This window comes from Pseudophaeobacter flagellatus (assembly GCF_021228235.1).
GTDB lineage: Bacteria > Pseudomonadota > Alphaproteobacteria > Rhodobacterales > Rhodobacteraceae > Pseudophaeobacter > Pseudophaeobacter flagellatus.
Map to the genome: position 1 here is coordinate 276,982 of NZ_JAJQRG010000004.1, position 55,405 is coordinate 332,386.

58 protein-coding genes (1 of these 58 cut by a window edge) are annotated in these 55,405 nt (G+C 59.4%); 31 read left to right on the forward strand and 27 right to left on the reverse strand.

The features are described from left to right. Nucleotides 1–191: 191 nt before the first annotated feature. Complete coding sequence (locus LRK71_RS10290; protein WP_232403162.1) at nucleotides 192–371, forward strand: YdcH family protein; 180 nt, start codon at nucleotides 192–194, stop codon at nucleotides 369–371. 158 nt (nucleotides 372–529) lie between these two features. Here the strand turns inward: LRK71_RS10290 and yddG are convergent, their stop codons facing one another. Beyond that, nucleotides 530–1,384 carry an aromatic amino acid exporter YddG gene (gene yddG / locus LRK71_RS10295; protein ID WP_232403163.1) on the reverse strand — a complete coding sequence of 285 codons (855 nt, stop codon included), beginning with the start codon at nucleotides 1,382–1,384 and terminating at the stop codon, nucleotides 530–532. After that, nucleotides 1,381–2,328, reverse strand: coding sequence for a transcriptional regulator GcvA (locus LRK71_RS10300; RefSeq protein WP_232403441.1), 948 nt, complete (start codon nucleotides 2,326–2,328; stop codon nucleotides 1,381–1,383). The genes yddG and LRK71_RS10300 overlap by 4 nt, the downstream gene beginning before the upstream one ends. A gap of 114 nt (nucleotides 2,329–2,442) precedes the next feature. Between LRK71_RS10300 and LRK71_RS10305 the strand changes: the two genes are divergently transcribed. Beyond that, nucleotides 2,443–2,598: a hypothetical protein gene (locus LRK71_RS10305; RefSeq protein ID WP_232403164.1), complete on the forward strand. Its 156-nt coding sequence runs from the start codon at nucleotides 2,443–2,445 to the stop codon at nucleotides 2,596–2,598. Between the two features lie 140 nt (nucleotides 2,599–2,738). On the opposite strand, the gene phbB is transcribed toward LRK71_RS10305, so the two are convergent. The 4 genes from phbB to LRK71_RS10325 form a co-directional block, all read right to left on the reverse strand. After that, the gene (gene phbB, locus LRK71_RS10310) at nucleotides 2,739–3,461 is read right to left on the reverse strand and encodes an acetoacetyl-CoA reductase (RefSeq protein WP_232403165.1); all 723 of its coding nucleotides are present in this window, start codon (nucleotides 3,459–3,461) and stop codon (nucleotides 2,739–2,741) included. Nucleotides 3,462–3,714: 253 nt separating this feature from the next. Further along, complete coding sequence (locus tag LRK71_RS10315) at nucleotides 3,715–4,890, reverse strand: acetyl-CoA C-acetyltransferase (protein ID WP_232403166.1); 1,176 nt, start codon at nucleotides 4,888–4,890, stop codon at nucleotides 3,715–3,717. A 342-nt stretch (nucleotides 4,891–5,232) separates the two neighbouring features. Then, the gene (locus LRK71_RS10320; RefSeq protein WP_232403167.1) at nucleotides 5,233–6,057 is read right to left on the reverse strand and encodes an EAL domain-containing protein; all 825 of its coding nucleotides are present in this window, start codon (nucleotides 6,055–6,057) and stop codon (nucleotides 5,233–5,235) included. Between the two features lie 220 nt (nucleotides 6,058–6,277). Then, nucleotides 6,278–6,850, reverse strand: coding sequence for a TlpA disulfide reductase family protein (locus tag LRK71_RS10325; RefSeq protein WP_232403168.1), 573 nt, complete (start codon nucleotides 6,848–6,850; stop codon nucleotides 6,278–6,280). Nucleotides 6,851–6,870: 20 nt separating this feature from the next. Here LRK71_RS10325 and argH point away from each other — a divergent pair, with 20 nt between their 5' ends. The 5 genes from argH (at nucleotide 6,871) to LRK71_RS10350 (ending at nucleotide 13,127) form a co-directional block, all read left to right on the forward strand. Further along, a complete protein-coding gene (argH, locus tag LRK71_RS10330) occupies nucleotides 6,871–8,265 on the forward strand; it encodes an argininosuccinate lyase (RefSeq protein ID WP_232403170.1) in 1,395 nt (464 codons plus the stop codon). A 102-nt stretch (nucleotides 8,266–8,367) separates the two neighbouring features. Next, entirely contained in the window at nucleotides 8,368–8,556 is a 189-nt protein-coding gene (locus tag LRK71_RS10335; protein ID WP_232403172.1) for a hypothetical protein, read from the forward strand. Nucleotides 8,557–8,658: 102 nt separating this feature from the next. Beyond that, nucleotides 8,659–8,832, forward strand: a complete 174-nt coding sequence (locus LRK71_RS10340; protein ID WP_232403174.1) for a hypothetical protein — start codon at nucleotides 8,659–8,661, stop codon at nucleotides 8,830–8,832. Nucleotides 8,833–9,113: 281 nt separating this feature from the next. Further along, nucleotides 9,114–10,379: a diaminopimelate decarboxylase gene (lysA, locus tag LRK71_RS10345; protein ID WP_232403176.1), complete on the forward strand. Its 1,266-nt coding sequence runs from the start codon at nucleotides 9,114–9,116 to the stop codon at nucleotides 10,377–10,379. A 66-nt stretch (nucleotides 10,380–10,445) separates the two neighbouring features. Beyond that, entirely contained in the window at nucleotides 10,446–13,127 is a 2,682-nt protein-coding gene (locus tag LRK71_RS10350) for a TIGR02302 family protein (protein ID WP_232403178.1), read from the forward strand. 180 nt (nucleotides 13,128–13,307) lie between these two features. On the opposite strand, the gene LRK71_RS10355 is transcribed toward LRK71_RS10350, so the two are convergent. Then, nucleotides 13,308–14,291, reverse strand: a complete 984-nt coding sequence (locus LRK71_RS10355) for a zinc-ribbon domain-containing protein (protein ID WP_232403180.1) — start codon at nucleotides 14,289–14,291, stop codon at nucleotides 13,308–13,310. A gap of 202 nt (nucleotides 14,292–14,493) precedes the next feature. Between LRK71_RS10355 and LRK71_RS10360 the strand changes: the two genes are divergently transcribed. The 5 genes from LRK71_RS10360 to LRK71_RS10380 are packed head-to-tail and all read left to right on the forward strand — an operon-like array spanning nucleotide 14,494 to nucleotide 17,630. Beyond that, nucleotides 14,494–15,171: a cell division ATP-binding protein FtsE gene (locus LRK71_RS10360; protein ID WP_232403188.1), complete on the forward strand. Its 678-nt coding sequence runs from the start codon at nucleotides 14,494–14,496 to the stop codon at nucleotides 15,169–15,171. Continuing rightward, nucleotides 15,168–16,067: a cell division protein FtsX gene (locus LRK71_RS10365; RefSeq protein ID WP_232403189.1), complete on the forward strand. Its 900-nt coding sequence runs from the start codon at nucleotides 15,168–15,170 to the stop codon at nucleotides 16,065–16,067. Before LRK71_RS10360 ends, LRK71_RS10365 begins: the two co-directional genes overlap by 4 nt. Then, nucleotides 16,064–16,804 (forward strand): lysophospholipid acyltransferase family protein, encoded by a 741-nt coding sequence (locus LRK71_RS10370; RefSeq protein WP_232403190.1) that lies wholly within the window; start codon nucleotides 16,064–16,066, stop codon nucleotides 16,802–16,804. The genes LRK71_RS10365 and LRK71_RS10370 overlap by 4 nt, the downstream gene beginning before the upstream one ends. Next, complete coding sequence (locus LRK71_RS10375) at nucleotides 16,791–17,396, forward strand: pyridoxamine 5'-phosphate oxidase family protein (RefSeq protein ID WP_232403191.1); 606 nt, start codon at nucleotides 16,791–16,793, stop codon at nucleotides 17,394–17,396. The genes LRK71_RS10370 and LRK71_RS10375 overlap by 14 nt, the downstream gene beginning before the upstream one ends. A gap of 12 nt (nucleotides 17,397–17,408) precedes the next feature. After that, a complete protein-coding gene (locus LRK71_RS10380) occupies nucleotides 17,409–17,630 on the forward strand; it encodes a hypothetical protein (RefSeq protein WP_232403192.1) in 222 nt (73 codons plus the stop codon). Nucleotides 17,631–17,690: 60 nt separating this feature from the next. Here the strand turns inward: LRK71_RS10380 and LRK71_RS10385 are convergent, their stop codons facing one another. From LRK71_RS10385 to LRK71_RS10440, 12 genes are all read right to left on the reverse strand, one after another. Next, the gene (locus LRK71_RS10385) at nucleotides 17,691–17,999 is read right to left on the reverse strand and encodes an EthD family reductase (RefSeq protein WP_232403195.1); all 309 of its coding nucleotides are present in this window, start codon (nucleotides 17,997–17,999) and stop codon (nucleotides 17,691–17,693) included. 142 nt (nucleotides 18,000–18,141) lie between these two features. After that, the gene (lpdA, locus tag LRK71_RS10390; protein ID WP_232403197.1) at nucleotides 18,142–19,536 is read right to left on the reverse strand and encodes a dihydrolipoyl dehydrogenase; all 1,395 of its coding nucleotides are present in this window, start codon (nucleotides 19,534–19,536) and stop codon (nucleotides 18,142–18,144) included. Nucleotides 19,537–19,639: 103 nt separating this feature from the next. After that, nucleotides 19,640–20,200 (reverse strand): L,D-transpeptidase family protein, encoded by a 561-nt coding sequence (locus tag LRK71_RS10395; protein WP_232403198.1) that lies wholly within the window; start codon nucleotides 20,198–20,200, stop codon nucleotides 19,640–19,642. Beyond that, on the reverse strand, nucleotides 20,197–20,607 hold the full coding sequence (locus LRK71_RS10400) for an MAPEG family protein (RefSeq protein ID WP_232403200.1): 411 nt from the start codon (nucleotides 20,605–20,607) through the stop codon (nucleotides 20,197–20,199). The genes LRK71_RS10395 and LRK71_RS10400 overlap by 4 nt, the downstream gene beginning before the upstream one ends. Beyond that, nucleotides 20,604–21,044, reverse strand: a complete 441-nt coding sequence (locus tag LRK71_RS10405; protein WP_232403202.1) for a hypothetical protein — start codon at nucleotides 21,042–21,044, stop codon at nucleotides 20,604–20,606. Before LRK71_RS10405 ends, LRK71_RS10400 begins: the two co-directional genes overlap by 4 nt. 6 nt (nucleotides 21,045–21,050) lie before the next feature. Further along, nucleotides 21,051–22,562, reverse strand: coding sequence for a 2-oxoglutarate dehydrogenase complex dihydrolipoyllysine-residue succinyltransferase (odhB, locus tag LRK71_RS10410; protein ID WP_232403204.1), 1,512 nt, complete (start codon nucleotides 22,560–22,562; stop codon nucleotides 21,051–21,053). Between the two features lie 11 nt (nucleotides 22,563–22,573). Further along, nucleotides 22,574–25,525, reverse strand: coding sequence for a 2-oxoglutarate dehydrogenase E1 component (locus LRK71_RS10415; RefSeq protein ID WP_232403205.1), 2,952 nt, complete (start codon nucleotides 25,523–25,525; stop codon nucleotides 22,574–22,576). A 255-nt stretch (nucleotides 25,526–25,780) separates the two neighbouring features. Beyond that, nucleotides 25,781–26,665 (reverse strand): succinate--CoA ligase subunit alpha, encoded by an 885-nt coding sequence (gene sucD / locus LRK71_RS10420; RefSeq protein WP_232403206.1) that lies wholly within the window; start codon nucleotides 26,663–26,665, stop codon nucleotides 25,781–25,783. Nucleotides 26,666–26,703: 38 nt separating this feature from the next. Then, a complete protein-coding gene (locus tag LRK71_RS10425; protein WP_232403207.1) occupies nucleotides 26,704–27,111 on the reverse strand; it encodes a hypothetical protein in 408 nt (135 codons plus the stop codon). A 341-nt stretch (nucleotides 27,112–27,452) separates the two neighbouring features. Further along, the gene (sucC, locus tag LRK71_RS10430; protein WP_232403208.1) at nucleotides 27,453–28,646 is read right to left on the reverse strand and encodes an ADP-forming succinate--CoA ligase subunit beta; all 1,194 of its coding nucleotides are present in this window, start codon (nucleotides 28,644–28,646) and stop codon (nucleotides 27,453–27,455) included. Nucleotides 28,647–29,041: 395 nt separating this feature from the next. Continuing rightward, nucleotides 29,042–30,004: a malate dehydrogenase gene (mdh, locus tag LRK71_RS10435; protein WP_232403209.1), complete on the reverse strand. Its 963-nt coding sequence runs from the start codon at nucleotides 30,002–30,004 to the stop codon at nucleotides 29,042–29,044. Nucleotides 30,005–30,383: 379 nt separating this feature from the next. Further along, nucleotides 30,384–30,701, reverse strand: a complete 318-nt coding sequence (locus tag LRK71_RS10440; protein WP_232403210.1) for a hypothetical protein — start codon at nucleotides 30,699–30,701, stop codon at nucleotides 30,384–30,386. A 452-nt stretch (nucleotides 30,702–31,153) separates the two neighbouring features. Here LRK71_RS10440 and LRK71_RS10445 point away from each other — a divergent pair, with 452 nt between their 5' ends. From LRK71_RS10445 to LRK71_RS10505, 13 genes are all read left to right on the forward strand, one after another. Beyond that, nucleotides 31,154–32,008, forward strand: coding sequence for an HpcH/HpaI aldolase/citrate lyase family protein (locus LRK71_RS10445; RefSeq protein WP_232403212.1), 855 nt, complete (start codon nucleotides 31,154–31,156; stop codon nucleotides 32,006–32,008). 35 nt (nucleotides 32,009–32,043) lie between these two features. Continuing rightward, nucleotides 32,044–32,595, forward strand: coding sequence for an NnrU family protein (locus LRK71_RS10450; protein ID WP_232403214.1), 552 nt, complete (start codon nucleotides 32,044–32,046; stop codon nucleotides 32,593–32,595). Between the two features lie 3 nt (nucleotides 32,596–32,598). After that, nucleotides 32,599–32,802 (forward strand): DUF1737 domain-containing protein, encoded by a 204-nt coding sequence (locus tag LRK71_RS10455; RefSeq protein ID WP_232403215.1) that lies wholly within the window; start codon nucleotides 32,599–32,601, stop codon nucleotides 32,800–32,802. After that, on the forward strand, nucleotides 32,802–33,848 hold the full coding sequence (locus tag LRK71_RS10460; RefSeq protein WP_232403216.1) for a MaoC family dehydratase: 1,047 nt from the start codon (nucleotides 32,802–32,804) through the stop codon (nucleotides 33,846–33,848). The genes LRK71_RS10455 and LRK71_RS10460 overlap by 1 nt, the downstream gene beginning before the upstream one ends. 75 nt (nucleotides 33,849–33,923) lie before the next feature. Next, nucleotides 33,924–34,721, forward strand: a complete 798-nt coding sequence (locus tag LRK71_RS10465) for a DUF1194 domain-containing protein (RefSeq protein ID WP_232403217.1) — start codon at nucleotides 33,924–33,926, stop codon at nucleotides 34,719–34,721. A 174-nt stretch (nucleotides 34,722–34,895) separates the two neighbouring features. After that, nucleotides 34,896–35,279 (forward strand): succinate dehydrogenase, cytochrome b556 subunit, encoded by a 384-nt coding sequence (sdhC, locus tag LRK71_RS10470; protein WP_232403218.1) that lies wholly within the window; start codon nucleotides 34,896–34,898, stop codon nucleotides 35,277–35,279. 10 nt (nucleotides 35,280–35,289) lie between these two features. After that, entirely contained in the window at nucleotides 35,290–35,661 is a 372-nt protein-coding gene (gene sdhD, locus LRK71_RS10475; protein WP_232403219.1) for a succinate dehydrogenase, hydrophobic membrane anchor protein, read from the forward strand. Between the two features lie 12 nt (nucleotides 35,662–35,673). After that, on the forward strand, nucleotides 35,674–37,479 hold the full coding sequence (sdhA, locus tag LRK71_RS10480) for a succinate dehydrogenase flavoprotein subunit (RefSeq protein WP_232403220.1): 1,806 nt from the start codon (nucleotides 35,674–35,676) through the stop codon (nucleotides 37,477–37,479). A gap of 1 nt (nucleotide 37,480) precedes the next feature. Then, entirely contained in the window at nucleotides 37,481–37,708 is a 228-nt protein-coding gene (locus tag LRK71_RS10485) for a hypothetical protein (protein ID WP_232403221.1), read from the forward strand. Between the two features lie 63 nt (nucleotides 37,709–37,771). After that, the gene (locus LRK71_RS10490) at nucleotides 37,772–38,665 is read left to right on the forward strand and encodes a hypothetical protein (RefSeq protein WP_232403223.1); all 894 of its coding nucleotides are present in this window, start codon (nucleotides 37,772–37,774) and stop codon (nucleotides 38,663–38,665) included. Nucleotides 38,666–38,811: 146 nt separating this feature from the next. Further along, nucleotides 38,812–39,591 (forward strand): succinate dehydrogenase iron-sulfur subunit, encoded by a 780-nt coding sequence (locus LRK71_RS10495; RefSeq protein ID WP_232403231.1) that lies wholly within the window; start codon nucleotides 38,812–38,814, stop codon nucleotides 39,589–39,591. A gap of 200 nt (nucleotides 39,592–39,791) precedes the next feature. Further along, nucleotides 39,792–39,956, forward strand: coding sequence for a hypothetical protein (locus tag LRK71_RS10500; RefSeq protein ID WP_232403233.1), 165 nt, complete (start codon nucleotides 39,792–39,794; stop codon nucleotides 39,954–39,956). A 472-nt stretch (nucleotides 39,957–40,428) separates the two neighbouring features. After that, the gene (locus LRK71_RS10505) at nucleotides 40,429–41,286 is read left to right on the forward strand and encodes an urea carboxylase-associated family protein (RefSeq protein ID WP_232403234.1); all 858 of its coding nucleotides are present in this window, start codon (nucleotides 40,429–40,431) and stop codon (nucleotides 41,284–41,286) included. A gap of 96 nt (nucleotides 41,287–41,382) precedes the next feature. Here the strand turns inward: LRK71_RS10505 and deoD are convergent, their stop codons facing one another. From deoD to LRK71_RS10525, 4 genes are all read right to left on the reverse strand, one after another. Next, a complete protein-coding gene (gene deoD / locus LRK71_RS10510) occupies nucleotides 41,383–42,087 on the reverse strand; it encodes a purine-nucleoside phosphorylase (RefSeq protein WP_232403235.1) in 705 nt (234 codons plus the stop codon). 19 nt (nucleotides 42,088–42,106) lie between these two features. Beyond that, a complete protein-coding gene (locus LRK71_RS10515) occupies nucleotides 42,107–42,424 on the reverse strand; it encodes an H-NS histone family protein (RefSeq protein WP_232403236.1) in 318 nt (105 codons plus the stop codon). A gap of 125 nt (nucleotides 42,425–42,549) precedes the next feature. Further along, nucleotides 42,550–44,523 (reverse strand): methylmalonyl-CoA mutase family protein, encoded by a 1,974-nt coding sequence (locus LRK71_RS10520; RefSeq protein WP_408635997.1) that lies wholly within the window; start codon nucleotides 44,521–44,523, stop codon nucleotides 42,550–42,552. 189 nt (nucleotides 44,524–44,712) lie between these two features. Then, complete coding sequence (locus LRK71_RS10525; protein ID WP_232403237.1) at nucleotides 44,713–45,045, reverse strand: hypothetical protein; 333 nt, start codon at nucleotides 45,043–45,045, stop codon at nucleotides 44,713–44,715. 183 nt (nucleotides 45,046–45,228) lie between these two features. Here LRK71_RS10525 and LRK71_RS10530 point away from each other — a divergent pair, with 183 nt between their 5' ends. The 6 genes from LRK71_RS10530 (at nucleotide 45,229) to LRK71_RS10555 (ending at nucleotide 52,252) form a co-directional block, all read left to right on the forward strand. After that, complete coding sequence (locus tag LRK71_RS10530; RefSeq protein WP_232403243.1) at nucleotides 45,229–46,719, forward strand: 1-acyl-sn-glycerol-3-phosphate acyltransferase; 1,491 nt, start codon at nucleotides 45,229–45,231, stop codon at nucleotides 46,717–46,719. Nucleotides 46,720–46,830: 111 nt separating this feature from the next. After that, complete coding sequence (gene ccrA / locus LRK71_RS10535; protein ID WP_232403254.1) at nucleotides 46,831–48,117, forward strand: crotonyl-CoA carboxylase/reductase; 1,287 nt, start codon at nucleotides 46,831–46,833, stop codon at nucleotides 48,115–48,117. A 288-nt stretch (nucleotides 48,118–48,405) separates the two neighbouring features. After that, on the forward strand, nucleotides 48,406–49,125 hold the full coding sequence (locus LRK71_RS10540) for a helix-turn-helix transcriptional regulator (protein ID WP_232403255.1): 720 nt from the start codon (nucleotides 48,406–48,408) through the stop codon (nucleotides 49,123–49,125). 128 nt (nucleotides 49,126–49,253) lie between these two features. Then, nucleotides 49,254–49,895 carry an acyl-homoserine-lactone synthase gene (locus LRK71_RS10545; protein WP_232403256.1) on the forward strand — a complete coding sequence of 214 codons (642 nt, stop codon included), beginning with the start codon at nucleotides 49,254–49,256 and terminating at the stop codon, nucleotides 49,893–49,895. A 72-nt stretch (nucleotides 49,896–49,967) separates the two neighbouring features. Continuing rightward, complete coding sequence (locus LRK71_RS10550; RefSeq protein WP_232403257.1) at nucleotides 49,968–51,503, forward strand: ATP-dependent DNA helicase; 1,536 nt, start codon at nucleotides 49,968–49,970, stop codon at nucleotides 51,501–51,503. Continuing rightward, nucleotides 51,500–52,252: an SDR family oxidoreductase gene (locus LRK71_RS10555; RefSeq protein ID WP_232403258.1), complete on the forward strand. Its 753-nt coding sequence runs from the start codon at nucleotides 51,500–51,502 to the stop codon at nucleotides 52,250–52,252. Before LRK71_RS10550 ends, LRK71_RS10555 begins: the two co-directional genes overlap by 4 nt. 262 nt (nucleotides 52,253–52,514) lie before the next feature. Here LRK71_RS10555 and LRK71_RS10560 read toward each other — a convergent pair whose 3' ends face one another. The 4 genes from LRK71_RS10560 to LRK71_RS10575 form a co-directional block, all read right to left on the reverse strand. Continuing rightward, nucleotides 52,515–53,294 carry a TIGR02186 family protein gene (locus LRK71_RS10560; protein WP_232403259.1) on the reverse strand — a complete coding sequence of 260 codons (780 nt, stop codon included), beginning with the start codon at nucleotides 53,292–53,294 and terminating at the stop codon, nucleotides 52,515–52,517. Between the two features lie 2 nt (nucleotides 53,295–53,296). Next, the gene (locus tag LRK71_RS10565; protein WP_232403260.1) at nucleotides 53,297–54,217 is read right to left on the reverse strand and encodes a sulfite exporter TauE/SafE family protein; all 921 of its coding nucleotides are present in this window, start codon (nucleotides 54,215–54,217) and stop codon (nucleotides 53,297–53,299) included. Nucleotides 54,218–54,411: 194 nt separating this feature from the next. Continuing rightward, nucleotides 54,412–55,377 carry an ABC transporter permease gene (locus LRK71_RS10570; RefSeq protein WP_232403266.1) on the reverse strand — a complete coding sequence of 322 codons (966 nt, stop codon included), beginning with the start codon at nucleotides 55,375–55,377 and terminating at the stop codon, nucleotides 54,412–54,414. After that, a protein-coding gene (locus tag LRK71_RS10575) for an ABC transporter permease (protein WP_232403267.1) crosses the window boundary here: on the reverse strand, nucleotides 55,377–55,405 show its 3' portion. The gene runs 1,066 nt beyond the window's last position; the window shows 29 of its 1,095 coding nt (coding positions 1,067–1,095); the start codon falls outside the window, past its right edge — the gene reads right to left on this strand; its stop codon occupies nucleotides 55,377–55,379. Before LRK71_RS10575 ends, LRK71_RS10570 begins: the two co-directional genes overlap by 1 nt.

The following is a 55,405-nucleotide window of genomic DNA, read 5'->3' on the forward strand; positions in this document are numbered from 1 at the left end:
TGTCCGTAAAAACGGCAGCATTTTTTGGTGATTTTGCCTATAGAAATATAGCTTTTGGCGGGCTTCAGCCGATATGACAATTTCATGACAAAAATATGCGTCTGCAGCGTGACAGATGGTAAAACTTGTGTTCCACTCACTTTGACCCCGTCGTTTCGGGGTCGCATATCTCGCTTTAAAGGAGGAACGCCATGAGCCTCAGCTCGCATCTGACCGAACTGAAAAAGAAGCATGACCACCTTAGTATGGAAGTAGAGACGGCCCAACGATCCCCCAGTGTTGATGGCCTGGTGATTGCCGGGCTGAAGAAGAAGAAGCTGAAACTCAAAGAAGAAATTGAGCGGCTGAGCTACGAAACTGAAACCGCATAGGCCCAAGCGCCGCGCGTTGCCATCAGGGCAAACGGCGGTAAATTGGCCGATAGTTGAAATTTTGGGCTGCCAGTTGTGGCGGCCCTTTATGTTTTCATCATGTTTTCATCCGCGCCTGAGAGCGGCCTTGGCCTGCAATCACCACGCGCCTTGACGGTTCAGACAGTTTTGGCGGCAATCGCAGCGCCTGCGGTGATCAGGACTGCAGCCAGGGCCAGGCTCCAGCTGGCATCGGCTACCCCGGCGAGCACCAGTATCAGGGTCGACAGCAGTGGCGCCGCATAAGAACTGGTGCCCAAGAGCTGAATATCCCCCTGCTTGACCCCAATGTCCCAGACATAGAAGGCCAGCCCTACAGGCCCCAACCCCAAGAGCAGTACCGAGGTCCAGCCCATCACAGCCTGCGGCCAGACCGTTTCCTCAAGCGCAAAATGCAGCCCCCAGGAGGCCAGCGCGGTCAGCAGGCAAAACACCGCAACCGAGCTGGTCGGCGCTGCCCCAACCAGCCGCGACAGCACGGAATAGCCAGACCAGCACAGGGCACATAGTAAGGCGAGCAGATAGCCGGGCAGGAAGGCAGTCTGAAAGCCGCCCGCGCCGCCGGTGATCAGCACCGCCGCCCCGACAAAGCCGAGGCAGGCGCCAATCAGATGGCCCCGACGCAGGCGCTCCCCCGGGAGCAAGCCGGAAAAGATCACGATCAGCAGTGGCCAAAGATAGGCAATCAACCCGGATTCGGCGGCGGGTGCTAGGCGCAGGGCGGAAAAGTAGAGCGCGTGATAGCCAAATAGCCCAAGCGATCCAAAGGCATAGACCCGCCAAGAAACGGCGCGCAGCTGCACCAATCCGCCAGAACAAAAGGTCCAGATCAGCCCCAAGATGCCGCCAAGGGTGAAACAGATCGCATTCAGTAACAGCGGTGGCACCGGCGCAGATCCGACAGTCAGCAGCGCCAGAAAGGCCCAGAGAAGCACGGCGATGAACCCCGTTGCGGTCGCACTGGAACGGGTCATAAGGCAGGAATGTCCTCAACCGGAATCACGGTGAAGCGATCGGAAATATGTGCGGTTTTTTCGATCTCTGCCAAGAACCAATCACGAAAGGCCGCGATCTGAGGCCGGTTTTCCGCCCCCTGCAGGCAAAGAAAGCGGAACCGGGCCTTGGTTTCAATCGCAACCTTGAAGGGGGCGACCAGGCGACCTTCCTGCAGATCGGCGATGATCATCGGACGGCGTCCCAGCGTCACGCCCATGCCGGCAACCGCGGCATTGATGGCGTGATCTGCGTTGGAAAAATGGGTGCCATGCAGGGGCGTAAAGTCAATCCCGCAGGCGCGAAACCAGGTGGGCCAGTCACAGGGAGGCTGCAAAAAATCGATGGAATCATCAAAGATCAGCGGCGCCTGTAACAGGCTTTGGGGGGTTGGGAACTGGGCGGCCAGCTCTGGCGACATTACCGGCGTCAGCCATTCCTTGCGCGCAGGCACGGAATATAACCCATCATCCTGGCCATAGCCAAAGCGGATTGCCACATCAACATCGTCGCGCTCTAGATCCATATTGCGCAGGGTTGCGGAAAATCGCAGGTCAATTTCGGGGTGGGCGCGGGCAAAATCATAGAGCCGGGGCGCCAGCCATTTTGCGGTCAGCGCCGGACCAGCCGTCACGGTCAGGGAACTGTTGTCCTGTAAGCGCGTCGTGGCCATCCAGGCAGCGGACAGGGTTTTAAACCCCTCTGCGGCACCGGGGGCGAGAGTGCGACCCGCTTCGGTCAGCTCTACCGCGCGGTTGAGGCGGCGAAACAGTGGCGCGCCCAGGTGCTCTTCCAGTGATTTGATTTGAAAGGACAGGGCCGCTGGCGTCACGTTCAGTTCCGCAGCGGCCTGGGCAAAGGACATATGGCGCGCGGCCGCATCAAAGGCACGCAGGGCTGTCAGAGGGGGCAGGCGATCTGTCATGTTCACACAAGTAAACCTTAACCGAAGGGTTGAATAGTCTCGTTTGTCAGTTTTCCTGTAAAAGGCCATAGTGGTTTCAGATAGACAATTTTGATCCGAACGGAGGCCGAAACGATGGGATATTCTGCAAATAGCGAGATCAAACAGGCGATGGAGCAGGCCCATGCGAGCCGTAGCCAGGCGTTGTTTTCCGGTGTGTCCTGGCTGTTTGGCCTACGCCGCGCTATGGCCGCTGGTAAACGGCTCGGCAAGGCCGCAGGTCTGGCTTAGAGATTTTACACCGAGTTTTCCCGCTGGGCAAAACGCGTTTGTCCTTACGGGATGCAAAAGGGCCGGTCGATAAGACCGGCCCTTGTTTTATGTGCAGCCTTGGCGCGGGCCTTGCTCTGCGTTAATTGGCGCGCCGGGGATCAGACGAAGAACTGACCGCCGTTGGCCGAGATGGTGGAGCCATTGATAAAGCCCGAATCGTCCGAGGCCAGGAAGGCAACGCAGCGGGCGATTTCTTCTGGTTCGCCCAGGCGACCTGTCGGGATCTGGTTGATGATTGATTCGCGCACTTTTTCCGGCACTGCCATGACCATTTCGGTGGCGATATAGCCGGGGCAGATTGCATTGGCGGTGATGCCAGCCCGCGCACCTTCCTGGGCCAGGGATTTGACGATTCCCAGATCACCGGCCTTGGTCGCGGCATAGTTCGCCTGGGCAAACTGGCCCTTTTGACCATTGATCGAAGAAATCACAATCACCCGGCCAAATTTACGCTCGCGCATGCCCGGCCAGATCGGGTGTACGGTGTTGAACACACCGGTCAGGTTGGTGTCGATGACCTCTTGCCACTGCTGTGGGGTCATCTTGTGGAACGGCGCATCGCGGGTGATGCCGGCATTGGCAACCACAATATCAATGGGCCCGAGATCGGCCTCGACCTTGGCGATACCTGCCTGGCTTTCCTCATAGGAGCCAACATTCCATTTATAAGTCTTGATGCCGGTTTCTTCGGTGAACTTTGCGGCCGCTTCGTCATTGCCGGCATAGGTGGCAGCGACGGTGCATCCCTGGTCTTGCAGGGCCTTTGAAATTGCTGCGCCAATGCCGCGAGAGCCGCCAGTAACGAGTGCAGTACGTGCCATTCTGTGTTCCTCCAGTTTAAAGTTCTCTTGGTAATGTTGTTATCTTCTGATTGATCGATGCGCAACAATATTGCGCAGTGAATTTATCTGCGTTGCCGCATAAATTGTCGCACCTGCAGCAAGTAACCATGAGTAAACAAAAAATTCCTTTCGAAAGCATGGTCGGGCTATGATCGTGCAGAGCAATCTGAGGCAACCCATAATAAAAAGGGCGCCAAATCGGCGCCCTGTTCTATGTCAATATCTACGGCCCTTATGGGCGCTCCAGGCACATGGCAACGCCCATGCCGCCGCCGATGCACAGGGTGGCGAGCCCCTTTTTGGCACCGCGCCGTTTCATTTCAAACAGCAGCGTATTCAGCACCCGGCAACCCGAGGCACCGATGGGGTGACCGATGGCGATTGCGCCGCCGTTGACGTTGACGATCTCTGGATCCCAGCCCATTTCCTTGTTCACGGCACAGGCCTGGGCGGCAAAGGCTTCGTTCGCTTCGACCAGATCCAGATCAGCCACCGACCAGCCGGCCTTGTCCAGCGCTTTGCGCGCGGCATATATCGGTCCGACACCCATGATCGACGGGTCCAGACCGGCGGTCGCATAAGAGGCTATCCGCGCCAGCGGCTCGATGCCGCGCTTTTCGGCGTCATCGGCGCTCATCAACAGGGTGGCAGCAGCGCCATCGTTCAGCCCCGAGGCATTGGCCGCAGTGACAGAGCCCTCTTTGGCGAAGGCGGGGCGCAGTTTTTGCATCGCTTCCATGGTGGCGCCGTGGCGGATGTATTCATCCTGATCGACGACAGTTTCGCCCTTGCGGGTCTTGATGGTGAAGGCGGTGATTTCATCGGCGAATTTGCCGGCCTTTTGCGCCGCTTCGGCCTTGTTCTGGCTGGCGACGGCGAATTCATCCTGCATCTCGCGCGAGATTTGCCATTGATCAGCAACATTTTCGGCGGTTTGCCCCATGTGATAGCCATTGAAGGCATCCCAGAGACCGTCGCGGATCATGGTGTCGATATATTTCATATCGCCCATTTTATGGCCGGCCCGCAGATGGGCGGCATGGGGCGACAGTGTCATGCTTTCCTGGCCACCGGCACAGACAATCGCCGCATCGCCCAGCTGGATATGCTGTGCGCCAAGGGCAACAGCGCGCAGGCCAGAGCCACAGACCTGATTGATCCCCCAGGCAGAGCTTTCCTGTGGTAGGCCAGCGTTGATATGGGCCTGGCGGGCCGGGTTCTGGCCCTGGGCTGCAGTCAGCACCTGCCCCAGAATGGTTTCAGAAACCTCGGCCTTATCTACACCTGCGCGCGCCACTACCGCTTCGAGCACGGCTCGGCCCAGATCATGGGCCGGTGTATTGGCGAAGGCTCCGCCAAAACTGCCGACAGCGGTACGCGCGGCGGATGCAATTACAACATTGGTCATTTATTTATGGTCCTCTGCCATCAAAATATCTGATAAAAACGCAGGCCCAGCGGCCCCAGCCTATGACTTGGCCGTTACGTTTTCACCTCCCTCTCCGGGAGAGATATAGCGTCTTGCTGCAGTTGCAGCAATTGACAGGGTGTCCCAGGGGCCGGGGCCGAGTCAACTCGCATATGTCGTAAATGAGAAAAACCGCCGAGTGTTCGGCGGGGGCAGGCAGGTGACGGGACGCAGTTTGCCGCAATGCAGCGTCAGCCTCGTAGCTTAGGTTATCTGGGCAGGAGAGCAAAAGGCGTGGCGCAGCCACCCAGAGCCGGGGCTGTGGCAGCGCGGTGCAATCCTTCAGGCGCGGTTGCGTTCTCTCAGCTCTTCCAGCCAGGGCGGCGAAACCGTCGGCGCGCCGTAGAGAAAGCCCTGAAGGCAATCGACCCCAATAGAGATCAGGAACTCTGCCTCTTGCTGGGTTTCGACCGATTCCGCGACCACCAGCATGTCGAACTGCTTGGCTATGCCGACCAGCGCGCGAACCACGGCCTGGTTGTCGTGGTTGTCACAGATGCCGCGAATGAATTGGCCGTCGATCTTGACCGCATCAAAGAAGAATTCGCGGAAGTGGGCAATGGCGGTGGTGCCAGCCCCAAAATTATCCAGCGCAAAGGCAATGCCGTGTTTTTGCATCCGGTCCATGAAATCGATCACCAGCTCTGGTGCGTTCATGGCCGAGGCCTCGGTGATTTCCAGCACCAACCGTTCGCCAATTGTCTTATCTTTCGTCAGGAAGGCGTCCAGCACCTTGGACCAGCGGCTATAGCCGATAGAGCGGGCAGACATATTGATTGAGAGCCTAATTTGCGGTGATTTTATCAAGGCGCGCAGCCCATGTTGCAGCGCCAGGCAGTCCAGCTCGCGGCCGATTTCCTTGTCATGAACCACATGCATGAAATCACGGGCGGGAATCACCCGCCCTGTGGCATCCAACACTCGGATATAGCCTTCGTAAAAGGCGACGCCATGCGGTGGCATCGCCTGCATGACCGGTTGAAAGGCAAGCATGGATTGGTCGTGCTTGACCGCCTCTGCCACCATGTCCAGGGTGCTGTGATCGCGCGCGACCACGGCAGCCGAGAGCGGATCTTCAGAGCCTTCGGCCATGTTAGCCCGTCTCATTTTCCGTTTGCTGACCACCTATTTGCCTCCTGGAGCTGGTGCCTTCCGCTAAAACTATGCTTTATCTGGACTGTGGCGCAAAAGGATGAAGTGAGGCTTAAATATAAAATTTTAGCGACCTGTCTGGTGAAAGATCTGTCGAATGAAAGTTTTTGCCAGTGTCGCGACTGGCCCCCAAAAAGGGCCAGGCCAGTATTTTGATCGTGGTTTTCGCGGCTGTTCAGCTGTCGTCGGGATCGGCAATCATTGCCGCAATAATCGCTTTGGCGCTGTCAGAGTTCCATTCGGCATCGCCGATCAGGCGCGCTATCTCCTCGCCCTCACGGTTCAACAGCACGGTGATCGGTAGACCAACCACCGCCATTTCGCGTGCCAGCGCCTGTTTTGGGTCTTGATGACGGGGCAGGTTGGTGATGCCGTTGTCATCAAAGAACTTTACGATACCCGTAGGAGAGTTGCGCCCGGCCGCGATGGTCAGAACCTCAAAGTCTGCGCCGCCAAACTCCTGTTGCAGCTCGGCTAACTGCGGCATTTCCTTGCGGCAGGGGGCACACCAGGTGGCCCAGAAATTCAGCAGCACCACCTTGCCCTTATAATCCTGCAGGCTGGCCATGCCGCCGTCATCCTCCAGGAAAAACTCTGCCTGCGAGACGTCGCGCGGTTCGGCATGCACCACTAGGCGTTTCAGGCTGTCGGCGCGCAGGGCCTCCAATTCGGCCACATCTGCGGCCAATGCCGCATTTGCACCCAGGCCCAGGGCGATATAAAGGGAAAGATGACGTAACAGACGCATATTATCTCCGGGATTCCACCATGACAGATCAAGCCTCGAACCAGATGTGGGGCGGCCGTTTTGCCGCTGGTCCAGACGCGATAATGGAGGCGATCAACGCCTCGATCGGGTTTGACAAGCGAATGGCTGCCCAGGACATTGCTGGCTCCAGGGCCCACGCAGCGATGTTGGCTGCAACAGGCGTTATAAGCGATAACGACGCAGAGGCAATTCGGGAAGGCCTGCTCACGGTCTTGTCAGAGATCGAGACTGGCACATTCCAGTTTTCCACCGCGCTGGAAGACATCCACATGAACGTCGAGGCCCGCCTGAAAGAGGTGATTGGTGAACCCGCAGGCCGTCTGCATACGGGGCGGTCGCGCAATGACCAGGTGGCCACCGACTTTAAACTCTGGGTGCGCGATCAACTGGATGCGGCGGAAACTGGCCTGCTGGCGCTGATCCGCGCGCTTTTGACACAGGCTGAGGCGGGCGCAGACTGGGCGATGCCCGGGTTCACCCACCTGCAGGTGGCGCAGCCGGTGACCTGGGGCCATCATATGATGGCCTATGTGGAGATGTTTGGCCGCGATCTGTCCCGCGTTCGTGATGCCCGCGTCCGGATGAACGAATCTCCTTTGGGGGCCGCTGCCCTGGCGGGGACCTCCTTTCCGATTGATCGCGAGATGACCGCTGCGGCGCTGGGCTTTGACCGTCCGGCAGCAAATTCGCTGGATGCGGTGTCTGATCGTGATTTCGCGCTTGAGTTCCTGTCCTGTGCGTCGATCTGCGCCATTCACCTGTCGCGCTTTGCCGAAGAGCTGGTGATCTGGTCCTCGGCGCAGTTCCGCTTTGTTGCCCTGTCGGATCGCTTCTCGACCGGCTCATCCATCATGCCGCAAAAGAAAAACCCGGACGCAGCAGAATTGATTCGCGCCAAGGTGGGGCGGATTTTTGGTGCCAATACCGCGCTGATGATGGTGATGAAAGGCCTGCCGCTTGCCTATTCCAAGGACATGCAGGAAGACAAGGAACAGGTTTTTGATGCAGCCGATCACTGGATGCTGGCGCTGGCGGCGATGGAAGGCATGGTCAAAGACATGAGCGCCAACCGGGCCGCGCTGGCCGAGGCTGCAGGCTCTGGCTTTTCTACCGCCACCGACCTGGCCGACTGGCTGGTGCGGGTGCTGGGCCTGCCGTTCCGTGACGCCCATCATGTTACCGGATCCCTGGTGGCAATGGCCGAAGTGCGCGGTTGTGACCTGCCGGATCTGAGCCTCGCGGATATGCAGGGGGTCCATGCGCAGATTACCGCAGACGTCTTTACTGTCCTTGGCGTTGAAAACTCGGTAAACTCGCGCCTGTCTTACGGCGGCACCGCGCCCGCGCAGGTGCGCGCCCAGGTGGCCCGCTGGACGGCAATGCTCGACGCCTGATTGGGTGTTGGGGATGTGAATTTGATCATGCGCCACCTTGATTTGTGGCCCATGATCGCCATTTTGTCTGGTGGTAAGCCGGGCCGTTTTGGAGGCGAGACAATGCGCAGATGGATGCTCAACGTGATTGCAATCACCGGCCTGGGTGCCAGTGTGAGCGCCTGCGGCGTTGACGGAGAGCCGATGCGCCCCTCTTTAAATGCGGGCGTTGGGGTATCTAACAGCGGTGTGCATGCCGGCGGCTCTGTTGGGCTGCACAAGGGGCCGTTGAATGTCTACCTCGGGTTTTGACGGACCTGAGACCAGTCTGAACAGATGGCCAATGAGCTGGCTTGACTGCCCCCGATGGGGAGCGCTGAACTGCAACCAAAAACCGGAAAAGGCCCGTTCCCTATGACACCTTCTCGTTTGCTGATCGGGCTTTTGGCTGCCTCTGTGACCAGCCTTTCTGCCTGTGATCTACCGCAATCCTATGCCCAGTCCCCTGCTGCGGAGCAGGCCGCGCCGACGACATCCGGCATACGGGTGTCTGGCTATGGCAGGGTGGGCGTGTCGCATCGATTTTGAACGGGGGCTCCGGGTTTGACCGGAGGCTCCCGCCGCTGACTTGATGCCCTGTCGGGCCCCGCGCAGAGTTGGGCCGAGCACCGCGCTGACGCGCGGTGTTTTCCTTTGCTGAGAGGCCTTTGAGGGGCAGGCTTGCCCTCAAAGAGCCAGTTCAATTGTGTTGCAGGAGGCGCCTCAAGGGTAAACGGCGCCCAGGCGCCGCCGCTGAGCGGCCCTTGACCCGCGAGGCTGGGGGCGGGAATCTGTTGCCACAGATCGTTGTTTTGGTCTAATCGCCTTTTATGGATCACTTTCTCTACCGCGACGGCGCGCTTTACGCCGAAGATGTGCCAGTTGCCGAGATTGCGGCTGCTGTGGGCACTCCGTTTTATGTCTATTCCTCGGCGACGCTGTTGCGCCATTTCCGCCTGTTTGACGAGGCGCTGGCGGGCATGGATCATCTGGTGTGCTATGCCATGAAGGCGGCCAGCAATCAGGCGATCCTGAAGACCCTGGCGCAGGCGGGTGCAGGGATGGATGTGGTCAGCCAGGGGGAATATCTGCGCGCCAAGGCGGCTGGGGTGTCTGGCGACAAGATCGTGTTTTCCGGCGTTGGCAAAACGGCCGAGGAAATCCGCACGGCGCTGAGTGGCGGCATTCGCCAGTTCAATGTCGAGAGCGAACCGGAGATGGAGGTGATCAGCGCCGTAGCGCAGGAGCTGGGCCAGGTGGCACCAATCACCATTCGGGTTAACCCGGACGTGGATGCCAAGACCCATGCCAAGATTGCCACCGGAAAATCCGAGAATAAATTTGGCATTCCCATTGCGCGGGCCCGAGCTGTTTATGCCCATGCGGCCAGTCTGCCGGGGCTGCAGGTGGTGGGGATCGACGTGCATATTGGGTCGCAGCTAACCGATCTGGAGCCCTTCCGCAAAGCCTATGAAAAGGTGGCAGAGTTGACCGAAAGCCTGCGCGCCGATGGCCATGACATCCGTCGTCTGGATCTGGGCGGGGGCTTGGGCATTCCCTATACTCGCTCGAATGAGGCACCGCCGCTGCCAGTCGAATATGGCCAGCTGATCAAGGAGACCCTCGGGCATCTGGGCTGTGAAATAGAGATTGAGCCGGGCCGCCTGATTGCGGGCAATGCTGGGCTGATGGTCAGCAGGGTGATCTATGTGAAATCGGGCGAAGACCGTGAGTTTCTGATCATTGATGGTGCGATGAATGATCTGATCCGCCCGGCCATGTATGAGGCCTACCACGATATTGTTGCGGTGACTGAACCGGCGCCGGGGATCGAAAGCCTGGCCTATGACATTGTTGGCCCGGTCTGCGAAAGTGGTGACACCTTTGCCAAGCAACGCACAATGCCGCCACTGGTGGCCGGGGATTTGATCGCCTTTCGCAGCGCTGGGGCATATGGTGCGGTGATGGCCAGCGAATATAATTCACGGCCTCTGATCCCAGAGGTTATGGTCAATGGGGATCAATTTGCGGTTATTCGTGCACGTCCGGACTTTGACGAAATGATAAACCGCGATACCATCCCAGAGTGGTTGTAGCTGCGCGGGCAGATGTCCCGGCGAGAGACGCCACCTAAGGCAAGGCCCAAGGGAGGCAGAGCTCTGATGGCGCGACACGGCAAGGCTGATCCACGCTTGCATCGCCTGCGATGGCCGCTCTGGCTGACGCAGGCCGGGATGTTTTGTGAACGCGCCCTGCGTGCCTTTTGGCCCCTGGCCTCTGTTGTGATGGTGGCAGTTGCGGTGCTGATGCTTGGCCTGCATGATCTTGTTGCTCCGGTTCTTTTCTGGATGGCGGTTGTGCTTGCCGGGGGGGGCGCGCTGGGGGCCCTGGCCTTTGGGCTGTGGCGCTTTCGCTGGCCGCACCGGAACGAGGCGCTGGAGCGGTTGGATGCCAACCTGCCAGGGCGCCCGGTTAGCGCGCTGCTGGACACCCAGGCGATTGGCCGGAAAGATGCCGGAGCTACCGCGCTGTGGCAGGCGCATCAGGCGCGTATGGCGCAGGCAGCGGCAGCGGCCAAACCCGCGGCACCAAACCTGCGGATTGCCGCCGCTGACCCCTTTGCGCTGCGCTATGTGGCGCTGATTGCGCTGGTGATGGCGCTGATCTTTGGCTCGCTCTGGCGGGTTGTTAGCCTGACGGCCATGGTGCCGGGCGGCGGCGATCTGGGCGCGGCGGGTCCCTCCTGGGAGGGTTGGATCGAGCCGCCGCGCTATACCGGCCTGCCTGTGCTCTATCTGAATGATCAGGCGGCAGAGCGGCTGGAACTGCCCGAGGGCAGCCGGATTACCCTGCGCTTTTATGGCAGCGAGGGGGCGCTGCATCTGAATCAGAACCTACAAACCCCCGATACAGAGACATTGCCCGATGAAACCGCTGCGGTAGAGACCGCCAGCGGGATGGACCATGCAGTGACGGTTCAGCGCTCTGGTCGGTTGGAAATCCAGGGGCGAGGCGGGCGCAGTTGGACCATTGCGATGCTGCCGGATCAGCCGCCGCAGATTGCTATCATGGGCCTGCCCGAGCTGACAGAAGAAGGCACCTTGTCGCTGCCGTTTCTGGCGCAGGATGACTATGGTGTCACCAGTGGAAAGGTGCGGATCGCCTTGGATCTGCTGGCGGTATCCCGTCACCATGGCCTGGTGGCGGACCCCGAAAATACCGAAGATATCGTGCTCGACCTGCCCCTGCCGATCAGTGGCTCTCGGCAGACCTTTGAAGAGGTGTTGATCGAGGATTTTGCCGCCCATCCCTGGGCCAATCTGCCGGTGACCTTTCATATGTCGCTGCAGGATGCGGCGGGCCAGAGCTCGCAGTCTGCGGTGCTGGGCGCGCCGCTGGTGGCGCCGCGTTTCTTTGATCCATTGGCGGCCGCCGTGGCGGAACAGCGGCGGGATCTCCTCTGGGCGCGCGTCAATACGCTGCGGGTGACGCAGCTGTTGCGGGCGCTGTCGCACCGCCCACAGACTCTGTTTCGCGCGGCGGGAACCTATTTGCAGATGCGGGCCATTCTGCGTCGCCTGGAGGCTGCACTGCAGCGGGCCTCGCTCACCGTCGCCATGCCCCGCCTGATCAGCACAGATGAACGGGACGAGGCGACTGCCGCGCTCTGGGCTCTGGCGCAGAGCCTGGAGGAGGGCGATATCGGCGATGCGCTGGCGCGGATGCAGCAGGCAAAAGAACGCCTGAGCCAGGCAATGCGGGACGGCGCCAGCGACGAAGAGATTGCCCAGCTGATGCAAAAACTGCGTGAAGCAACCCAGGACTATATGCGCCAGTTGCAGCGCCAGGCCCAGCGGGACGGCGAGGCGGGCGGCGAGTCGCCGGAAAACGCGATCACGCTTAGCCAGCAGGACCTCCAGGCGATGATGGACCGGATCCAGGATCTGATGGAACAGGGACGCATGGCCGAGGCTGAGCAGGCCCTTGAAGAGTTTCAACGGATGATGGAAAACATGCGGATGAGCCAGAACCAGCAGGGGCAGGGCGGCTCTGACGGGCAACAGGCGATGGAAGATCTTGGCGAGACGCTGCAGCAGCAGCAGGGGCTGTCGGATCAGGCCTTTCGCAATTTGCAGGAACAGTTCAACCCCAATGCCCAGGCCGGTGAAAGCCAGCAGAACGAAGGCCGCAGCGGCGGTCAGGGCCGGGGGCAACAGCACCAGGGCGGTCAGGGCGGTGAAAACGGCGCGGGCCAGCAAGGGCAAGACGGCCAGTCAGGCGACCGTGCGGGCCAGAATGGTAGCGGCCAGGGTGGGGGCGACAGCGGTGACCCCAATGGCGGGCAGGCGGGCAGCCAGAGTGCCGATAGCCTAGCCGCGCAACAGCGCGCCCTGCGCGAGGCCCTGCGCCGCCAACAACAGGGGCTGCCCCTGGGCCAAGGCTCTGAGGGGGCTGCTACAGCCGAGGCGCTGGATCGGGCCGGGCGGGCGATGGATGGTGCCGAAGATGCGCTGCGCCAGGGGGATTTGGCCGAGGCGATAGACCAGCAGTCCGAAGCCATGGAAGCGCTGCGCGAAGGTTTGCGCGCCCTGGGCGAGGCTCTGGCGGAAAACCAGCAGCCCGGGCAGGGGCAGGGCTCAGCCTCCCCCTCGGCGCAGGCTGACCCGCTGGGTCGCGACCGCAACAGCTCGGGGTTGGGAGATGAGCGCAATTCAGAGTTTGGCGAGGGTGTCGGCCATCGTCGCGCCTGGGATCTGTTGAAAGAGTTGCGTCGCCGGGCGGGCGAGATGGAGCGTAGCGAAGAAGAACGCAGCTATTTTGAGCGCCTGCTGGAACAGTTCTGAACGGACCAAGCCTCACCTCAGGCCTAGGGCTTGTCGCGTTCATTTGCAGTCACGCGACTGGCTCTGCTTATTTGATTTTGCATGTCGCTCGAAACTGGGCGCCATCTTCGAGCGACGCCCACTGCCTGATAGCCCCGGCTTGCCCTTTGCGCGTCAGCGATTTCGGCGCAGAGGGGGGGCTTAGATCTGTGGCTGTTGCAGCGCGCTGACCTGGGCATCCAGCCAGAGGCGGGCCTGATCCATCCAAGTGACATAGCTGCTCAAATAGGGGTCGGCCTGAGGTATGACCTCGGCGATTTGCGATGCATTGCTATAGGTCATGACCAGCACCACGACGAGCAGGATTACCAAGGCAAACCCGCGGGTGAATCCCGATTTGCGTCGTGGCGCGGGGTGTTCGTTCGGGCCTGGCGGCGGCATTGGCGTATCTGCAGTGCGCAGGGTTGAGTTGATCTCTTCGATGTCGGGCAGAACGCCGCGTTTTAACCCGCTGGCCTCGGCAGCGAGGCGGCGTGGATCTTCGCCGCGCAGACGTGCCATGCGGTCCTGCGCTTGCCGGGACCGCTGGGCTGCACCGTCTTCGGGCAGATCATCCAGCCCCAGATTGGACTGGGTTTCTAGCGGTTGTGGCCGCGGCTTGCCCTGGTCGGCGGCGCGCAGGGTGGTCTCCCGCTCGGCCTCTTCGCGTAGGATGTCGCTTAGTGCAGGGTCAAGGCCGCGCGGTTGCGGGGCAGGGTCTGCCGCGTCACTGGTCTTGTCATGGGCCTCATCACTGGCCGGATCTGCTGCATCCGTGGCAGCGGTGGTTGCCGCAGGCGGGGCTTCGGGCTCTGCTGGTTCCTCGGTCTCGGGGGCTGTGTATTTGGCGTCAGAAGCCCCGTGAGAGGCTGGGGGCTGATCGGGGGCTTCGGCCTTTGTTGCTGCCGGGGCTTTAGGCTCTGGGCCTGGCACGGGCTCTGGATCAGGCTGGGATTCTGGCTGGGGCGGCGTTTGTGCCGCAGCAGTGGGATCTACCTCGCCGGGATCCGTGTCAGCCACAAAACCGGCAGGACGCTGAAACCAGGTATCGGCGCAGTTGGAGCACTGCACATCACGGCCTTCTGGTGGAATGACGTCATCCGGCACTTCGTACTGGGCACCGCAATTCGGGCAGGTCAGGCGCATAAAGATCTCCTTGGCCCCGGAGGCATCCGGGTAACTGTCGGCAGTATTTCCAAATAACAATAGGCAGTTCGGGGCTGTCGCGAAAGGGTGAATTGCGATTTGTCCCGGCGTTGCGGGGCTTGGTTTGGCGGCTTTGCCCCATGGCCCATTGAAACTGGCGGGCTGCTGAGGCAAAACTGGCTGGCGTAAACAGGGGACCGTCGTGATAGAGCTGGAAAACGTTGGCTACAACTACGGTGGCGGGGAGCTGCTGAGCGATGTCTCGGTAAAGCTGGCACCTGGATCATTTCATTTCCTGACCGGGCCATCGGGTGCGGGCAAGACCACTCTTTTGAAACTCTGCTATGGGGCTCTGACGCCGACCTCGGGGCGGGTGCGGGCAATGAACATGGATGTGCGCGGGCTGGATCGTGACCAGATGGCGCATCTGCGCCGTCGCGTTGGCGTGGTGCATCAGGACTGCCGCTTTCTCGACCATCTGTCGGTGATCGAAAACATCGCGCTGCCGCTGACTGTCGCTGGTAAGGATCTGAGCCAGGAAGACGCCAACCTGCGGGAACTGTTGACCTGGGTTGGCCTGTCGCAGCGGGCTGATGCGCTGCCACCAGAACTGTCCGGTGGGGAACGGCAGCGGGCGGCTCTGGCGCGCTCGGTGATTCTGTCGCCGGATGTGATCATCGCGGATGAACCCACGGGCAATGTCGATTGGGACATGTCGCAGCGCCTGCTGCAGCTGCTGGTCGAGCTGAACCGCATGGGCAAGACCATCCTGGTGGCGACCCATGATATGTCGCTGATCCGGGCCGCCAAGAAACAGGTGCAGGCCCGCGTGCTGCGGATTTCAGCCAAACAATTGCACCAAGCGGGGGCAGACCTATGAGCGAAGGACGCCTGCGCAAGTTGATTATGGGCGATGCCCAGGCCGATCGGGTGGTGCCACCAAGCGGTTTCACCGCGCAGTTGACGCTGTTTGTGGCCGGGGCGATGGCCTTTCTGGCGGTTTTTGCCCTGGCGCTGTCGCTTGCCTCGGGGCGGTTGGCCACCCGCTGGGCGGATGAGCTGGCCCGGGCGGCAACCCTTCGCATCAATGCACCTGCCGAACAACGTCTGGCGCAAACCGAGGCGGCGTTGACGATTTTGCAGCAAACCCCCGGTGTGGCCTCGGCCCGCGCCCTGAGTGACGCGGAACAGGCCGCGCTGTTGGCCCCCTGGTTCGGGTCTTCGCTGGTGCTTGACGGCCTGCCGGTGCCGCAACTGATTGAGGTGATCGAAGATGATCCGGGCTATGATGGCACCGGGCTGCGCCTGCGTCTGCAGGCCGAAGTCCCCGGCGCGGTGCTGGACGATCACACCCGCTGGCGCGCCCCTCTGGTGGACGCTGCGCGGGCGCTGCGGCGTCTGGGGACAGTTGCGATCCTGCTGATTGCGGGGGCGACGGCGGCGATGATCACCCTGGCAGCCAATGCGGCCCTGGCAGCCAATGCCCAGGTGATCGAGGTGCTGCGCCTGGTGGGCGCCCTGGACAGTTATATCGCCCATGCCTTTATCCGCCGCTTTACCCTGCGTGCCCTGGGCGGTGCTGCGGCTGGCATGGCCCTGGGGATGATTGGTGTCTGGCTGATGCCGGCCGCCTCGAATGAAGGCGGTTTCCTGACGGGCCTTGGCTTTCAGGGCTGGACCTGGGGCCTGCCGCTGCTGATCCCGCCGCTGGGGGCTTTGGTGGCCTTTGTCGCGACCAGTCGCGCCGCCAAGAAACGTTTGGGAGATTTAGCGTGAGATTTGCAATTCAGTGGCTTCGGTCATTTCTGTTTGTCTTTCAGATCTATCTGATGATGCCGATCTTTGGTTTGGTCTTTGCCCCCTGGGCGATTTTCAGCAAACGCGGCGCGCGGGCCTGCTGCAAAAGCTATTCGCACTGGGTGTTCTGGACCGCGCGTGTCATGGTCGGCATCCGCTGCGAGGTCCGCGGCACGCCGCCACAAGGTGAAGTGCTGATCGCGGCCAAACACCAGTCCTTTCTTGATATCATGATGATTTTCGCCGCCCTGCCGAGGGCCAAGTTCATCATGAAGAAGGAAATTCTGCGCACGCCGGTGATTGGCCAATATGCCAAGCTGCTTGACTGTGTGGCGGTGGATCGCGGCAAACGCGGCGCGGCCATCGACAAGATGGTGCAGGACGTCAAGACGGGCCATCAAGAGGCCGGCCAGTTGATCATCTATTCCCAGGGCACCCGCGTCGCACCGGGCGTCAAGGCCGACTACAAGGTGGGCACCGGGGTTCTGTACGAACAGCTGGGCCAGCCCTGCGTACCTGTTGCCACCAATGTCGGTGTGCTCTGGCCTCGTACGGGCATTCTGCGCAAGCCCGGTGTCGCCGTGGTTGAGTTCCTCGATCCGATCGCGGCGGGCATGGACCGCAAGGCCTTCATGGAGGTTCTTGAAACCCGGGTTGAGGCAAAATCTAATGCGCTAATGCGAGAGGTAGGATTTGATCCCGATGCAGTACATTGACAGCATAGCAGATCTGGAAGCGCTTTACGGGAAACCAGGCGCGGCTTCGCTGCGCAAGGTCGCGCGGCGGATGACGCCGCTATATCGCAAATGGATCGCGGCCTCGCGGCTGTGCATGCTGACAACGGTGGGGCCCGCAGGAACCGATGACAGCCCGCGCGGCGATGATGGCCCGGTGGTGCAGGAACTGGATCCAGGCACCCTGGCGCTGCCGGATTGGCGCGGCAATAACCGGCTGGATTCGCTACGCAATATCGTCCAGGATGGCCGGGTTTCAGTGATGTTTCTGGTGCCGGGATCAAACAATGTGGTGCGTATCAATGGCACCGCGCAGGTCACTGCGGATGCCGGTCTGCGCGCCCGCTTTGATCGCGGCGGCAAACAGCCTGCCACGGTGATTGTGATCACGATTGATGAGATTTACAGCCAATGCGCCCGCGCCCTGATGCGGGCGGGTACCTGGAGCGCGGGTGATGAAAGCGCAGGCCTGCCCAGCATGGGCGAAATCCTGGCCGAACAGACCGCAGGCGAAGAGGGTGGCCAAGACTACGACCAAGCCTGGGGCGCGCGCGCTGCCGCGACCATGTGGTAGCCGGTGGAACCGGTGCCGACAGAGCCTGAGGCGACGGCGTTTTTGACCTGGCTGGCCGGATATCTGGCTGCTTTTCTGCTGCTTTTGTGGCTGTCGCGTCAGTTCCGCGAGAGCTTTCTTGACTGGATCACCCTGAAAGATCCGCTTGGCCTGCGGTTCTGGCGCCAAAACATCCTGTTTGCGGCTTTCAGCCTGGCCTATTTCGCTGTGGCTGTCCTGTTCCTTGGCAGCTGATCGACGGCGGGACCGGTCGCGCTATTGATCCTTGAACGGCGATATGCGCGCGGCCAGAGGTCAACCAATCACATCACCGATCAAAATCTGGGGCTGAACATTGGTGAAATTTGGCAGGTCTGCCATCACCGGCCCAGAGACCTTGAGCGCAGCAGCCAGTGCCGTCTGGTCGGCAAAGATGATGGTGGCAATTGCATGGAAGGGTGGCGGAAGATCTGGCCCACCTGCAACCCCCTTGGTGACAAGCGTTTTATCGATATGCGGCCCCATGTGTTTTGCCACTAGTTTCATATGGGTTTGGCTATAGTAGCCATAATCGAAGGTTGTGTCTTCGCTGATTGGGTAGATTACCTGCAGTGACACGGACATCCGCTTTCCTTCCCTATGGTTCACAGGGAATAGAGCGCGAATGGTGGCCAAATTCCATCAAAAACGCAGTCACGATCAGGCGGAAAGGAAAAGGGCAGCCAGGATGGCTGCCCCTTGGGTCTGGCGGTGATGGTGGGCTGGATCAGCTGTGGATCGCGCCATCGCCGCAGGCCAGAGCGGCCTCGCGTACCGCTTCGGAATAGGTCGGGTGGGCATGGCAGGTCAGAGCAATATCTTCGGCAGAGGCGCCAAATTCCATCGCTACGCAGATCTCGTGGATCAGATCGCCGGCACCGGGGCCGATGATGGCAGCCCCCAGTACACGGTCGGTTTCCTTGTCGGTGATGATCTTGACAAAGCCACCTTCGGCCTGATGCACTGCCTTGGCGCGGGCATTGGCCATGAAGTTGAACTTGCCAACCTTGATCTTGCGACCCTCGGCCTTGAGCGCATCCTCGGTGGCGCCAACAGTGGCAACCTCTGGGGTGGTGTAGACCACACCGGGGATGACGCCGTAGTTTACATGGCCATGTTTGCCGCCGATGACATCCGCCACGGCCATGCCTTCGTCCTCGGCCTTATGGGCCAGCATCGGGCCTTCGATCACATCGCCAATGGCATAGATGCCGGGGACATTGGTGCGCCACTGGGAGTCGGTGGCGATCTGGCCGCGCTCGGTCAGCTTGACGCCTAAAGCCTCCAGACCCAGCCCATCTGCATAGGCTTTGCGCCCGGTGGCAACCAGCACCACATCGGCGTCGATGACTTCCTCGGTGTCAGGTGTCTTCTTGAGGGCGTATTTCACCTTGGCCTTGGTCTTGGTGGCGTCAACGCCCTGCACTGCGGCGCCCATGATGAAGTTCAGGCCCTGCTTTTCCAGGATGCGTTTGAAGCCGCGCTGCACGTCCTTGTCCATTCCGGGGCAGACTGCATCCAAATATTCAACCACGGTGACCTCGGACCCGAGGCGGGCATAGACCGAGCCAAGTTCCAGCCCGATAACGCCCGCGCCGATGACGACCATCTTTTTAGGTACCTTGGGCAGATCCAGCGCGCCGGTAGAGGTAACGACGATCTTCTCGTCGATCTCGACACCGGGCAGGGAGGAGGGCACCGAGCCAGAGGCGATCACGATGTTTTTGGCCTCATGGGTGTCATCGCCGACCTTCACCTGACCAGCAGCGGGGATTGAGGCCCAGCCCTTGATCCAGTCGATCTTGTTCTTTTTCATCAGGAACTCGATGCCGCCGGTATTCTGGCCCACGACGTCTTCCTTATAGGATTTCATCTGGTTCCAGTCGACCGAGGGGGATTTCCCCTTGAGGCCCATGCCGGCAAAGTTGTGTTCGGCTTCGTGCAGCATATGCGTTGCATGCAGCAGTGCCTTGGAGGGGATACAGCCAACATTGAGGCAGGTGCCACCAAGGGTTTCGCGGCCTTCAATGATCGCGGTTTTCAGGCCCAGCTGGGCGCAGCGGATGGCGCTGACATAGCCGCCGGGGCCTGCACCGATGATAATGACGTCATAGCTTGCCATGTTTTAGGGTCCTTTGTGGTTGGACGGGGAGAGGGCGCTGCCCCCGGCCCATGCGGGCCTCCCCCGAGGTATTTGTGGAAAGATGAATGAGAGGGGAGCGCATTCAGAGCGTCTCCACGATGGTGATTGGGGTTCCGTTTGGAACAAGGGACCAGATTTCGCGCATCTCTGTGTTGGTAACTGCGATGCAGCCATCGGTCCAGTCCCGCATAAGGTGTAGCGCGCCCAGAGCGCCCCAGCCGTTGGGCAGGCCGTGGATCATGATATTGCCGCCGGGATCGCGCGCGGCGGTCTCAGCTGCGGCTTTATCTGAAGCATTGGGGTAGGAGATATGCAGGCTCAGATGTGCGACGGAGTTTGGATTGCGCCAGTCGATTTCATAGCGACCTTCGGGCGTGCGTTCATCGCTCTCAAACCGTTTGTGGCCTTCGGGCGCGGCGCCGAGCGAGATGTCATAGCTGCGGATGGTTTCGCCCTCACGGCGCAAGTGCAGAGCGCGGGTGGATTTGATGACGAGGATCTCATCCGCCTGTTCGTGGGCTGCAGCCATCGGCGGCGGTGTGCCCGAGCCTGCGCCCGCCATCAGCGTGGTATAGCCGAAGGTGGCCACGCCAAGCCCAAGAACGAGCACGGTCGCGCGCAGGATATGCCGGGCAAGTCTCACAGCAGGGCTGCCACAAGCATCGCCGCTGTCGCGATATACCCCACCGCCCAGATCAGGCTGCGCCAGGGCACCCAGCCAAAGGCATAGGCCGGTATGTACAGGACGCGCGCGCCGAGGTAGGCAAAGGCGCAACCGGTGGTGAAGGGAGAGGAGGCTTCGGCCAGAGTGACCACCACGCAGGCGATCGAGAACAGGATCAGCCCCTCGAAATGGTTGTTCATCGCGCGATAGAGCCGCGCGGTGCGTTTGGAGACCTGATCCTGCAACTCACCGCCAAGACGGTCGCGGTCACGCGGCGACAGGGTCTTGCCCTGGCCGAGTTCCAGGTTGGCCGGTACTGCCATTAGGGCGATTTGGATCACTTGCAGGAGGGCGGCGAGGGTGAGGGCGGTGAGTGCGGGGGTCAAGGTGCTGTTGCTCCGAGAGTAACGAACAGAACACCGGAAATGAATGCAGCCAGCGACGTCAAAGCAGCAATCGAATTCAGAAGCACTATCCAGTTGTTCCAAAAGCGGGAGTAGGGTGTTTCCGGGGCGCTTGCCGTAAAAGAGTAGGAAATTGCCAAGGTAAGTAACATCACACAAATTGCGAATGTGAAACTGCTTATTGCCCATTGGAGTGAGTCAAGCGGCACTACAATAGCAGTCTCAGCTTTCACATTGCCAAAATATGTTAGTAGGGCCAAGATGGCCCCACCGTTGAGAGTTAGCATTGTACGCAAGTAGGCTAGGCCCAGCGTATTCGCTTGCTCCAAGCGCGAAATTTCCGAGCTTTCTCCAACCAATTTCTGCTCCAGGATAGCAAAGGTGACCGTCATATTGGTCGAGCAAATATGCTCGACCAAGCCGTTTTACAGATCCATCAGCAGGCGGCGGGGATCTTCCAGGGCTTCTTTGACCCGCACCAGGAAGGTCACGGCGCCTTTGCCGTCGACGATGCGGTGGTCATAGCTCAGCGCCAGATACATCATCGGGCGGATCACCACTTCACCGTTGATCGCCATCGGGCGGTCCTGGATCTTGTGCATGCCCAGAATACCGGACTGTGGTGGGTTCAGGATCGGTGAGGACATCAGCGAGCCGTAGACGCCGCCGTTGGACAGGGTGAAGGTACCGCCCTGCATGTCAGCCATGGAGAGCTTGCCGTCCCGGGCCAGCTTGCCTTTGGCCGAGATGGCTTTCTCGATTTCGGCAAAGGACATTGCATCCGCATCGCGAATCACGGGGACCACCAGGCCGGTTGGGGTGCCGGCGGCGACGCCCATGTGCACGAAGTTCTTGTAGACCACATCGGTGCCGTCGATCTCGGCGTTGACTTCGGGCACTTCTTTCAACGCGTGGCAGCAGGCCTTGGTGAAGAAGGACATGAAGCCCAGGCGCACGCCGTGCTTTTTCTCGAACTGGTCTTTGTACTGGCTGCGCAGGGCCATCACCTCGGTCATGTCCACCTCGTTATAGGTGGTCAGCATGGCAGCGGTGTTCTGGCTTTCCTTCAGGCGCTTGGCGATGGTCTGGCGCAGGCGGGTCATCTTCACCCGTTCTTCGCGGGAGGCATCATCTGCAGCGACAGGTGCGCGTGGGGTTGGTGCTGGGGTGATCGCAGGCGCTGGGGCTGCTGCTGCGGCCGCCATGGCGCGGGCGACATCGTCCTTCATGATACGTCCATCGCGGCCGGTACCTGCAACATTGGCGGCAGAGAGCCCGGCTTCGGCCATGGCTTTTTCCGCCGATGGCGCATTGGCGATGTCTTTTCCGGCAGCGGCGGGGGCCGCCTGGGCCGCAGGGGCGGCGGTTGGGGCCGCTGCTGCGGATGACCCTGCGATCACGCCGAGTTTTGCATTGGCTTCAACTGTTGCACCTTCTGCGGCGGTGATTTCCGACAGCACCCCAGCGGCGGGGGCGGGCACCTCGACAGAGACCTTGTCGGTTTCCAGCTCGCAGAGCATTTCGTCCTGCGCCACGGTGTCACCGACCTTTTTGAACCAGACAGAAACAGTTGCCTCGGTCACTGATTCGCCGAGGGTTGGCACCATGACATCGGTGCTGCCTCCGCCGGTGGCGGCGGGGGCGGCTTCTGCCTCTGCTGCGGGGGCAGGGGCGGCGGCTTTGGGAGCGGAGGCAGCGTCGGCGGCGCTGATATTGGCCAGCAGCGCGGCAACGCCGACGGTCTCACCTTCATTGGCGACGATATCGGCCAATACGCCGGCAGCCGGGGCGGGCACTTCGACGGTGACCTTGTCGGTTTCCAGCTCACAGAGCATTTCGTCCTGCGCCACGGCATCGCCGGGTTTCTTGAACCAGGTGGCCACGGTAGCTTCGGTAACGGATTCGCCCAGGGTGGGCACGCGAACTTCGGTTGTCATGTCTGTCTTCCTCAGATGCTCAGCGCGTCGTTCACGAGCGCAGCTTGTTGTGCTTTATGTTGGCTGGCGAGGCCGGTTGCAGGCGACGCCGAGGTGGCACGGCCGACGTAAGCGGGCCGGGTGTGCTTGGCCTTGATCCGGCTGAGCACCCATTCGATATTGGGCTCGATAAATGTCCAGGCGCCCTGGTTCTTGGGCTCTTCCTGGCACCAGACCATTTCGGCACCTTTGAAGCGCTCCAGTTCCTTGACCAGCGAGATCGCCGGGAAGGGGTAAAACTGCTCGATGCGCATCAGGTAGACGTCATCAATGCCACGGGCATCGCGTTCTTCCAGCAGGTCATAGTAGACCTTGCCCGAGCACATGACCACGCGCTTGATCTTGTCATCCTTGACCAGCGTTGTTTCGGAATTGCCGTGCTGGGCATCATCCCACAGAACCCGGTGGAAGCTGGAGCCAGTGGTGAATTCCTCGGCCTTGCTGACGGCCAGCTTGTGGCGCAGTAGCGATTTTGGCGTCATCAGCATCAGCGGCTTGCGGAAGGAGCGGTGCAACTGGCGGCGCAGAATATGGAAGTAGTTTGCCGGGGTGGTACAGTTGGCGACAATCCAGTTGTCCTGACCGCACATCTGCAGAAACCGTTCCAGACGGGCCGATGAGTGCTCAGGCCCCTGGCCCTCAAAGCCGTGGGGCATCAGGCAGACCAGGCCGGACATCCGCAGCCATTTGCTTTCGCCTGAGGAGATGAACTGGTCGAACATGATCTGGGCGCCATTGGCAAAATCGCCAAACTGGGCTTCCCACAGGGTCAGCGCGTTGGGTTCGGCGAGGGAGTAGCCATATTCAAAGCCCAGAACCGCATATTCCGACAGGGCGGAGTCGATCACATCGTATTGCGACTGGCCTTCGCGGATATTGTTGAGCGGGAAATAGCGCTCTTCGGTGTCTTGGTTGATGATGCCTGAATGACGCTGCGAGAAGGTGCCGCGGGTGGCATCCTGGCCGGACAGGCGAACCGGGTAACCTTCGGTCAGCAAAGAGCCAAAGGCCAGTGCTTCGCCGGTGGCCCAGTCAATGCCGGCCCCGGTTTCAAACATCTTGCCACGGGCAGCAAGAAAGCGCCCGACGGTTTTATGCATCGGAAATCCTTCGGGGACCGAGGCCAGGCTCTTGCCGATTTCGGCCATGGTTTCCGGTGGGATCGCGGTGCGACCGCGCTGATAGTCCTCGTCTTTTTTGTCCAGATGCGACCAGCGCCCATCCAGCCAGTCGGCCTTGTTGGGTTTGTAGTCCTTGCCGATCTCGAACTCTTCGTTCAGATGCGCCTGGAAAGAGGCCTTCATGTCCTCGATCTCGCCCTCGGGGATCAGCCCATCCTTGACCAGACGTTCAGTATAGAGGCTGAGCGTGGTCTTGTGGCCCTTGATCTTCTTGTACATCAGCGGGTTGGTGAACATGGGCTCGTCGCCCTCGTTGTGACCAAAGCGGCGGTAGCAGAAGATATCCAGCACCACGTCCTTGCCAAATTTCTGGCGGAACTCGGTGGCCACCTTCGCGGCATGGACTACGGCCTCTGGATCGTCGCCATTGACGTGGAAGATCGGGGCCTCAACAACCAGCGCGTTGTCGGTGGGATAGGGTGAGGAGCGCGAGAAATGCGGCGCGGTGGTGAAACCGATCTGGTTGTTCACCACGATATGCATGGTGCCGCCAGTCTTGTGACCCTTGAGGCCAGACAGCGCAAAACATTCCGCCACAACACCCTGGCCGGCAAAGGCCGCATCGCCGTGCAGCAGGATCGGCAGCACTTTGGTGCGCGCATCGTCGTTTTTTTGATCCTGCTTGGCGCGGACCTTGCCCAGGACAACCGGGTTCACCGCCTCCAGGTGCGAAGGGTTTGCGGTCAGGCTGAGGTGGACAGTGTTGCCGTCGAATTCACGGTCGGAAGAGGCCCCAAGGTGATATTTCACATCGCCCGAGCCATCGACGTCTTCGGGTTTGAAGCTGCCGCCCTGAAATTCGTTGAAGATAGCGCGATAGGGTTTTTGCATCACATTCGCCAGAACCGACAGACGGCCCCGGTGCGGCATGCCGATGACGATTTCTTCGACTCCAAGGTTGCCACCGCGTTTGATGATCTGCTCCATCGCTGGGATCAGGCTCTCGCCACCATCCAGACCAAAGCGTTTGGTGCCCATGTATTTGACGTGCAGGAATTTTTCAAAACCCTCGGCTTCAACCATTTTGTTGAGGATCGCCTTACGGCCTTCGCGGGTGAAGGTGATTTCCTTGTCGTAGCCCTCGATGCGTTCTTTCAGCCAGGCGGATTGCGCCGGGTCAGAAATATGCATGTATTGCAGCGCAAAGGTGCCGCAATAGGTGCGTTTGACGATGTCGACGATCTGGCGCATGCTGGCGACCTGGAGCCCCAGCACATTGTCGATAAAGATCGGGCGATCCATGTCCGCTTCCATAAAGCCATAGCTTTGCGGGTCCAGTTCGGGATGCGGCGCATCGGAACGCATGGCCAGAGGATCAAGGTCAGCGGCCAGGTGACCACGGATCCGGTAGGCGCGGATCAGCATCAGGGCGCGGATCGAATCCAGCACGGCGCGCTGCACCTGCTCATCCGAAACCTCAACGCCAACCTTGGCGGCCTTTTCCACGATCTTTTTGCCAGCGGCCTTGGCTTCGACGGGCGCAGGCCATTCACCTGTCAGCGCCGCCGTAAGGTCATCAGTGGGGGCGGGCGGCCAGTCGGGGCGCGCCCAAGAGGGGCCAGCCGCCTCTGCCGTCACATCTGGTTCTGCATCGCCCATCTGGCGGAAGAACTCTGCCCAGGCGGCATCCACCGCATTGGGGTCTTTGGCATATTGCGCATAGAGCTGCTCAAGATACTCGGCATTGTGCCCCTGCATGAAGGAGGAGGCGTGGAACAGGTCGTTGGGCGAATTATCTGTCATGGATGTGCTCACTGCAGAGGATCAGAGACTGAAAATCAAAAGGGACAAGCGGTGTCGTGCGAAAGGGGGTCGCGGACGGGTATATTGCGGATGTGTTTCGCAATACTTACGGCGCGCAAGGCGGAGCAAAGGCAATCAACGCAATCACGTGCGGTGCCTGTTGCGGCCTGGCTCGGGTATCGGAAATTCTGTGTCATGTGACCTGCCATATCCGGGTAGGGAGTTCGGGGCGACCAAGGCCGCCCCAAAGGATCTTTAGCCTTTGATCGCCTTCAGCACGGCTTCGCCAAGGCCTGCGGGACTTTCGGCAACAACGATACCAGCAGAGCGCATGGCTTCGATCTTGTCCTCGGCACCACCTTTGCCACCGGCAACAATCGCGCCCGCGTGGCCCATGCGACGACCGGGAGGGGCCGTACGGCCAGCGATGAAGCCAGCTACGGGCTTCCAGCGGCCTTTTTTCTTCTGCTCGGCGAGGAATTCAGCGGCTTCTTCTTCAGCGGAACCACCGATTTCACCAATCATGATGATCGACTGTGTTTCATCATCGTCGAGGAACAGGTCCAGCACGTCGATATGTTCGGTGCCTTTGATGGGGTCGCCACCAATGCCCACGGCCGAAGACTGGCCCAAACCAATGTCAGAAGTCTGTTTCACGGCCTCATAGGTAAGGGTGCCGGAACGCGATACAACACCCACAGAGCCACGTTTGTGGATATGGCCGGGCATGATGCCGATTTTGCAAGCGTCAGGCGTGATCACGCCGGGGCAGTTGGGGCCGATCAGGCGCGATTTAGAGCCTTCCAGCGCGCGCTGCACCCGCATCATGTCCAGCACCGGGATGCCTTCGGTGATGCAGACGATCAGTTCCATCTCGGCGTCGATCGCCTCGAGGATCGAATCGGCAGCAAAGGGGGGCGGCACGTAGATGACAGAGGCGTTTGCTTCAGTCACGTGCTTGGCTTCGTGCACGGAGTTAAAGACCGGCAGGTTCAGGTGGGTCTGACCACCCTTGCCTGGGGTGACGCCGCCAACCATTTTGGTGCCATAGGCAATGGCCTGTTCAGAGTGGAAGGTGCCCTGCGAGCCGGTAAAGCCCTGACAGATGACTTTGGTGTTTTCGTCGATGAGGACTGCCATTTTAGGAGTCTCCTATTGATGGTTTTTCACCTGAGCGCTCAGTTTTGGCGCTCGAAGTACACAAATGTTGAATAAGAGCCGTAACCAGAGGACACTCTGCCGCCGATCCGAAGGACTGTATTGCCCCTCTGGTAGGCGGTTGCGGTCCCTTTGCTGGTTTGAAGCGCGACGGTACTATAACCGCGTGCCAGAGTGTTGCGTCTGGCTTCATCAATGAGGGAGTATCCGTCATTTCGACCGATGATCCCGAATTGAGCGGAGCACGAAGCCCCGGAACGCGTCTGGCGTGGCTCGACAGTTATGACGGGCTTGGTGCCGCCGATGATCGAAGCGTTGTAGGACTTCTTGTACTTACTACCTTTTGCAGTAAAGCCCGCACCCAGCAACGAGCCGACTTTCTGATCCGTTTCTATATAGTTCAGGCAGAATGCAGAGATATTGTGCATATCACTTACAATTCCTGATCCATACATAGGAGCAGAAGAGGCGGTCGCAGCTGGAGCGGGTTGCGGAGTTGAAGGCGCCAGCGCTGCAGCTGGCCGTGGCTCTGCAACCGAAACAGGCACTACAGAAGAGTGAGTTTGAGCGGCAATGAAGGTGTCAGTTGCGGCATCGTATTGTCCTTCTGCAACCTGAGCTGTTCCGGTATTGTATGCGACTTGCTCAGATTGGCCAACAGGCGTTGGAACCACTACTTGCTGAGTGTTCCCAGCAGAGTAGTCAGAGGAGCAAGCCGTCGTCACCAAACAACAGCAAATTGCGGAGAAAGGACCGAACCGCATCGACGTTACCCCTTAACCGCTTTTACGATCTTTTCGGCGCCGTCAGACAGGTTGTCGGCTGCGATCACGTCAAGACCGGAGGTGTTGATGATCTCTTTACCGGCTTCCACATTGGTGCCCTCAAGGCGCACAACGAGCGGAACCTTCAGGCCCACTTCTTTCACCGCAGCAACAACGCCCTCGGCGATCACATCGCAGCGCATGATGCCGCCAAAGATGTTGACCAGGATGCCTTTGACCTGTGGGTCCGAGGTGATGATCTTAAAGGCCTCGGTGACTTTCTCTTTGGTAGCACCGCCACCCACGTCGAGGAAGTTTGCAGGCTCAGCGCCGTACAGCTTGATGATGTCCATGGTGGCCATCGCCAGACCCGCACCGTTGACCATGCAGCCGATCTCACCGTCGAGCGCGATGTAGTTCAGGTCATACTTGGATGCTTCCAGCTCTTTGGGGTCCTCTTCGGTGGTGTCGCGCAGTTCGGCCACATCGGCGTGGCGGTACATGGCGTTGCCATCAAAGCTGACCTTGGCGTCGAGCACTTTCAGATCACCGGTGTCGGACACGATCAGCGGGTTGATTTCCAACATCTCCATGTCTTTGTCGACAAAGGCTTGATACAGCTGCCCCATCAGTTTGACGCACTGCTTGATCTGCTGGCCTTCAAGGCCCAGCGAGAAGGCGATGCGACGGCCGTGGAACGCCTGATAGCCGGTGGCCGGATCAACGCTGAAAGACAGGATTTTCTCAGGAGTTGCCGCTGCAACCTCTTCGATGTCCATGCCACCCTCGGTGGAGCAGACAAACGAGATGCGCGAGGTCTGGCGATCAACCAGAAGCGCTAGGTACAATTCGGTCTGAATGCCCGAGCCCGCTTCGATGTAGATGCGGTTGACCTGCTTGCCCGCGGGGCCGGTCTGATGCGTGACCAGGGTGCGGCCCAGCATTTTCTTGGCTTCCTCGGCGGCCTCTTCAACCGATTTGGTCAGGCGGACACCGCCCTTTTCGCCGGCCCCGGCTTCTTTGAAGGTGCCTTTGCCGCGACCGCCGGCATGGATCTGTGCCTTGACCACCCACAGCGGGCCGTCAAGCTCCCCTGCGGCGGATTTGGCTTCGTCGGCCTTCAAGACGATGCGCCCGTCGGAAACCGGCGCTCCGTAGCTGCGAAGAAGGGCCTTGGCCTGATATTCGTGGATGTTCATGAGAAACTGTCCCGTCTGGCTTCAATTATCTTTGTCATAACGCCGTCATATGGCGAATCTTTAAAGGCTTTTTTGAAGGCTTACGGGGAAATGATGAAGATTTTCGAGTTTTGTGATCACAGCTTTCCAGCGTGTGATCACAAACATTCAGTAGCTCAATTTGTTTGATTCGTGATGATCGGAAAAAGGCGACAAAGTGACTTATCCGCAAATGCGGCGCGACACTGGCCGCTGGCGGGCCTACGGGCACTGAAATTCGCAGATTTGCTTGGAGCAGATCGCAGGTGATGGCAAACCAGGCGGCCGGAAAAAATGCACGCTCCGAGGTAGGAGCGTGCATTGGGATCTTGTTGCACTGGCCTGTTTGGTAGAACAGATCAGCCCTGTTGTTCGACTTAGGCGAGCGAGCCGTCGATGCCTTTGCAGGCGTCAACCAAGCCTTGAACTGCTTTGACCGAAGTGTCGAACATCTCTTGCTCGTTTTTGTTGAGCTTGATGTTGACGACGCGTTCGATACCGCCGGCGCCGATCACGGTGGGTACGCCGACATACATGTCCTTGACGCCAAGGTCACCGTCACAATAGGCGGCGCAGGGCAGAACGCGCTTTTGGTCTTTCAGATAGGCTTCGGCCATCTCGATCGCCGAGGCGGCAGGCGCATAGAAGGCAGAGCCGGTTTTCAGCAGGCCAACGATTTCGGCGCCGCCATCACGGGTGCGCTGAACCATTGCATCCAGTTTTTCCTGGGTGGTCCAGCCCATGTCGATCAGATCGGGCAGGGGGATGCCGCCAACGGTGGAATAGCGCACCGAAGGTACCATGGTGTCGCCGTGGCCACCCAGTACAAAGGCGGTGACGTCGCGCATGGAAACGTTGAATTCTTCGGCCAGGAAGTGGCGGAAGCGTGCGGAATCCAGAACGCCCGCCATGCCGCAGACCTTGTTGGTGGGCAGGCCAGAGAATTTCTGCAGCGCCCAGACCATCGCGTCCAGCGGGTTGGTGATGCAGATGACAAAGGCGTTGGGCGCATGGGCCGCGATGCCTTCGCCAACGGATTTCATCACTTTCAGGTTGATGCCCAGCAGGTCATCCCGGCTCATGCCGGGTTTGCGGGCGACACCAGCGGTGACGATGCAGACATCGGCGCCGGCAATGGCGGAATAATCGCTGGAGCCAGACATGGCTGCGTCGATTTTCTCAACAGGGCCGGATTGGGCGATGTCGAGCGCTTTGCCTTGGGGAAGGCCGTCAGCGATGTCAAAAAGAACGACGTCGCCAAGCTCTTTGATGGCTGCGAGATGGGCGAGCGTGCCGCCGATGTTGCCTGCGCCGATAAGCGCGATCTTGGGTCTGGCCATGGGGATTTCTCTCCGGTCCGGTTGAAATTTGGGGGATGCCTACGCCCTCAGGCGCGCTCGCGCAAGGCTTCTGCGCTGCGGCATGATGCGTAGGCGGGGCGGTGCCGGGGTGGAAAGGGGGCTGAAAGGCTTGCAAATAAGGCGGTTTTGCGGATTGGCGTTTACAGCATCGGGCAGGAATGTTTTTCGTATTTCACTGCCAGAGTGTCGCTTTTGCGGAGGTTTTCGGGGCTTGACTGCTGACATGGCGCAGGCAGCTGCTGTCGTAGCATAACAACGCAAAGCGCCCACCTTGTGACAGGCAGGCGCCATTTCTGCGCGAATGTCAGGCCAAAGACCGACGCCTTTGGGCCTTGTGGGGGGCGGGCGAAGGACAGTGTCAGGCGTCGTTATCAACCGTTGGGATAGCTTCTGCCAGGGCCTCAAAGGACTGGCCCGAAGCCATCAGGCAGGTCATGCCGGTGGGCATGGTGACGGTGATTGTCCAGCTGCCGCTTTCGGCCGAGGCAAAGGTTTCCATGACCATGCCCTGCTGACCAATACCGATGGCCTGACGGCTCTCGCCATATTTTTCTGCCAGGCGTTCAATAACAACCTTGCGGGGGGCACAGTTGCGGGTCTGGGCGGCAACGGGGGCGGCGGTCATCAGGCCGAAGGTAAAGCCCAGTACAGACAGGCCAAGTACAGTTTTAAACATCGTCTTCTCCTTGGGTTTTACCCTATGCGGAATGCCCGAGCCGAGAGAGAGGGGTCACTTGACCTCTCTGCGTACCCATCAGATCTGGGGCCGTTTTCCATTGACGTAATCGTTATGCGGGCCTTTGGCCCAGTTTCTGCGAAAGCGGGCTTCTGCCCACGCGGGGGATGATCTTGGAATGGCTGTGGCCTTTGAAAATAAGGCTTTGAACCGGATGAGATCCCCGACCTGAAGGTCGTTGCGATAAGGAAAGTTTGCCAAGGACACTTTGAGAAATGGTTAATCTGCCGTGCCAGTCCTGTCGAAGAATAAAGGGTAGGATATTATTGTTATGCGCAGGCGTGTTACCCAGGGGCACCTGCGATTTTTCTGCAATGCGGCGTGATCGCACTTGAAAGTAATGATCCGAATCTATAGCCGTTTGCGCAACAAAATAACCTGGAGACTTTCTGATGGACCCGCGTATTCGCCCTTATCGTTCGGTACTCTACATTCCCGGTTCCAAGCCGCGTGCGCTGGAAAAGGCCAAAACTCTGCCGGTGGATGCTGTGATCTTTGATCTTGAGGACGCGGTCTCGGTTGAGGAAAAGGACAATGCGCGCGACACGCTGAGCGCGGCACTGCAGGAAGGCGGCTATGGCGCCCGGATGAAGATCGTGCGGATCAACGGGTTTGACACGCCCTGGGGCGAGGCTGACGCCCGCGCCGCTGCCGCGATGGACTGCGATGCGGTCCTGCTGCCCAAGGTCTCGAGCCCGGCGGATCTGGATGCGCTGGCGGCGCTGACCGGGGATAAACCGCTCTGGGCCATGATGGAGACACCGCGCGGAATATTGAACGCCGCCGCGATCGCCGCCCACCCCAAATTGCAGGGCATGGTCATGGGCACCAATGATTTGGCCAAGGAGTTGCAGACCCGGTTCCGGGCGGATCGCCTGCCGATGATGGCGGGGCTTGGTCTGTGCCTGCTGGCGGCCAAGGCTGAGGGGCTGGTGATTGTCGATGGCGTCTATAATGCCTTTAAGGACAACGATGGCCTGTTGGCCGAATGTACCCAGGGGCGCGATATGGGCTTTGATGGCAAAACCCTGATCCACCCGGCCCAGGTTGACGTTGCCAATGATGCCTTTGCCCCCAGTGCGGATGAAATTGACCTGGCCCGCCGCCAGATCGAAGCCTTCGACGCGGTCGAAGCCTCGGGGCAGGGGGTCGCGGTGGTTGACGGCAAGATCGTCGAAAATCTGCATGTTGCGACAGCACGAGAAATTCTTGCAAAAGCGGATGCAATCGCTGCGTTTTCCGCCTAGGTGTTAACTTAATTAACATCTATTTGGAGACTGACATGACACTTCTGGTCCTAGGCATCCTGCTGTGGTGGGTGGCGCATCTGTTCAAGCGCCTGGCCCCCGGCATCCGTGAACCAATGGGCAACAAGGGCAAGGGTCTTGTCGCCGTTGCCCTGGTAGCCAGCATCGTGCTGATGGTTCTGGGCTATCGTTCCGCCGAGAGTTACGATCTGGCGCTGTTCCCGCCGTTCTTGCAGCACATCAACAATCTGTTGATGCTGATTGCGCTTTATTTCACCAGCCCCGGCCCCAGCAAGGGCGCGATCTTCTACAAGATGCGCCACCCGATGCTGACCGGCTTTGCACTCTGGGCGGTTGCCCACCTGCTGGTCAACTGGGATCCGGCGTCCTTTGTGCTGTTTGGTGGCCTGCTGGCCTGGGCGCTGGCCGAAATGGCTGTGATCAACCGGGCAGAGCCCAACTGGACCCCCAACCCCAAAGGCAGCATTGCCAAGGACGCGATGTTCCTGGTGGCCTCTGTCGTGCTACTGGTGGTGATTGGCTATGTGCACGGGATGGTCGGCCCCTCCCCCTTTCCGGGGGGCTGAGATATGAAACTCTACCGATTTTTGAGTGAAGACGACACCTCTGCCTTTTGTCACAAGGTGACCGATGCGCTGAACAAGGGCTGGGCGCTCTATGGCAGCCCCACCCAGACCTTTGATCCTGTCAAAGGCATCATGCGCTGCGGTCAGTCGGTGGTGAAAGAGGTGGATGGCACCTATACCCCCAAGACAAAACTGGGAGAACACTGATGACCAAGACCAGAGCGGCAAAAACAAATCCAGGCAGATTCTTTGAAGACTATGCCCTGGGCGATGTGATCGCCCATGCGGTGCCGCGCACCGTTTCCGGCGGAGAGCGGGCGCTGTATCACGCGCTGTATCCGGCGCGCCATGCGCTATATTCTTCGGATGAATTTGCCCGCTGCTCTGGTCTGCCTCAGGCGCCGCTGGATGATCTGGCGGCCTTTCACATCGTCTTTGGCAAGACGGTACCTGATATTTCGCTGAACGCGGTGGCCAATCTGGGCTACGCCGAGGGGCGCTGGTTGTTGCCTGTCTATGAGGGCGACACCCTGCGGTCGACCAGCGAAGTGATTGGCGTCAAACAGAACTCCAACGGAAAATCCGGGGTGGTCTATGTGCGCACGCGTGGCCTGAACCAGCGCGACGAGACCGTGATGGAATATGTCCGCTGGGTGATGGTACGCAAAGGTAACCTGGAGGCACCAGCCCCCGAAACCGTGCTGCCGGATCTGGCAAAGGTCATTCCCGCCGATCAACTGGTGGTGCCTGCAGGGCTGGATTTCAGCACCTATGACTTTGATCTGGCTGGTGAGGCCCATCGCTGGGGCGACTACGCGGTTGGCGAGACCATCAACCACGTGGATGGTGTCACCGTTGAGGAGGCCGAGCATATGCTGGCCACCCGTCTGTGGCAGAACACTGCCAAGGTGCATTTTGACACCACCGCCCGCCCCGATGGCACCCGGCTAATCTATGGCGGTCATGTGATTTCGATGGCGCGGGCCCTGTCGTTCAATGGTCTGGCCAATGCGCAGATGATCGTGGGCCTCAACGGTGGCGCCCATGCCAACCCCTGCCTGTCCGGCACCACCATCCGGGCCTGGTCCGAGGTGCTGGACAAGGCCGATACCGATGCCCCCGGCGTTGGTGCCATTCGGCTGCGGCTGGTCGCCACCTCGGGCAGTGATCCCTTTGTGCTGAAGGGCGAGGATGGTAAATACCTGCCAGAGGTGCTGCTGGATCTGGATTACTGGGCCTTGATGCCGCAATAGCGGCCATCTTCAAAACGCTGTGTCCTGTCCGGCGCGGGGATGACGCAGCGGGCAGGACATCCTAGGCTTGCTGGCATGAGGATCACCACCCATCTGTTGCCAGCAGCCCGCCTGTTTCTGGCGGTGGCGGCGTTGCTGCCGTTGCCGGCGCGGGCCTGCGATCTCGCGCTGGTGCTGGCTGTGGATGTGTCCGGCTCGGTGGATGCCACTGAATACCGCATCCAGATGGATGGTCTTGCGGCGGGGCTGCGCGATGGTGTGGTGTCCGAGGCGCTGGTGACCGCCAAGGCGCAGGTGAGCCTGATCCAGTGGTCCGGGCGGGCGCGGCAGGAAGTGTCTATTCCCTGGACCACGATTGGCAGTTTTGACGATGTCGAAGCCCTGGCCCAGGCGATCGAGGCAGCACCGCGCCCCTGGCGCAACTTTTCCACCGCGTTGGGCGAGGCTCTGTTGCTGGGGCTGAACCAGTTTACCCAGGCACCGGATTGCAGCCGACGGGTGATAGACCTGTCTGGCGATGGACCGTCAAACGAGGGTTTGGAACCGGCAACCCTGAAACCGATGCTGCGCGCGGCAGGGGTCACCGTCAATGCTATCGCAATCGAGCAAAGCGCGCCGAATCTGACCGCATATTTCTACGAACATGTAATCCGGGGCGATGGTGCCTTTGTCGAAACTGCCCGCGGATTTGCCGACTATCCGGACAAAATTCGCCGCAAGCTGGTGCGCGAGGTCGCGCGCAAAACAGCCGGGCATCACCCCGATATACCGCCTGCGTCGGGGCCCGCGCCAAGCGGCGCGCAGGGATCGGCGCAGGGGGGTGAGAATTGGCCAACTGAGGTGGGTTTGCAAAAAACGCACAAAGGGGGCTGATTCTGCAAAAGATTTTTAGTAAGACATTTTTGTGATCACTGGGCTGCAGCCTGTGATCACGAAATGCGTTTTTTTGCAAATCTGGTCAAATTACCGCAGAAATTTACCCGCTGTTCGGGTGACAGGACGTAAAAAACCGCTAAAACGGCTTCAGCTAACTGGAAAGGAGCCAACATGGCCGATGTAAATCGGGGCAATCGCCCGCTTTCGCCACATTTGTCGATCTATCGCCCGCAGATGACCTCTATGTCCTCGATCCTGACACGGATCACGGGCAATGCGCTTATCGTCTCGGTGCTGTTGATTGTCTGGTGGCTCCTCGCGGCGGCGACCTCGCCTGCCTACTTTGCCACTGCCAACGGGGTGATGACCTCTTGGTTCGGCGATATCGTTCTGGTGTTGTCGACACTGGGCGTCTGGTATCACTTTCTTGCCGGTCTGCGTCATCTCTATTTTGATGCCGGTCACGGGCTGGACATCGAGACAGCCGAAAAACTGGGCTGGGGCATGATGATCGGTTCCGTCATCCTCACCATTATTACCGTGCTTGTGGTTTAAGGAGGCAAACATGCGTTATTTGACCGCTCGTAAACGCGCCGAGGGCAAAGGGGCCGCTGGCACCGGAACCCAGCATCACTGGTACATGCAGGTAAGCGCCGTGGCGCTGGCCTTTTTGGTCCCCACTTTTCTCTATGTCGTTGGCTCTGCCATTGGTGGCACGCAGGAAGAGGTGCTGGCGACATTTTCGCGGCCCTTTCCAGCCATTCTGACGGGGCTCACGCTTTATGCAGGTGTGATGCACTTTAATAAGGGCGCGCAGATTATGATCGAAGACTATGCGCGCGGCTCAGTGCGCAAGGCGCTGATCATGTTTGTGATCGGCCTGAGCTATGCCACAATCGCCACCGGGCTGTTCGCCCTGGGCAAGATCGCGCTGTAAGGGACAATAAATATGGCTGCATACGAATACGAGACGCATGACTATGACGTCGTGGTCGTGGGTGCCGGCGGTGCCGGTCTGCGCGCGACGCTTGGCATGGCGGAACAGGGGCTGCGTACCGCCTGCGTGACCAAGGTGTTCCCCACCCGGTCCCATACGGTTGCGGCACAGGGCGGCATTGCTGCCTCGCTGTCGAACATGGGCCCCGATAACTGGCAGTGGCACATGTATGACACCGTCAAGGGCTCTGACTGGCTGGGCGACACGGATGCGATGGAATACCTCGCTCGTGAAGCGCCCAAGGCGGTCTATGAGCTGGAGCACTACGGCGTGCCCTTCAGCCGCACCGAAGAAGGCAAGATCTACCAGCGCCCCTTTGGTGGCCATACCACCGAATTTGGCGAAGGCCCCCCGGTGCAGCGGACCTGTGCCGCAGCTGACCGCACCGGTCACGCCATTCTTCACACGCTTTATGGCCAGTCGCTGAAGAACAACGCTGAATTCTACATCGAATATTTTGCCATCGACCTGATCATGTCGGACGAAGGCGAATGCCAGGGTGTTGTCTGCTGGAAGCTGGACGACGGCACCATGCATGTCTTCAACGCCAAGATGGTTGTGCTGGCTACAGGTGGTTATGGTCGTGCCTTTTTCTCGGCCACCTCGGCCCATACCTGCACTGGCGACGGTGGCGGCATGGTGGCGCGGGCTGGTCTGGCGTTGCAGGATATGGAATTTGTCCAGTTCCACCCCACCGGCATCTACGGCTCTGGCTGTCTGATCACCGAGGGCGCGCGCGGCGAAGGCGGCTATCTGACCAACTCCGAAGGCGAACGCTTCATGGAGCGCTACGCGCCCCAGTACAAAGACCTGGCGCCACGCGATTACGTGTCACGTTCGATGACCATGGAAATCCGCGAGGGTCGCGGCGTCGGCGAACATGGTGATCACATTCACCTGAACCTCAGCCATCTACCGCCCGAAGCCCTGGCAGAACGTCTGCCGGGTATTTCGGAAAGCGCCAAGATCTTTGCCGGTGTTGACGTCACCAAGGAACCGATCCCGGTTCTGCCAACGGTGCATTACAACATGGGCGGCATTCCGACGAACTATTGGGGCGAAGTGCTGAACCCGACCACTGACAACCCAACCGCCGTTGTCCCTGGCCTGATGGCCGTGGGCGAAGCGGGCTGTGCCTCGGTGCATGGGGCCAACCGTCTGGGCTCCAACTCGCTGATCGACCTTGTGGTCTTTGGTCGGGCTGCTGCCATCCGGGCCGGTAAAACCGTTGACGCGGAAGCGCCTAATTCGACGCTGAATCAGGCCTCGGTCGACAAGGCCTTCGATCGCTTTGACGGGCTGCGCAACGCCAATGGCGGCATCGCCACGGCGGATCTGCGTCTGGAAATGCAGCGCACCATGCAGTCGGATGCAGCGGTGTTCCGGACCGATAAATCGCTAAAAGAGGGCGTCGAGAAGATGACCACTATTGCGGGCAAGATGGGTGACCTCAAGGTCACCGATCGTTCGCTGGTGTGGAACTCGGATCTGATGGAAACGCTGGAACTGGCGAACCTGATGCCCAACGCCCTGGCCACCATTCACGGTGCCGAAGCCCGCCGCGAAAGCCGCGGTGCCCATGCCCATGAAGACTACAGCACCCGCGATGATGAAAACTGGCGCGTGCATACGGTCAGCCGGGTTGAGGGTGAAAAGGTGGACCTGACCTATCGTCCGGTCATCCTGGACCGTCTGACCACCGAAGACGAAGGCGGTATCAGCCTGGCCAAAATCGCACCAAAAGCGCGGACCTTCTGATATGGCAGGGCACCGGGATATCAAGCTACTGGCACTGGGCCTTGCGGCTCTGCTGCTGTCGGCCTGTACAGAGTATGAGGTCTCTCCGGTGCCCCTTCCGTCGGATTACGCATTGATGCCTGGGGATGCGACCCTGTGGGAAACCCTTTCTCAGGATGAACAGCGGCGTGCATTGGCCTATCTCTCGGATGGGTCAACCATCCGGTCCTCTTTGGTAGAGGATTACTGAGTTGGGCCGCGTGACGCAAAGCACAGGGGGCGTTGCCTCTTTTGGGCGGGAAGGGGGCTGTTGATGGCCACCTCTCACGGACAGGATTTGCCACAAGAATGGCAGGCGTTGGGGTTCACCCCGGGGCTGAGCCTGCGGGTCTTTGGTATGCGGCGGTCGGGCAATCACGCGATCCTGTCCTGGCTGCAACGCAATGCGCCAAATCGGCGTTCCGTGTTTCTGAATAACTGCAAGCCGGGCAGTGACCCGTTGCAAAATGCGCGCGGGATAGCGGTGAATGGTGTCCATGCGTCGCAGCGCAAGGCCAATCGCAACATGGCCTCGGTCGCGCAGGATGCTGGCGATGGCGCGCTATTTCTGGTCTCATATGAGGACACCAGCCCGGCTGAATTTGATATCAACCGGCAGGTATCTGGCCGTTTTGATGAGGCCTTGTTTAGCCATAATCTGCTGATCTATCGCAGCTTTCTGAATTGGTCGGCCTCTTTGCTGAAAAAGATGCAGGCCAATGCTGGCTATACCTTGGTGCGGCGCAATGCGATCGTTCTGCGGGCGATGGACAATTATATCCGGCTGTTGGCACTGGTGCGCCAGGCGCGAGATCTGGATCTGGTGGCGATCTGCTATGACCGCTGGGTCGGTGAGGCCGACTATCGTGTTGGTCTGTTGCAGGGTCTCGGGCTTGAGGCGCAGGACAACAGTCTGGGCGCGGTTCAATCCTATGGCGGAGGCTCTTCGTTCCAAAAACAGGCCAGCGCTGCCGCGGATTTGCAGGTGGGGAACCGCTGGCAGCAGATGCGCGACGATGCCGAATATCAGGGGCTGTTGCATCTGGCGGCCCGCGACACGGCGCTGCTGGCGCAGCTAGAGGCGCTGTTTCCAAAAGATGCCAGCTATTTGAAAGCGGTTGCGCAAGATGCGCCAATGCCGCGCCGGGGGCCAGATGATCTGTCATAGCCCCCAGCCATCACAGACATATGCCGCCATTGCGGCACTTATTGAGTATCGGAGGGGCCTAAGCGCCCAGCCGTTCCACCCGATCTCCTGTCAGCGGGGGGCCTTGGCCTCTTGTGTGGCAGGCAGCTAAGCAAGGAGAACGATCTATGGTCGAATTCGCACTTCCGAAAAATTCCAAGATCACCACGGGGAAGACGTGGCCCAAGCCGACCGGCGCGAAAAATGTGCGCAAGTTTAAGATCTATCGCTGGAACCCGGACGACGGCAAGACCCCCCAGGTTGATACCTATTTCCTCGACATGGACAAATGTGGTCCGATGATCCTGGACGCGCTGATCAAGATCAAAAACGAGATTGATCCGACGCTGACCTTCCGCCGGTCCTGCCGCGAAGGCATCTGCGGCTCCTGCGCGATGAACGTCGATGGTATCAACACCCTGGCCTGTATCTACGGATTGGATGAGGTCAAGGGCGACGTCAAGATCTACCCGCTGCCGCATATGCCGGTGGTGAAGGATCTGATCCCGGATCTGACGCATTTTTATGCTCAGCATGCGTCAATTATGCCCTGGCTGGAAACCAAGACCAATGCCCCGGCAAAAGAGTGGCGCCAGTCGATCGAGGACCGTAAGAAACTGGACGGCCTTTATGAATGCGTGATGTGCGCCAGCTGCTCGACCTCCTGTCCCAGCTACTGGTGGAACGGCGACAAATACCTCGGGCCAGCTGCGTTGCTGCATGCCTATCGCTGGATCATCGACAGCCGCGACGAGGCCACGCCAGAGCGGCTTGACCAGTTGGAAGACCCTTTCAAGCTGTATCGCTGCCATACCATCATGAACTGCACCAAGACCTGCCCCAAGGGGCTGAATCCAGCCGCAGCAATTGCCCATATCAAACACATGATGGTTGATCGCGCCGTTTGATCCGGTGCCAGGCCATGGATCAGCCTTTTAGGTTTTGAAATCACCCCCGGACAGCGCGCCTGTCCGGGGGTTTTGTTCATTGCGGCCAGATCGGCCCTGCAAACAGTGCATGGCGCGTTTGCAAGATTGGCCGATGCAGCGCCTGCTGTCTGGGCGTATAGTGAGCGCAGGGAGAGGTTTAACAACTCAGGACCGAGATGATGAAGACCGTAAACTACCTGCCAGAGATCCGCGAAACCGCCAAAGCCCGCGCCCTGCTGGACGCCTTGGATCAGGCTTGGGCCTATTATACGCCAGAGCCGCTGCCTGAGGCAAAGACTGACCAGCCTGCCAATGGTTTTGTGCCCTATTACGACGCTGCCTGATTGCAGGTAGACGCTGTTTCAAAACCCTCGCGTCCTCCCTCGGTGCGGGGGTTTTTGTTTGAGCAAACAGCCTGGGCGCGGTATGGGGCGCTATGCCTATTTTGATCCTGCTTCTGCTAACCGGCGTGTTTGGCTATTTCATCTATCGCCGCATGACCACTAGCCTCACGCGGGCTTGCCGTTGGCGGCAACAGCGCAGCAAGGGGCAGTGGGTATGTGGTCATTGCGGTGCGGTTCAGCCCGGTCTTGATGCCCCGCGTCACTGTCGGCGGGCGCGCGATTAAGGCATGTTGCGCAAAAGCGGCGCCGGTTTTGCGTCCCTGGAACACGCATGGTGAATAGGCTCTGGCGCTAACGGCGATCATTTGCCTGGCGCAATCGTGTCGCCAAAATGCGGTGAACCTGCCGTATCCGGCTTGCAGAGCGCACCGGAACAGGGCCAAGTTGGGGCAAACAGAGAAGAGGTTTCCCCATGGCTGATACTCCGGGACAGGGCCCCGCCGATGCTGCGGCGCGCCGCGCCGTTAAACCGGTAATTTGCTACCCAAATGACAGCCTGCCGCAGCCGGATTTGGCGCTGTATCGGCGGGCGCGGGCGGGTGCGGCAAAGGTTGCCGAGGTGTTGGTTCCCCCACGTGATGCAGGGTGTTTTGAGGTCCCGGCAGGCCAGTTCTTTCGCATCTCTTCGGTAGAGGGGGCGCAGGTCGGCGATTTGAACCTGTGGAACAGTGCCGACCTGACAGAGCGGTTTTATTCTGGCAAGACGCGGGCGCTACATGGCACCCATCTCACCACCGGTGAACGGATGTGGACCAGCCTGCCCAATCTGCGCCCGATGGCCACGATTGTTGAGGACACGCTGGGCTGGTACGGCATCGATGCCTATGGCGGCTCGGTGCATGATGTCATTGGCACCCGCTGCGATCCCTATACTGGCAATCTATTGGCGGGTAGCCAGTATCATCACTGTTGCCATTCGAACCTGACCCGCGCCCTGGCCGATCACACAGGCCTGAGCCTGGCCGAGGCAGAACCCTATGTGCATGACGTGCTGAATGTTTTCATGTGCACCGGATTTACCCGTGATACTGGCCAGTACTTCATGAAGCAAAGCCCGGTGCGCCCCGGTGATCACCTAGAGTTCTTTGCCGAAATCCCCCTGCTGGGAGCGCTGAGCGCCTGCCCAGGCGGTGACTGCGCAGCGCAGCATTCCAGCGACACTGCCACCTGTCACCCGCTGCTGGTAGAGGTCTTTGCGCCCCAGGATGGCGCGTTGGATGGCTGGCATAGCCCGCAGCGCAATGGCTACGATCAAAGCCACGGAAGGTAATGCTGGGCACGCAATGCAAAAGGCGACCCTGAAGCGGGCCGCCTTTTATCCTGTCCAATACTGGCCCGTGCGGGGTGGCAGCCCTGTCATGGTGGGTTAGGCGAAGGCGGCTTCCAGCGCGATTTCGACCATATCGCCAAAACTGCGCTCGCGCTGATCGGCAGGCAGCGCTTCACCGGTGCCCAGGTGGTCTGAAACCGTTAGGACCGCCAGGGCGCGGCATTTATATCGTGCCGCCAACGTATAGAGCTCAGCCGCTTCCATCTCGACGCCAAGGATGCCGTGCCGGATCATTTGTTCATTCAGATCGGCGCGTTCATCATAAAAGGTATCAGAAGAATAAATACCGCCCACGTGGGTGCCGATGCTGCGCGATTGCGCGGCCTGTACCGCTGCGTGCAAAAGCGACCAATCCGCCGCTGGCGCAAAATTCAATTCTTTGAAAATGCTCTGCGAGGGGGATCCGACGGTGGTGGCGGTCATTGCCAGAATGACATCGCGCAGTTTCACCTGTGGCTGCATGCCACCACAGGATCCAATACGAATAAGTGTTCTGGCACCAAAATCGCGGATCAATTCATTAGCGTAAATGGAAAGGGAGGGCATTCCCATGCCACTCCCTTGGATTGTGACGCGATGCCCATTCCAACTGCCTGTGTAACCCAGCATTCCGCGGGTTTCATTTACCAGCTTGGCCTCGTGCAGAAAGTTCTCAGCGGCCCATTTGGCGCGATAGGGATCGCCCGGCATAAGCACCGTTTCAGCGATATCACCCTTTTGGGCGCCGATATGAATGGTCATTGTTTTCTCCAGTCCGGATTCAGATTTCCAGGTCAGAGATATCCATACCAGAGGAGATAGCGGAATGCACCCAATGTGGTTTACGACCCCGGCCACTCCAGGTTTCGTCTGGGTTGTGCGGGTTACGATATTTTGCAGCGGCTTTTTGCTTCTTGCCACTGGCCCGATTGGGGCCGGTGATTTCATCAAGTGAGAAACCATATTTGGCTGCGGCGTCTTCGGCTGCCTTAATGGCTTCTTTGCGCTCGCGTTGCTCGGCGTCTTTCAGGGCATAATCAATGCCCTTTCTGAGCTCAAGCAATTCTTTACGAGACATTTTTGAAAGGTCAGGGCTCATTTTGATACTCCAAGGCTTGCAGGCCGGACATATTTCGTTGTCCGGGACTCTTTAAACGCCAAGCATAACTGCAATTACCAGAGTAATATTCAAATAAATTAGTCGTATTTGCAAAAAGAGCTGAATTACGCCGTCTTTGGGGGGTGCGAGAGTTGAACAATATCCGCCATGATTGTGTTCAGTTCAAAATCCTTGGGGGTGTAGACGCGCGACACGCCCATCTGGCTCAGCTTTTCAGCATCATCGTCGGGGATGATGCCGCCAACCACGACGGGAATATGCCCAAGGTTTGCTTCGCGCATACGTCGCATCAGGTCTTCCACCAGGGGTATGTGGCTGCCGGATAGGATCGACAGCCCGACCACATGGGCGCCATCATCTTGGGCCTGGGCAACCAGTTCTTCGGGGGTCATGCGGATGCCATCATAGGTGATGTCCATGCCGCAGTCGCGGGCGCGAAAGGCGATTTGCTCGGCGCCATTGGAATGGCCGTCAAGGCCGGGTTTGCCAACCACGAATTTCAACCGACGGCCGAGCTGATCCGAGACGGCGTTGACTGCCTCGCGTAGGTCATCCAGACCTTCGGTCTTGTTTGAAGGCGAGCCTGAAACCCCGGTGGGGCCGCGATAGGTGCCGTGAACTCGGCGCATTTCTTCGGCCCATTCGCCCGTGGTGACACCGGCCTTTGCCGCCGCAATCGACGCGGGCATGATATTGTCGCCTGCGCGCGCGGCGGCACGCAGATCGGCGAGGGCGGTTGCAACGGCACCAGCGTCGCGGGCTTGTCGCCAGGCGTTCAGCCGCGTGATCTGTTCCTGCTCAACCGCAGGGTCCACCACCATGATGCCGCCGTCTTCGGTTTGCAGCGGCGATGGTTCGCCCTCGGTCCAGCTGTTTACCCCAACCACCACGGTTTCATTGCGCTCGATCCGGTTCAGGCGTTCGGCGTTGGAATCTACCAGCCGTGATTTCATATAGTCGATAGAGGCGACCGCCCCGCCCATAGATTGTAGGTTGGCAAGCTCGGCACGGGCATCGTCTTTCAGCGTTTGGACCTTTCTGTCGACGGCCGGGTTGCCTTCAAACAGGTCTTCATATTCCAAGAGATCGGTTTCATAGGCCAGGATCTGCTGCATCCGCATCGACCATTGCTGATCCCAGGGGCGAGGCAGGCCAAGTGCTTCGTTCCAGGCGGGCAACTGCACGGCCCGGGCGCGGGCCTTTTTCGACAGGGTCACCGCTAGCATTTCGATCAGGATGCGATAGACATTGTTTTCCGGCTGCTGCTCCGTCAGCCCTAGAGAGTTCACCTGCACCCCATAGCGGAAGCGGCGGAACTTGGGGTCTTCGACGCCATAGCGATCGCGGCAGATTTCATCCCACAGATCGACAAAGGCGCGCATTTTGCACATCTCGGTGACAAAGCGGATGCCGGCATTCACAAAGAATGAAATCCGTCCCACCATGGCCGGGAAATCCTCTGGCGCGATCCGGGGCTTCAATTCATCCAGCACCGCTTGCGCTGTGGCCAGGGCAAAGGCCAGCTCTTGTTCTGGCGTGGCACCGGCCTCTTGCAGGTGATAAGAACAGACGTTCATCGGGTTCCACTTGGGCACATGCGTATAGCAGTATTCGGCGACATCCGCGATCATCTTGAGGCTGGGCGCAGGCGGGCAGATATAGGTGCCGCGGCTCAGATATTCCTTGATCAGATCGTTTTGCACCGTGCCTTGTAGCTTGGAAATATCTGCGCCCTGTTCTTCGGCGGCAGCAATATAGAGAGAGAGCAGCCAGGGCGCGGTGGCATTGATGGTCATCGAGGTGTTCATCTGGTCGAGCGGGATCTGATCAAACAGGCTGCGCATATCGCCCAGATGCCCAACGGGAACGCCCACCTTGCCCACTTCGCCACGGGCCAGGACATGGTCACTGTCGTATCCTGTCTGGGTGGGCAGATCAAATGCGACCGACAGCCCGGTCTGCCCCTTGGCCAGATTCGCCCGGTAGAGCGCATTCGAGGCCTCGGCAGTGGAGTGGCCAGCATAGGTTCGGATCAGCCAGGGGCGATCAGTTTTGCGGTCATTCTGCATCTGCGACATAGGGTGCCTCGCGGGTTTGCTTTGGTAATTATGTTTCGCTCAACAGATCTAAACTGCAATTTTAAACCCATGTCAATTCGCTGCGTTGCGGCGAAATGGTCCTGCACCCAAAAAAAGCGCCCCCTGCGACAGGCAAGGGTACGCTTTTGATCACGGCACAACGGGCATCAGCAGCAGCCGACTATGTGATTAGTTGTAGGTATAGGTGCCGATCTTGCACACATTGATGTCCTTGGCGACTAGAACGTCGTCGTCATCAAAAACAGCCCGAAAGTCAAATTTACAATAGCCGGTGCCATCGTCAAAATCGATGCGAACCGATTGGCCAGGGCGCAGCACATCGCGGCCGAGGATGTCTTCTTCCCACGAATCCGTGCCCTTATTCGAGCCATAGAATTTCATGATTGTGTAATTGGTATCATTTACGATTGTGACCCGGCGGTCCAGGGCTGCGGCTGGTAGGGCGGATAAGCCTGCCATGAGTATGGCGAGTGAGGTTGTCAGAATAATTCTACGGTTCATGCTGTTAGTTTCCTCCTGCTGTCTTGAAGCTAGCCCCCTGCAAGCAGGCGAAGCCTGATTCAGCCTAGCACAAGTTGGGAATGGCCAAGTCGCGAATTTTAATTTTTTCTCATATGTGACTTGGGTGTTGCCTACTTGGGCGGCGGGCGTTTACCCCCGCTGCAATTGCTATAGGCTTGGTGCATGACGCGTACCGTTGAACTCCCGATTTGGCTTTTAGCCCTGATCCTGCTTTTTGCGGCGGTCACCTTTGCCTCTCATTTTCTGTTTCCATCGGTACGCTGGTTTTTTCGTCGTCGCTTTGAACGCGCGGTGACGCGGATCAACAGGCGGCTGCAACGACCAATCGAGCCGTTCAAGCTGACCCGGCGTTACGATATGATCCAGCGGCTGATCTACGACCCCGAGGTGGCACAGGCGGTGGCGCGCCATGCCACCGATCAGGGTATTCCCGACAATGTCGCCTTTGAACAGGCGCGCCGTTATGCCCGCGAAATTGTCCCGTCTTTTTCCGCTTTTGCTTATTTTGGCCTGGCCATTGGGGCTGCGCGCTGGCTGTCGAATGCGATTTACCGGGTGCGGCTGGGCTATCAGGATAAGGCGGCATTGCAGCAGCTAGATCCTGATGCGACGCTGATCTTTGTGATGAACCACCGTTCTAATATGGATTACGTGCTGGTGACCTATTTGGCAGCGCGGCGTTCGGCGCTGTCTTATGCGGTGGGGGAATGGGCGCGAGTTTGGCCGCTGTCGCGGCTGATCCGGGCGATGGGGGCCTATTTCATCCGCCGTAAGTCGCGCGACGATCTCTATCGCCGGGTGCTTGCCACCTATATTCGCCTAGCGACCCAGGGCGGGGCGACGCAGGCAATCTTTCCCGAAGGCGGGCTAAGTCTGGATGGTGCCTTGGCGCCGCCGCGACTGGGGCTGTTGAAGTATATTATCGAGGCTGGGTCGCCGGATCCACAGGGGCGGGATGTGGTCTTTGTGCCTGTGGCGCTGAACTATGACTGGGTGCTTGAAGATCGCATCCTTACCTCGGCTGCCCGCGCTGGTGAGCGTCGTTTCAAGGCCCGAATCGGGGTGGTCATGGCGCGGATCCTGCGCCAGTTTTGGCTGTGGCTTACCGGGCGCTACCACCGTTTTGGCCATGCGGCGGTGGTCTTTGGTCGCCCGCTGAGCCTGCGTGAATTTGCCAAGAGCACGCGGGCCGAGGACCCCAGCGCAAATCCTGCGGGGCGACTGGCAGAGCCGCAGGCAGAGGTGGACGGCCTCACCCTTTTGCTGGCGCAGGAGCTGTTGTCGCGCATTGGCGCAGCCGTGCCGGTGTTGCCGGTTCCTATGGCGGCCTGGCTGTTGCTGCGCCATGGTGCCATGAGCGCGGAGCTGCTGACACATCATATGAAACAACTGGAAAGTCAGATAGCGCCAGTCAGCGCGCAGCATCACAGACTGAGACTGGAATCCGCCGGAAAAGAGGCGATCCGCATTTTGCTGATGCGTGGTTTGGTCGTGCGCCAACAGGGGCAGCTGGTGCCAGTACGGGCCAAACGCGAGCTGCTGGTCTACTATGCGAATTCTATCGTGCATCTGGTACCTCAGGCCCCGTTGGGCCTGGTGGAGGGCTTGGATGCTGCGAGTGCGAGGGCTCTTTCTGCATCCGCAAAGTCATAAAATTACAATATTAGGTCAAATGGGGTTGCAATATTGCTTGGCAATTTTTATCCATCAGAGAGCAGCCGCGATTCTGCATCGCAGCAATGACCCTTGGAAATGGAGGCCACCATGGCTTTGGACACACAGACCGGACCGCTGTCTTACGAGGCTCCTGAGAAAGATCTTTATGAGCTCGGTGAAATGCCGCCCATGGGATATGTCCCCAAGTCGATGTACGCTTGGGCCATCCGCAAAGAGCGCCACGGCGAACCGGATAGCGCCATGCTGCAAGAGGTGGTCGAGGTGCCAGCTATCGACAGCCATGAGGTGCTGGTTCTGGTGATGGCCGCTGGGGTTAACTACAATGGTGTCTGGGCCGCCCTTGGGCAGCCGATTTCTCCTTTTGATGGCCACAAGGCCCCCTATCACATTGCCGGATCGGATGCGGCGGGCATCGTCTGGGCGGTTGGTGACAAGGTCAAGCGCTGGAAAGTTGGCGATGAAGTGGTGATCCACTGCAACCAGGACGATGGCGACGATGAGGAATGCAACGGCGGCGATCCTATGTATTCGCCCAGCCAGCGGATTTGGGGTTATGAAACACCGGATGGGTCGTTTTCGCAGTTCACCCGCGTCCAGGCGCAGCAGTTGATGCCGCGGCCCAAGCATCTGACCTGGGAAGAAAGCGCCTGCTATACCCTGACGCTGGCCACTGCCTACCGGATGCTGTTCGGTCATGAACCCCATGATTTGAAGCCGGGCCAAAACGTGCTGGTCTGGGGTGCTTCGGGGGGGCTTGGCTCTTATGCGATCCAGTTGATCAATACTGCTGGTGCCAATGCCATCGGTGTGATTTCAGACGAGAGCAAGCGTGATTTTGTCATGGGGCTGGGCGCCAAGGGCGTGCTGAACCGCAAGGATTTCAAATGCTGGGGGCAAATGCCCACCGTGAACACCCCGGAATATGCCACTTGGTTCAAAGAGGCGCGCAAGTTTGGCGCCGCCATCTGGGAAATCACCGGCAAGGGCAACAATGTCGATATGGTGTTCGAACACCCCGGCGAGGCGACTTTCCCGGTTTCCACCTTCGTGTGCAAAAAGGGCGGCATGGTGGTGATCTGCGCCGGGACATCTGGCTTCAACCTGACCTTTGATGTCCGCTATATGTGGATGCACCAGAAACGCCTTCAGGGCTCGCACTTTGCCCATTTGAAACAGGCCGCTGCCGCCAACAAGCTGATGGTTGAACGCCGGTTGGATCCTTGTATGTCCGAAGTCTTTGCCTGGGCTGATCTGCCCGGCGCACATATGAAGATGCTGCGCAATGAACATAAGCCGGGCAATATGTCGGTGCTGGTTCAGGCGCCCAAAACAGGGCTGCGCACGTTGGAGGATGTGCTGGACGCTGGTAAATAGGGCTGTAATCTTGGTTGGGCCTGTCCGCGCGATAGATCTGGCCCTCCGCTAACATCTGACCTTTGGTTGAAACCGGGCGTCGCCTTTCCTGCTATGCGAGGGGAGTGCGGCGCCTTGGCATCGTTTAGAGGCGGGGCAGGTATAAAAACCAGTGACCGCTCAGGATTACGTTGACCTGGCCCCCTTTAGTGTAGAAAAAACGTCAGGAATGGGCGGCTCTTGCTTTGCCCTGGCATTTGGCGTGTGTTTCACCGCCCTGCCATTTCCAAATGATGGGCATTTAGACCGATGGCGACCAATACGGAATTGGACAAAATACTCGAGGCGCTGGACGCAACCACAGCCCTGCCTGGGCTGCAGGCGATCATTGATAGAATTTGTTCCGTTTTTGCGATTGACCATGCCATGTATCACTGGGTCGACAGCGCCGGGGACCACTATTATTTTGGCACCTACTCGCCAGAGTGGACACAGCTGTACCAAGAGAAGAATTACACCCGCATAGATCCGGTTGTGACGGGCTGTTACCAGCGGTTTCACCCAGTGGATTGGCGTCGTCTTGACTGGTCGCCGAAACCGGTTCGCGAATTTTTCAAGGATGCAATGGAACACGGGGTGGGCAATCAGGGGTATTCGATTCCCATTCGTGGCCCCAATGGCCAGTTTGCACTGTTTTCGGTTAGTCACCACAGCGATGGCGCGCATTGGGATAAGTTTACCGAGCAGCACAGCCGAGATCTGATCCTGATCGGGCATTTCCTGAACCGCAAGGCGCTGGAATTTGAGCCGGACCGCGCACCGGAGAAAGCCCAGCCCCTGTCGCCGCGCGAACTGGACGCGCTGACCCTGCTGGGGATCGGTTACAGCCGGGCGCAGGTGGCCCAGACCCTGTCGATTTCCGAGCACACGCTGCGGGTCTATATCGAAAGCGCGCGCTTTAAGCTGGGGGCATTGAACACAACCCATGCAATTGCACGCGCGGTGAGCTGTGGTATGGTTATTATCTAGCGCCTGATTTCAACCGCTTGCGCCCGTTGGCGCGGTCGGAGCCCTGTCGGACCTCTCTTGTGGCTTGGGGGGACTCGCTTGTCGCGCGTAGACTCCCCTTGCATTTCAAGCAAAAGGGGACAAATGCTATGCTTCGTTATATCTATGCCGATGACTTAAAGGCCCATGCCAAACTTGCACATGCGATGTTTGTTGACCGGGCTGATCAGTTTCAAACCCGGCTGGGCTGGGACGTTCAGGTCGATGACAATGGCGAAGAACGTGACCAGTACGATGCTCTCAACCCGCTGTATGTTATCTGGGAAATGCCGGATGGCAGCCATGGTGGCTCTATGCGGTTTTTGCCGACAACCGGGCCGGTCATGGTGAATGACGTCTTTCCAGAGCTTACCAGCGGCAATCCGATTTCAAGCCCGCTGATCTGGGAATGTACCCGGTTCTGCCTGTCACGCGAGGCCAGTGGCTCGGTTGCTGGGGCGCTGACGCTGGCTGGGCTGGAAATCATGCGCAACCTGGCCATTCCGCATTTTGCCGGAGTATTTGATCGCCGCATGGTACGGATCTATCGTAGTCTCGGGTTCAGCCCGGAAATCATCAGCTCAATGGGTACTGGGCGCGACCGCATTAGCCTGGGGCTGTGGGAATACAATGTGCAGGCCTATCACCGGGTGGCGCAGCGGGCAGAGGTTTCGCCACAACTCTCGCAGCGGTGGTTTGATCTGTCCTTTGGCTCCACAGTCAGCCCCCTGTCGCTGCGCCGTGCCGGCTGACAAGGAGGGAAGATCGGGTCCTAAGGGTCGGTTGCGCTGGCGCAGCCGATCCCGGCGTTATAGGGTCGCGCCATGACAGATTTGACCGTGAAATTCTCCGATGATCAGGCCACTGCCTTTGACAGTGTTGCCGCCCTGTTGCGCCAGGCTGGGGTGGATCTGGAGGATGGTTTGCTTCAGCCTCCCATGGGGGAGGCAGGGGTTATGGCGGTGATTGGCAAAGCCGGGTCGGGTAAGACGCTTTTGCTGGCAGAATTGTATAAAACCCTGGAAGGTGCCGGGGTCGAGGTGGTCTCTGGCGATTACGAAAGCCGTAAAAAGACCGGTCGCCGCAGTCTGGCGATTCTGGCCCCCACCAACAAGGCGGCAAGCGTGTTGCGCCTGCGTGGGGTGCCGGCCACCACCATTCACCGCATCCTTTATACACCGGTCTATGATCCCGAATATGAACGAGTTGCCGAATGGCTGGCGGGCAATGGCGAAAAGCCCGAAATCGAAGGGCTGAGCGAAGAGGCTCTGGCTCGTGCAGCGGCCTTTTATGCAACCAACAAATCCATTCCCGGTGCCCTGGCAGTGGCGGGGCTGCGCGGGTCTGATTTCATCACCGGCTGGAAGCGCCGCGAGGATCCGCTTGATATCGGTTTTGTCGATGAGGCCTCGATGCTGGATGATCGCCAGTTTGAAGATCTGAAAGAGATCTTTCCAAATCTGGTGCTCTTTGGGGATCCGGCGCAGCTGGCACCGGTCAATCAATCTGGCTCTATGGTGTTTGAAACCCTGCCACCTGCCCGCCAGTTGGTGTTGCACCGGGTGCACCGCCAAGAGGCGGATAACCCGATCCTGGATCTGGCGCATGCCCTGGCGGATCCGGCGCTGAGCTTTGAAGATTTTGAGCGCATGATCGAAGAGACGGCAGCCCGTGATGACCGGGTGGTCTGGGGCAGCCGGGTCGAGGTGGACCTGATGGCGCGCAGCCCGGTGCTGGTTTGGCGTAATGCCACTCGTATTCGCCTGATCAATGCCTTCCGCGCCGTGCATGGTGCGCCAGCCGATGCCTTGGCCGAGGGAGAACCCTTGATTTGTGATGGCCTTGAATTGCCCTTGAAACATCGCAAAAAGCGGCTTGACCTAGAGGCGCGCGGCCTGATCAAGGGGGCGCAGGTGGTCTATCTTGGACCGGGGCGCAAACCGGGATTTTCGCGCCTGCATGTGATGGGGGCCGAGGATCCGCAGGTTTCCGCCGCTTCGATCGTCAAGATCGAAATGCCGGACGCGGAAGAGCCCTTTATTCCCTATGCGGCCCGTATGGGCGCCACCTTCCTGCATGGGGCAGCGGTGACCATCCATAAGGCCCAGGGCTCGCAGTGGGATACCACCCAGGTCTTTGCCCCGGATATCTATGCCGCCGCGCGCATGGGCCGGGTTGAGGCGGGGCAGCCGTTGTGGAAACGCCTAGCCTATGTGGCGATCACACGTGCCCAGGAACGCCTGATCTGGGTGGTGCGCAACCGTCTGTCCAAGCCGACAGGCCCGCTGCGGGTCGATGATCTGAAGGCCGCCCCTGCTGCTGCCTTGACCTTGGAAATGCAAGAAGAGGCACCATTATGAGCCAAGATTTATCGGCAAAGTCCATTCTGATCACTGGGGCGAGTTCTGGCATTGGGCGGGCGGTCGCAGAGCTATGCCTTAGCAAGGGCTGGCATGTGGGGCTGTTGGCGCGCCGTCAATCCGCGCTGGAAGACGTGGCCATGGGGCATCTCAATGCGACGGTGCTGCCGGCGGATGTGACCGATGCCACTGCGGTGGACCATGCGGTCAATCACTTTGTCATGCAGACCGGGCGTCTGGATGTCTTGTTCAACAATGCCGGGATCTTTACCCCGGCTGGCACCATTGATGAAATTGCGCTGGAGGATTGGTATGCCAGCGTCAATGTGAACCTAAACGGCATGTTCCTGGCGGCGCGTGCGGCCTTTCGACAGATGCGGCGGCAGTCGCCCCAGGGCGGGCGGATCATCAACAATGGATCCATTGCCGCCCAGGTGCCTCGGCCAAATTCGGCACCCTATGCGGCGACCAAATCTGCCATTACCGGCCTCACCCGGAGCCTGTCCCTGGATGGGCGTGCCTTTGATATTGCCTGCGGCCAGATCGATATCGGCAATGCCCGCACCCCCATGGTTGAAGATCTGAGCGCCCGCCAGACGGTGACCGATCCGCAAGGCCCCCCAATGCAGAGCTTTGCGGTGGAGGACGCGGCCCGGTCGGTGCTGCATATGGCGGAACTGCCGCCAGAGGCGAATGTGCAGTTCATGACAGTGATGGCCACCAAAATGCCCTATATCGGTCGCGGCTGAGCAGGTGTCCTGGGCCCGCGGCTCTCCCGCCCGGCTTCAAAGCCCTGTCGGGCATTTCAGCCCGTTGGGCCGGGCGCCGCGCTTGCGCGCGGCGCAAAGACAGAGGCTGCTGAGAGGTCGTGACGCAGCAGTATGCCGCATCACGGCGGTCCTGAGGATCTGTGGATTTTGCCGCCGCCTCAAGGGTGAACCGCGCCAAGGCGCAGCCGCCAGAGGCGGCCCTTGACCCGGCGGCAAACAAGTAGGGCCAAAGCGCCTGCGCCTAGCTGTTGCGCAGCAGCCGGAAGGCGGCAGAGGCACCCCAGCCGGCCAGAATGGCAATGGCCAGCGACATCAGCCCATAGAGGAAGGGCTGTTCGCGCGACATGCCGTAAAGAAACCGCTCCAGTCCGACCTTGCGCACATCGATGTCGGTTTCAAAGCTGGAGATCACCTGTCCGGCGCGGGTCAGGAGAATGCGGGCACTATAGTGTCCCTCGGTCACATCGGCGGGCATTTCAATGGCGGTGCGAAACAGGGTTTGTTGATCTACCGCCACAGTGTTTTCACGCAGGGAATACAGTCCCTCTTTTTCGCGGATGCGCACTACGGCCCTGGCAAAACTCTGGGCGTTGCGGATATTCATTGCGGCACCCACAGACCGGATGGCACGGGCAATAGAGACCCGATAGCGCAGATCTTCGGTATCTGTGATCGTTTCACGGAAGGGGGCGCTGGTGGCGATAGCATAAAAGCTCGGTGCTGAATCAACCAGGACGCTGTCGGTATTGACCCAGATCCCCATGCGTTTGGCCTTGCGGCGCACAGTGACTGGCGAGGTTGGCCCAGAGACCGCCACGATAACCTGCAGGGGCGGGCCTTCAGGTATTTTGGTTTCGCGTTTGATGGCACCAAAGATCAGGATTTCAGAGCCGTCAAAATTGGCGGTGATGGCCACCCGGTCCTGGCTGAGGCCAAGAACCACCTCTTCCTGGGTGGCATATCCGGCTGTGGCCAGGGTGATCAGGGCAAGCAGCACAGGCAAGAGGGGGCGGGAAAACATGGTCAATGCTCCCCTGCTGCGCCAAGCGTGTAGAGTTCATCCGGCATGAGCAAGAGGTCGAGCCCCAGTTTGAGGCAGACGAAGATGACCATCAGTGCCAAGAGAATGCGCAGCTGTTCGGCCTTGAGGTAGACGCCAATGCGGGTACCGATCTGTGCCCCGACAACGCCGCCGATCAGCAGCAGAACCGCCAGCACGATATCGACGGTCTGATTGGTCGTGGCGTGCAGCATGGTGGTAAAGGCCGTGACAAGAATGATCTGAAACAACGAGGTGCCGACAACCACCTTTGTTGGCATCCCCAGGATGTAGATCATGGCGGGCACCATGATGAAGCCGCCGCCCACCCCCATGATGGCGGTAAGGATGCCAACCAGAAGGCCAACCAGAATTGGTGGAATAACTGAAATATAGAGGCCGGAGGTGCGAAACCGCATCTTGAAGGGAAGGGCATGTACCCAGCCCCGTTGTCGGCGCAGGGTCTTGGCACCGCCGGCGCGTCTGGATTTGAAAAGAGCATTGAGGCTCTCAATGAACATCAGGCTGCCAACAATCCCAAGGAAGACGACATAAAAGAGCGTGACCAAAAGGTCGACCTGGCCGAGGCTCTTGAGATAGTTGAACACCAATACCCCGACAGCAGCACCAACGAGGCCGCCTGCCTGCAGTACCATGCCCATCTTGACATCAACCGTGCGCCTTCGGAAATGCGCCAGCACACCGGAAAAGGAGGACGCAACGATCTGGTTGGCACCAGTGGCGACGGCAACTGCGGGCGGGATGCCGATGAAAAACAACAAGGGGGTCAACAAAAAGCCGCCGCCCACTCCAAACATGCCAGAAAGAATGCCTACGATGCCGCCAGCGCTGAGCAGGAGGAAGGCGTTGCCCGATACTTCGGCGATGGGGAGATAGACTTGCATACATAGGTTAGAGCGCAGGGCCACAAAAAAATCAACTGAGGATGCCGCTTTGCAGCAGGCAGGACTGATTTTAAAAAGGAAACTGGACCTATCCCCGGCTCTGCGCATGGCGGGGCAGATCGGTTGGAAAATTTAGCAAAAGGCCCGCAGCCAAGGGTGGTGCGGGCCTTTCGAACTGGATCAGTCAGGGGCGCTTAGCGCTCTTTTACATAGGGCTCGCCGCCAGAGCGCGGTGGGATCGCCTTGCCGACAAACCCGGCCAGAATCACCACGGTCAGAATATAGGGTAGGGCGTCCATGACCTGCACCGGGATGGTCACAGAACCCAGTTCGATATTCTGAAACCGTAGGGCCACGGCCTGCAGAAGACCAAAAAGCAGACAGGCCCCCATCGCCTGCCAGGGACGCCATTTGGCAAAGATCAGTGCCGCCAAGGCGATAAAACCGCGCCCGGCTGTCATATCTTTGACAAAGCCCGCCTGCAGCGCGGTGGCCAGATAGGCGCCGGCAATACCGCAAAGCAGGCCACAGATGGCAACGGCGGCAAAGCGCAGCCCGATGACTGAAACGCCAGCGGTATCCACCGCAGCCGGGTTTTCCCCCACCGCACGCAGGCGCAGGCCAAAGCGGGTCCGGTACAGGATCCACCAGGTTGCGGGCACTGCCAGAAATGCCAGATAGACTAGGATGGAATGCCCCGAGAGCAGTTCGGAATAGATCGGGCCAAACATCGGCACATCGCGAACACTGTCGGCAAAGGGAAAGGTGAGGGGGCCAAAGCGGCCCTCGGTTAGCAGCGAAGGCGTGCGCCCGCCCTGTTTGAACCAGTCCTGCGCGATCAACACGGTCAAACCTGCGGCAAGAAAGTTGATGGCCACACCGGAAATCAGCTGATTGCCACGAAAGGTGATTGAGGCCAGGCCATGCAGCCCCGACAGAAGCATTGATGCGGCGATCCCTGCCAGCAGGCCCAGCCAGACATTGCCAGTGACCGAGGCAACCGCCGCAGAGAAAAATGCCGCCATCAGCATCTTGCCTTCCAGGCCGATGTCAAAAATACCGGCCCGTTCCGAATAGAGCCCGGCAAGACAGGCCAGCAACAGTGGCGTGGCCAGGCGGACGGTGCTGTCCAGCACTTGAATCAGAGTGATGAAATCCATCAGTTGCTCTCCTTGCGCAGGGCCAGGA

Excerpts from the sequence above, each read along its gene's own strand:
- LRK71_RS10290 (WP_232403162.1), top strand. The coding sequence starts at position 192 with ATGAGCCTCAGCTCGCATCTGACCGAACTGAAAAAGAAGCATGACCAC.
- yddG (WP_232403163.1), bottom strand. The coding sequence starts at position 1,384 with ATGACCCGTTCCAGTGCGACCGCAACGGGGTTCATCGCCGTGCTTCTC.
- LRK71_RS10300 (WP_232403441.1), bottom strand. The coding sequence starts at position 2,328 with ATGACAGATCGCCTGCCCCCTCTGACAGCCCTGCGTGCCTTTGATGCG.
- LRK71_RS10305 (WP_232403164.1), top strand. The coding sequence starts at position 2,443 with ATGGGATATTCTGCAAATAGCGAGATCAAACAGGCGATGGAGCAGGCC.
- phbB (WP_232403165.1), bottom strand. The coding sequence starts at position 3,461 with ATGGCACGTACTGCACTCGTTACTGGCGGCTCTCGCGGCATTGGCGCA.
- LRK71_RS10315 (WP_232403166.1), bottom strand. The coding sequence starts at position 4,890 with ATGACCAATGTTGTAATTGCATCCGCCGCGCGTACCGCTGTCGGCAGT.
- LRK71_RS10320 (WP_232403167.1), bottom strand. The coding sequence starts at position 6,057 with ATGAGACGGGCTAACATGGCCGAAGGCTCTGAAGATCCGCTCTCGGCT.
- LRK71_RS10325 (WP_232403168.1), bottom strand. The coding sequence starts at position 6,850 with ATGCGTCTGTTACGTCATCTTTCCCTTTATATCGCCCTGGGCCTGGGT.
- argH (WP_232403170.1), top strand. The coding sequence starts at position 6,871 with ATGACAGATCAAGCCTCGAACCAGATGTGGGGCGGCCGTTTTGCCGCT.
- LRK71_RS10335 (WP_232403172.1), top strand. The coding sequence starts at position 8,368 with ATGCGCAGATGGATGCTCAACGTGATTGCAATCACCGGCCTGGGTGCC.
- LRK71_RS10340 (WP_232403174.1), top strand. The coding sequence starts at position 8,659 with ATGACACCTTCTCGTTTGCTGATCGGGCTTTTGGCTGCCTCTGTGACC.
- lysA (WP_232403176.1), top strand. The coding sequence starts at position 9,114 with ATGGATCACTTTCTCTACCGCGACGGCGCGCTTTACGCCGAAGATGTG.
- LRK71_RS10350 (WP_232403178.1), top strand. The coding sequence starts at position 10,446 with ATGGCGCGACACGGCAAGGCTGATCCACGCTTGCATCGCCTGCGATGG.
- LRK71_RS10355 (WP_232403180.1), bottom strand. The coding sequence starts at position 14,291 with ATGCGCCTGACCTGCCCGAATTGCGGTGCCCAGTACGAAGTGCCGGAT.
- LRK71_RS10365 (WP_232403189.1), top strand. The coding sequence starts at position 15,168 with ATGAGCGAAGGACGCCTGCGCAAGTTGATTATGGGCGATGCCCAGGCC.
- LRK71_RS10375 (WP_232403191.1), top strand. The coding sequence starts at position 16,791 with ATGCAGTACATTGACAGCATAGCAGATCTGGAAGCGCTTTACGGGAAA.
- LRK71_RS10385 (WP_232403195.1), bottom strand. The coding sequence starts at position 17,999 with ATGTCCGTGTCACTGCAGGTAATCTACCCAATCAGCGAAGACACAACC.
- lpdA (WP_232403197.1), bottom strand. The coding sequence starts at position 19,536 with ATGGCAAGCTATGACGTCATTATCATCGGTGCAGGCCCCGGCGGCTAT.
- odhB (WP_232403204.1), bottom strand. The coding sequence starts at position 22,562 with ATGACAACCGAAGTTCGCGTGCCCACCCTGGGCGAATCCGTTACCGAA.
- LRK71_RS10415 (WP_232403205.1), bottom strand. The coding sequence starts at position 25,525 with ATGACAGATAATTCGCCCAACGACCTGTTCCACGCCTCCTCCTTCATG.
- sucD (WP_232403206.1), bottom strand. The coding sequence starts at position 26,665 with ATGGCAGTCCTCATCGACGAAAACACCAAAGTCATCTGTCAGGGCTTT.
- LRK71_RS10425 (WP_232403207.1), bottom strand. The coding sequence starts at position 27,111 with ATGCACAATATCTCTGCATTCTGCCTGAACTATATAGAAACGGATCAG.
- sucC (WP_232403208.1), bottom strand. The coding sequence starts at position 28,646 with ATGAACATCCACGAATATCAGGCCAAGGCCCTTCTTCGCAGCTACGGA.
- mdh (WP_232403209.1), bottom strand. The coding sequence starts at position 30,004 with ATGGCCAGACCCAAGATCGCGCTTATCGGCGCAGGCAACATCGGCGGC.
- LRK71_RS10440 (WP_232403210.1), bottom strand. The coding sequence starts at position 30,701 with ATGTTTAAAACTGTACTTGGCCTGTCTGTACTGGGCTTTACCTTCGGC.
- LRK71_RS10445 (WP_232403212.1), top strand. The coding sequence starts at position 31,154 with ATGGACCCGCGTATTCGCCCTTATCGTTCGGTACTCTACATTCCCGGT.
- LRK71_RS10450 (WP_232403214.1), top strand. The coding sequence starts at position 32,044 with ATGACACTTCTGGTCCTAGGCATCCTGCTGTGGTGGGTGGCGCATCTG.
- LRK71_RS10455 (WP_232403215.1), top strand. The coding sequence starts at position 32,599 with ATGAAACTCTACCGATTTTTGAGTGAAGACGACACCTCTGCCTTTTGT.
- LRK71_RS10460 (WP_232403216.1), top strand. The coding sequence starts at position 32,802 with ATGACCAAGACCAGAGCGGCAAAAACAAATCCAGGCAGATTCTTTGAA.
- LRK71_RS10465 (WP_232403217.1), top strand. The coding sequence starts at position 33,924 with ATGAGGATCACCACCCATCTGTTGCCAGCAGCCCGCCTGTTTCTGGCG.
- sdhC (WP_232403218.1), top strand. The coding sequence starts at position 34,896 with ATGGCCGATGTAAATCGGGGCAATCGCCCGCTTTCGCCACATTTGTCG.
- sdhD (WP_232403219.1), top strand. The coding sequence starts at position 35,290 with ATGCGTTATTTGACCGCTCGTAAACGCGCCGAGGGCAAAGGGGCCGCT.
- sdhA (WP_232403220.1), top strand. The coding sequence starts at position 35,674 with ATGGCTGCATACGAATACGAGACGCATGACTATGACGTCGTGGTCGTG.
- LRK71_RS10485 (WP_232403221.1), top strand. The coding sequence starts at position 37,481 with ATGGCAGGGCACCGGGATATCAAGCTACTGGCACTGGGCCTTGCGGCT.
- LRK71_RS10490 (WP_232403223.1), top strand. The coding sequence starts at position 37,772 with ATGGCCACCTCTCACGGACAGGATTTGCCACAAGAATGGCAGGCGTTG.
- LRK71_RS10495 (WP_232403231.1), top strand. The coding sequence starts at position 38,812 with ATGGTCGAATTCGCACTTCCGAAAAATTCCAAGATCACCACGGGGAAG.
- LRK71_RS10500 (WP_232403233.1), top strand. The coding sequence starts at position 39,792 with ATGAAGACCGTAAACTACCTGCCAGAGATCCGCGAAACCGCCAAAGCC.
- LRK71_RS10505 (WP_232403234.1), top strand. The coding sequence starts at position 40,429 with ATGGCTGATACTCCGGGACAGGGCCCCGCCGATGCTGCGGCGCGCCGC.
- deoD (WP_232403235.1), bottom strand. The coding sequence starts at position 42,087 with ATGACCATTCATATCGGCGCCCAAAAGGGTGATATCGCTGAAACGGTG.
- LRK71_RS10515 (WP_232403236.1), bottom strand. The coding sequence starts at position 42,424 with ATGAGCCCTGACCTTTCAAAAATGTCTCGTAAAGAATTGCTTGAGCTC.
- LRK71_RS10520 (WP_408635997.1), bottom strand. The coding sequence starts at position 44,523 with ATGTCGCAGATGCAGAATGACCGCAAAACTGATCGCCCCTGGCTGATC.
- LRK71_RS10525 (WP_232403237.1), bottom strand. The coding sequence starts at position 45,045 with ATGAACCGTAGAATTATTCTGACAACCTCACTCGCCATACTCATGGCA.
- LRK71_RS10530 (WP_232403243.1), top strand. The coding sequence starts at position 45,229 with ATGACGCGTACCGTTGAACTCCCGATTTGGCTTTTAGCCCTGATCCTG.
- ccrA (WP_232403254.1), top strand. The coding sequence starts at position 46,831 with ATGGCTTTGGACACACAGACCGGACCGCTGTCTTACGAGGCTCCTGAG.
- LRK71_RS10540 (WP_232403255.1), top strand. The coding sequence starts at position 48,406 with ATGGCGACCAATACGGAATTGGACAAAATACTCGAGGCGCTGGACGCA.
- LRK71_RS10545 (WP_232403256.1), top strand. The coding sequence starts at position 49,254 with ATGCTTCGTTATATCTATGCCGATGACTTAAAGGCCCATGCCAAACTT.
- LRK71_RS10550 (WP_232403257.1), top strand. The coding sequence starts at position 49,968 with ATGACAGATTTGACCGTGAAATTCTCCGATGATCAGGCCACTGCCTTT.
- LRK71_RS10555 (WP_232403258.1), top strand. The coding sequence starts at position 51,500 with ATGAGCCAAGATTTATCGGCAAAGTCCATTCTGATCACTGGGGCGAGT.
- LRK71_RS10560 (WP_232403259.1), bottom strand. The coding sequence starts at position 53,294 with ATGTTTTCCCGCCCCCTCTTGCCTGTGCTGCTTGCCCTGATCACCCTG.
- LRK71_RS10565 (WP_232403260.1), bottom strand. The coding sequence starts at position 54,217 with ATGCAAGTCTATCTCCCCATCGCCGAAGTATCGGGCAACGCCTTCCTC.
- LRK71_RS10570 (WP_232403266.1), bottom strand. The coding sequence starts at position 55,377 with ATGGATTTCATCACTCTGATTCAAGTGCTGGACAGCACCGTCCGCCTG.